Raw genomic sequence first — 55,371 nt, 5'->3', positions numbered from 1 at the left:
CTGATGGTTCCCGTCGCAGGCTCGTTTCGTCGCATAAACGATTATTTTTTGAGTGAATCCCGGATTTCGCGCAGCAGTACGATATCTTCGGGCGTCGGCGCGGGCGCCGCAGGCGCAGGTTCCGGCTTGGCGGTCAGCTTGTTCATGACCTTGACCAGCAGGAAGATGATGAAGGCCAGGATGATGAAGTTGACGAGCACGGTCAGGAACTGCCCCCATCCGAACATGGCCACGCCCGCCGCTTTCAGGTCTGTATAGCTTGTTGGGTTGCCCTTGAAGTCCGCAGGCAGGTCGCCCAGCCGCACGAAATAGCCGGAAAAATCGGCGCCGCCAAAGATGAACCCCACGACCGGCATGATCAGGTCGTCGGTCAGCGACTTGGTGATGGTGGCAAAAGCGCCGCCGATGATGACACCGACGGCGAGGTCCATCACGTTGCCGCGATTGATGAAAGTCTTGAATTCCGAAATCAGCCCCATGGTGTAAGCCCCTTATACCATCTGCAATAATCACTGCATGGCCCGTTGCGCCGCCAGGGGCAACGTCCTATTTCAACAGCGAAACAAAGCCGAGGATGTTCCATGTCGCTGATGCGTCGTTTTTCCACCGTGCTTCTGCCGCTCGTCGGCGCGCTCGCCCTGTCCGCATGCGGCATCAACAGCGTGCCCACCGCGCAGGAAGAGGCGAAGGCCAAATGGGCCGACGTCCAGGCGCAATATCAGCGCCGTGCCAATCTGGTCGGCAACCTCGTGGCCACGGTGAAGGCGGCGGGCAAGCAGGAACAGGATACGCTGGTCAAGGTGACCGAAGCCCGCGCCAAGGCGACCTCGGTTCAGGTCAATGCGGAGGATCTGTCCGACCCCGCCAAGGTTGCGCAATTCCAGGCGGCGCAGGCGCAACTGAGCCAGGGGCTTGGCCGCCTGCTTGCGTCGGTCGAGGCTTATCCGGACCTTAAAACCAACGAAAACTACCTCAACCTGCAATCGCAGCTGGAAGGGACGGAAAACCGGATCGCCGTTGCCATCCGCGACTATAATGGCGCGGTGCAGGCTTATAATACCCGCATCCGCACCTTCCCCGATGCGATCGGCGCGAAGATCATCCATGGCGCCAAGCCCATGACCCCGTTCCAGGCCACGACGCCCGGCGCGGAAGAAGCGCCGAAGGTCGACTTCGGCAACTGATCCGGTGCCCATCGCCACCTTCGCGCCAACGGGGCGCCACCCCGCCCCGTTCGGCCTGAGCCTGTCAGAGGCCCATGCCTTCCCATCCGGGAAGGGCAAGCCCGGCGGGCGGTGGCGGTTTGTCGCCCCCCTCTTCCTCCTGATGCTCGCGCTGCTGGCCTTCGCGCCGTCGGCCTGGGCGCAGAGCTTCCCCAAGTTCGACGACAAGGGCGTGGTCGATGCCGCGAACCTCCTCGACCCCGCGCAGGAGCAGGCGCTCAGCGCCAAGCTGATCGCGCAGAAGAAGGCAAGCGGCCGGTCGCTGGTCGTGGCGACCATCCCCGATCTTCAGGGCTATGACATATCCGACTATGGCTATCGGCTGGGTCGCGACTGGAAGATCGGCGACAAGGACAGCAATGGCGCGCTGCTCATCATCGCCCCTGCCGAACGCAAGATCCGCATAGAGGTCGGCTATGGGCTGGAGGGCGTGCTGACCGACGCCGTCTCCTCCCAGATCATCCGCAATGCCATCAGCCCGCGTTTCAAGGCTGGGGACATGGTCGGCGGCATCAATGCGGGGGTGGACGCAATTACCACCCTGCTCGCCCTCCCCCCCGATGAGGCCAAGGCGCGCGCGGCGGCGGCAGAGGCGGCCACGCGCAAGCAGGATGATGGCGGCGGCGGCATCATCGCCTTCTGGATCATATTGTTCATCGTCTTTTTCGTGGCCCTGCCACTCCTCTCGCGGGCCAAGGGCGGCAAACGCTATCGCCGTGGCGGTGGCAGCGGACCGATCATCATCTGGGGGGCGGGCGCGGGTTCCGGCTGGGGTGGTTCCTCTGGTTGGGGTTCTGGCGGCGGTTCCAGCTGGGGTGGCGGGGACAGCGGCGGTGGCTTTTCGGGCGGCGGCAGCTTCGGCGGCGGCGGCGCATCGGGGGATTGGTGATGCAGCTTCATCTGTCCAAAGCCGACCACGACCTCGTTTCCAGCGCCGTGGCGGAAGCGGAGGCCCATACGTCCGGTGAGATCGTCACCATCGTCGCGCGGCGCTCCGACAATTATCATGATGTCGGCCTCAGCTGGGCGGCGGCGGTCGTATTCATCGCCCTGGCCCTGATGGCTGCCTTCCCGGCGCATCTGCGCGCTTTCCTGTCGATGCTGCTGCTCGACTGGGACCATGAACTGGCCGACTGGAAATTGCTGATGGGGCTGCTGGGCCTCCTCATCCTCAAATTCCTCCTGGTGCGCTATCTGCTGGCGATCATGCCGCTGCGCATGCTGATGACGCCGCACGCGACCAAGGCGCGTCGGGTCCGGCGCCGCGCCATCCTGCTGTTCCGTACCGCCGCCGAAGCCCGCACGCGGGGGCGTACCGGCGTTCTCATCTATCTCTCGCTCGACGAACATCGCGCCGAAATCGTCGCCGACCGCGCCATCGATGCGAAGGTCGCGCCGGAGGCGTGGGGCGATGCGATGGCCGCGCTGATCGACGCCATCCGCGACGGTCGCGCGGGCGAAGGACTAGCGGGAGCCGTGCGGCAGGTCGGCGCGGTGCTGGCCGCGCATTTCCCGCGCGCCGACGATGACATCAACGAACTTCCCGACAGGCTGATCGAATTATGACCGACCCGGACCGGACGGCTCCCGAAGAAGTGATGTGGGCGGGCCGCTTCATCACCGCCAAGCGGCGCGGCAAATGGGAATATGTCGGTCGGGCGCGCGGCATCCACGCCGCCGTCATCCTGGCGATCGACGAGGCGGAGGATGGCCGCCATGTCCTGCTGGTCGATCAGTATCGCGTGCCGCTCGGCAGGCGCTGCATCGAACTGCCCGCCGGTCTGGTCGGTGACGAGGAGGAGGGCGAAGACGCCAGCATCGCCGCCGCGCGCGAACTGGAGGAGGAAACCGGCTTCCTGCCCGGCCGCCTCGAATCGCTGGGCCAATATTACAGCTCTCCCGGCATGGTGTCGGAAAGCTTCACCCTGTTCCGCGCCCTCGATCTGGTGAAGACCGGCGCAGGCGGCGGCGTGGAGGGCGAGGATATACTGGTCCATCGCGTGCCCCTTGCGACGCTGCACGAGCAGATCGCCGGCTGGCGCGCGCAGGGCTATGCCATGGACGTGAAGCTGCTCCTGCTGCTCGGCGCGGGCATGCTGGCCTGATCAGGCGATCCGATACCAGGCCGCCACCCGATCCAGCGCCAGCGTAAGCACCAGCTTTCCCGCGCGGGTGGGCCAGCCCAAAGCCTTTTCCGCCGCAACCAGCCCTTCGCCCGCACAGGCCACCCGCCACAATATGTCAGCCAACCCAGGCCCGGCCGCCTTGATCGCCCCGTCGAACCGGTCGCGCGCCGCCAGTTGCGCCAATGTCGGATCGCCCGCCTGCCCCGCCATGCGCCCGCCGCGCGGCGCCCCGTCCCAGCGCATCGTGACTCGCGCGCCCAGCCCCGCTTTCTCCCAATCCCGGCGCAGCAGGTCGCCCGCCACATAATGCCGCTCGCTCAAATGCCCCCGCGCATGCAACCAGGCGATCGGCGATTCGCCGATATGCACCATGACCGACTGCGTCCGCCCGTCGGGGTCTTCGATCATCTGCTCGACATGGGTGGCGGCCATAATGTTCCTCCGCTGACTATATGCAGAGCAGGCACTTGCCATGTGGGATAATCTGTAGGAAAGAGAAAACCAAATAGGTTCTAATTTCAGGATATGCCATGATCACGCGCATCCGCGAAGTTCGCAAGGCGAAAGGACTGACGCTGGAGCAGGTCGGCGCGCTGTGCGATCCGCCTACCACGGCGCAGACGATCGGGCGACTGGAAACCGGCACCCGTACCGTATCGGTCAAATGGCTCAATCGCATCGCCCTGGCGCTCGGCGTAACGACCGCCGAACTCGTTGCGCTGCCGGGGCAGGCCGCCGTACCGGTCGCCGCACTGCTCGGCCCGGACGGTGCGCGCGCGCCCACCCGGCCGCTCGCCTTCCCGCCGCCGGTCGCATCGGACGGCATGGTCGGCGTCCATGTCAACGCCGGCATCGGCGACTATCGCAGCGGCGACGCCATCTGGTGCAAGCTGATCGCGCCGGAGGAATTTGCCAGCGCGCTGAACCGCGACCTGCTCGTCCCCCGCCCCGCCGGCCGCTTCCTGTTCGGGCGGCTCATCGGCCGGGAAGGCGATCGGTTGCAACTGCTCCCCTTCGGTGCCGGCGCCCGCCAAACGGTCATCACCGACCCGCCATGGGCCGCTGTGGCGGTGCAACTCGTCCGACGCCTCTAGCCAAGCCGGCGCCGGGCTGCTTAACCATCTCCTAAAGACTATGTTGCGAAGAGAGAGGCCATGGCGCTCAACATTCTCATGCTATCGACCCTCTTTCCTGACATCAGCCGTCCCAATTTCGGCGTGTTCGTGGAACGGCAGGCGCGCGAGCTGGCCAGCCGGCCAGAAGCCGACGTCACCGTGCTCGCACCGGTCGGCCTGCCGCCATGGCCGCTATCGCTGGCCAGCCGCTACGCGCCGCTGCGCGCGCTGCCGCGCAAGGAGCGCTGGCGCGAACTGACCGTGTATCGCCCGACCTTTCCGATCATCCCCAAATTCGGCGGCGCTACCAATGTCGGCGCCATGACTCGCGCCATCCTGCCGCTGGTTCGGCGGCTTCACGCGGAAAAGCCGTTCGACGTGATCGACGCCAGCTTCTTCTTCCCCGATGGTCCGGTCGCCCAGCGCCTGTCGAAAGCGCTCGGCATCCCCTATTCGGTCAAGGCCCGCGGCGCCGACATCCATTATTGGGGCACGCAGCGGGGCACGCGCAAGCTGGTGCTACAGGCCGCCGAAGGCGCCTCCGGTCTGCTCGCCGTGTCCGAAGCAATGCGCCGGTCGATGGGCCGGATGGGCATCGACATGGAAAAGGTCCGGGTCCATTATACCGGCGTCGATCTCGACACGTTCGAAGGCGGCGACCGCGACGCTTCCAAGGCCGCACTGGATTTCAGCGGGCCGGTCCTGCTCTGCGTGGGGGCGCTGATCCCGCGCAAAGGGCAGGATCTGCTGGTCCGCGCGCTGCCGCAACTGCCGGACGTCACGCTGCTGCTGGCGGGGCAGGGCGCCTTCCGTCGTACGCTGGAAAATCTGGCGCAGGAGCTGGGCGTCGAACGCCGCGTCGGCTTCCTCGGCTCCGTCCCACATCATAAATTGCCGCGTATATTCACCGCCGCCGACGTCATGGCCCTGCCTTCCGAATCGGAAGGGCTGGCCAATGCCTGGGTCGAATCCCTCGCCTGTGGTACGCCGATCGTCATCACCGATGTCGGTGGCGCGCGCGAACTGCTCGACAATCCCGAATCCGGCCGGATCGTGGATCGCGATCCCGATGCGATCGCGCAAGCCGTCCGTGCGATACTGGATAATCCGCCTGCCCGATCCGCCGTGCGGGAATCCGCGCTGCGCTTCACATGGACCGCCAATGGCGACACGCTGCTCGCCCATCTTCAGGCGATCGCCGGCCAGGCCTAATCCCAGAAGCGGACCAGCCGTGCCTTGCCATCCGGCGTGGGGAAGCGCCCTTCATCGAAAGGCAGCTCGCCCCATCGCCAGGGCGTCAATTCCTGATAGGCGGGATTGGATACCGGGGCGTGGCGGCGCAAGGTGAACACGCGCCGCCCATCATCATGATAGGCGGACAGCCGCGCATGTTCGCGATAGATTTCCGCCGGCCGCTCATAGTGGAACGCCTCATGCCATCCCATGGCCCGCCCGATCTGCGTGATGATCCACCAGCCCGGCCGCGCCTCCCCCGGCAGCGGAAAGACCGGTCGCTGCCGGCCGATCAGCCGGTCCGCGCTGGTCAACGTCCCGTCCCGCTCCAGCATGGCGGCCATGGGAAGGGCGATATCGATGCGATCGGCCATGGCCGGGTCCAGCCTGTCGCCAACGAACAGGGCGAAGGGCCGACTGGCAGGAAAAGCATCGAGCCAGGCGGGCGGCATGGCCCCCAGCATGACCAGCGCCTTGATCCGACCGTCACGGATTGCGTCGATCAGAGCGGCGCCTGCAAGGCCCGGCCCCGTCACCAGCTTCGGCGCGGACCAGAAACGCCCGACCGAACCATGGCCATCGACGCCGAAATCATGATGCGCGGCCAATGTCGTGGCGCCGCATCCTGTTTCGCGCGCACCCATGGCATTGGGCGCGCCGGGCAAGGCGAACGGCCCTGTGCCGGACCGCCCGATCCGTCCCGTCGCCAGATGCAGCGCGAGGATCGCCGCGACCGTGCGATCGGCGCCCGCCCCCACATCGGGATCGAAGATCGTCACCATCCGCCCGGCGCCGGCGATCATGTCCTTCAGCTCACGGATACGGGCAGCGGGCAAACCGGTCTCCCGCGTCACCGACCATAGATCATGTCCCGGCCGCAGATCGTCCCAATAGCCAGACGGCAGCGTGACATTCTCGCGCAGGAACGGCAGGTCGGTCAGATGCGCATCGTGGCAATGGAGCAATAGCCCGCCCAGCAGTCTGTCCACCGTGCCCGGCGCCGGCGTCAGGTGCAGATCGACATCTTCATCGGCCGCCGCCCGATCGGGATCGATCACAACCAGCCGGGCCCCATGCTCCTCACGCGCCATCGTCACTCGCTTCTGGAGCATCGGATGCCGACGGAGTGCCTGCGCACCGATCACCACAATGAGCTCGGCCTGCTCGATATCCTCGACGCTGGCGGGCATGACGTCTTCGCCGAACGCCGCGCTATGCGCCTGCGCGCCGGCCTGTGCCCAGGGCACATCGATATTGGCCGAACCGATGAAGCCTTTCATCAGCTTGTTGGCGACGAAATAATCCTCGGTCGTCAGGTCGCCCGCCACATGCAGCGCGACGCTTCCCGGTCCATGCCGCGCGACGATGTCGGTCAGGCGCTTGGCCGCCTGCGCAATCCCCCGTTCGCGCGGAACGCGCCGCGCACCCATCCGGGCATGCAGCAGGCGCCCTTCCAGCCCGGCCTGTGACGCCAGCGCTTCGCCTGCCGGGCAGAGCCAGCCCATATTGGCAGGATGAATCCGGTCGCCTTCCAGGAAGACGCGCCGATCGTCGCCGTCCTGCGACCCGGCCATGGCGCGTACGCCGCACCCCATGGCACATCGGCCGCATAACGTCTTGGTCGCTATCATCGTCGATCCTCTAACCGATCGGGATGACGGGAAAAAGGTCGCGCCTGTCCTTCGCGGTTGAGTTGCCCGGCAATGCAGCGCAAAAAGACCGCATGAAGCCTCCTTTTCTTCGCGCCTTTTGCGCATTGTTCCTTTTGCTGTCGGCCAATCCGTCGAACGCGGCGAATGATCGCGGCCCGGTGATACTTGCCGCCGCCAGCTTGCAGGATGTGCTGGCCGCCGCTGCCGTCGCATGGGCGCGGCAGGGCCATGCACAACCGATCCTCTCTTTCGCCGGGTCGTCCGCTTTGGCGCGGCAGATCCGCGCCGGGGCGCCCGCCGACCTGTTCATATCCGCCGATGAAGACTGGATGGACTTGGTCGAAGAAGGCGGCCTGATCCAGCCCCGCACGCGCGCGGATATCGCGGGCAATCAGCTGGTACTGGTCACGCCGATCCGTCGGCCCGTGCAGGTGAAGATGGAGCGCGGCATGCCGATCGCCCGCGCGCTCGGCACCTCCCGACTGGCCATGGCCGATCCCGACAGCGTGCCCGCCGGCAAATATGGCAAGGCCGCACTGACCAAATTGGGCGTGTGGACCGCCGTATCGCCCAAGGTGGTGCGCGCGGAAAATGTCCGCGCCGCGCTCGCCCTCGTCGAACGGGGAGAGGCCAGGCTCGGCATCGTCTATGCGACTGACGCCCGCGCGTCGCGCAAGGTCCGGATCGCGGGCATCTTCCCGGCCTGGACGCATCCGCCGATCCGCTATCCCGTAGCCCGTCTGCGTACCAGTCGCCATGCCGACGCCGACGCTTTCCGGCACTTCCTGCTTTCGCCCAGGGGACGTGCCGTCTTGGCACGCTATGGTTTCAGCGCACCTTGAGCAGCGCCATCTTCGCCGGCCTGTCTCCCGAAGAGTGGAGCATATTGGCCCTATCCCTGAAGGTCAGTCTGGTTGCGATCGCCGCGATCCTGCCAATCTGCTTCTGCATCGCATGGCTGCTCGCCCGCTGGCGCTTCCCCGGCAAATTGCTGGTCGATGCCCTCGTCCATCTGCCCCTGGTACTGCCACCGGTCGTGACGGGATGGCTGTTGCTGTTGCTGTTCGGCATGAATGGGCCGATCGGGCGCTGGCTGTCTGACACCTTTGGCGTCACCCTGCTGTTCCGCTGGACCGGCGCGGCGCTGGCCGCAGCGATCATGGCCGTTCCGCTGATGGTCCGGGCCATCCGCCTGTCTATCGAGGCGATCGACACAAGGCTGGAAAGCGCTGCCGCCACGCTGGGCGCGTCGCGGCTGCGGATTTTCTTCACCATTTCCCTGCCGCTCGCCCTGCCCGGCGTGCTGGCCGCCATCATCCTTGGCTTCGCCCGCTCGCTGGGTGAATTTGGCGCGACGATCACCTTCGTATCGGATGTGCCGGGCGAAACCCGCACCCTGCCGATCGCCATCTACGCCGCAATGCAGATGCCGGACGGGGAAATGATGGTCACCCGCTTCGCCATTCTCTCGACAATGTTATCGCTTGGCGCGCTCATGCTGTCGGAAATCATGGTACGCCGGATCGCCCACGGGGGTCGCCATGTCATTTGACATCGACGTCAGCCGGACCGTCGGCGGACGAACGATCGCGCTCGCCTTTCGTACCGATCGCCCGTTGGTCGCGCTGGTCGGCCCATCGGGCGCCGGCAAGACCAGCATCCTCGACATGGTGGCCGGCATTACCCGGCCCGATCGCGGGCATATCGCCATCGATGGCAGGACTTTGTTCGACAGCGACGCAAAAATCGACACGCCCATCGCGAAGCGGCATTGCGGCTATGTCTTCCAGGACCGCCGCCTCTTCCCGCATAAGCGAGTCTGCGCAAACCTGCTCTATGGTCGCCGCTCCGGCATATCGGTCGATATGGATGACATGCTCAATTTTCTGGGCATCGGCCATCTGCTCCACCGCTGGCCACGCCACCTCTCAGGCGGCGAGGCCCAGCGCGTGGCGATCGGCCGGGCGCTCCTGTCCGGCCCGCAATTCCTGTTGCTGGACGAACCGCTCTCGTCACTCGACCATGATCGCAAGAGCGACATTCTCGACGCGATCGACCAGATCCGGATGCGTTCCCCCATCCCCATCCTCTATGTCACGCACGACATCGGCGAAGCGGAACGGTTGTCGGCGATGATCGTGACCATGGCCGGCGGCGGCTAGGCCTTAGCTGCCGACCAATCTGGGGCGCCGCTCCGTTGGGATGTCCGCCGCGCTCAATCGCCTATGCGCCAACAGGCGCGCGACGGAGTTACTGACCAGCATGTGCAGGCCCTCGTCGCTCAACAGGCCGCCACGCACCAGGCACCGCTCGATCAGCACGCGCCGAAAGGCAGCGTAGAGCGCCAGGTCCGGCGCTTTGGGGCGCTGCCAGAAATCGTCCAGACGCCCCTTATAGACCACGCCCGGCACCTTATAGACGGCATGCCCCAGCACCATTACCGGCTTGCCGACATTCAGGGCCAGGGTGCCGACCGTACTGTTGACGGTCACGACGCCCAGCGACTTGCCCACCACATCGGTAATGTCCCAGTCCGACAGATAAATGACCCGGTCAGCAACGCCATAATGGCTGGCCAGCCTGCGCGTCAGCCGATCCCATCCGACAAGGCCGGGATCGAGGGGATGCCGCTTTATCACCAGCGAAACATGGTCCGGCGCATGTTGGGCAAAGCTCTTGATGACGAACCGCAACGCCGCCCGCATATTGCCGAACGGCGAGTGAATACGGATCTGATAGTCGGAATTGAGCTGGAGCGGCAAAGTGAAATAGGGCTTGTCCTTGACCTTGTCCCATTCTGCCCGCGACCGCCGCTCATGGCTTTTGCGCATGACCAGCTTCCAGCACCAGGCAACCGATTCCAACAGAAAGCTGTGCGGCCTGTGGGTGTTGTAGAAGGGGAAGACAGGCCGCATCAATGCGGCGGCCAGGCCGTTGCGCATCGTATTGCGGGCACGCGCCCGGAAAGTCGATGGAATGGACGGCAGGATGATGTCCTGACTGGGCAGGCCCTTTGCTTCCTCCATATACCATTGCGGGTCCAGCGGCAGGGTGGAATTGCCGTTTACCCCGTCATCCTGCAACGTCATGAAATCCGGCCGGATATAGCCTTCCTCGACGACATGGACGCGCAGATTGCGCAGGCGGGCCATGCCATGCGCCGACGTGTGGTAGGGACGGCAATCGCCGTAGAGGATCAGATCCGTGACGCCATGGTTGACGATGAAATCGTCGAAGAAGAGCGGCCAGTTGCGGAAGGTGCCACGATAATCCGCGGCATCCCCCGGCCAGTCGACCTTGTCGCCGCCATTGATGTTGATGCGCAAAGCCCGATGCCCGCGCTCACGCAAGGCGTCTGCAAGCATCGCAAAATAGGGGCCATGTGGCCCTTGCAGGAACAGGAATGTCTTTGCGGACGCTTCAGCCATGCAACAACTCGGCGAACAAAGTCATAAAACGACGCAACTTCCCCTGTAGCATCCGCAGCCGAATAAGCCATGTCATCGGCGGCGTAGATCCATTTGCCATGCGGTCCACCATCACTTCCGGGCCGCACGGCAAATTCGTAACCGGATCGATATAGCGAGGATAGAGAATGAGGGCAGCCGCCACAAGCTGATCCACGCCGAGTTGACGGCCGCGTCGACCAGTTGATTTGGCCAGGTCGCGGGTCAAACCCCAGCCAGCGTAAAATGGCATGCCATGCACCGTTACGGAACGGCCGCGCATCAACGCCTCGAAACCGGTCAAGGACGACAGGACATGCACTTCGTCCACCGTCTGCACCAGCTCCATCAGCGGCGCGCCGGTATCGATGGCATCGGCATGCGCCAGCACCGTCGCATCGGGCAAATGCCCCTTGCGATGGCCCGCCTGCACGTCGGGATGGGGGCGATAGACGATCCAGGCATCCGGTTCGGCCCGGCGGACCCGCGCCAGGAAATCCAGATTGCCGGCAACGCCCGCCCCGCCATAGCGGACCGACAGGTCATCTTCCACCTGCCCGACCGCCAGCACCGTGCGCCGTCCGGGCGGCAGGCCGATCATCCGCCCTGCCTCCGGCCCATATTTGGTGACACCGGCCGAACATATGCGTTCGCGCAAACGCCCGGCCCGTTCGATCAGCGCCGGCGAAAAATCATGGGTCGCCAGCAATGTTTCCAGGTCGTTTGCGGCCCGTCCATTATAATAGATGCCGCTGCGATCGACCACGACCGATCCCGGCGGATGCAACGCCGCGCCCAGGCCCCGCGAGCGCAGGAAGCCATCCTCGACCCGCGCGATCGGCACCCCCATGGCGGCGGCTTGCTCTGCGATGCCCGGCGGCACGCGCGAAGGCCACACCGCCAGCGCCCCGCTCTCCCGCTGCGCCCGGCGCAAGCCGCGCTCTGCCGACAGGAAGGGTGGCGCACGCAGTCCGTCCCACAGGAAATGACCGATCGCCTCGCGCTTCCAAAAGGCCATGCCGCTGGCGGCGGCAATCCCACGATTGCCGTCCAGATGGCGCCGCCAATCTGCCAGTTGCGTGATGACCTGCACGATGTCCGCGGCGGCATCGGTAAAACAGTCGCGATAGCTGGCCGCCGCCAGCCTGGTCCGCACTGCGCCGCGCAGCATGGGCGGATCGACCCGCAGTCCGTCCGGGCCGATCACCGGTACATCCAGCAAGCCCGCGACCAGCGCCAGTTCGTCATCTGCCGTGGCATGGACGGCGCGCGCCTGTGCCATCAGGGCCCACGGATCGCAACCGGCCGGCACTCGCTGCCCGTGCAAACCCCCAGACATGACGCCCGGCGCCGGCACTATCCCGATCTGCTCCGGTAACAGGCCCGTCAGCGCCTCGCCATCGACCGGCACACCATCGCGGACGATCAGGCGTAATCCTTGCGGGCGATGCCCCCAATAATCGCCGCCTACGCGCGCCTGTGCCAGCAACGTAAGCACATCGTCCGATATCGACGCACCGTCGCCATCGACCGGCGAGGGTGCGCTGACAGCCGCCGTCCCGGCGGCAATGTCGGCAAAAGGCGGCGATCGCAGGAACGGGATGGTCGTCATCGCAAAATGATTTGTTTCGGCATGATCCGCGCGACGCGCGCCGATGCGCGGTTCTGGCTGCTTGATGATGCCCCGGTGCGGGCCATGCCCCTATCCTTCAATAACTGATGCGACCATGCGTTTGACCAAAAGGAAGGTCAAGGAACAGAGACTGTCACTTCTTCGATCAGGTCGGTGATGATGTCGAAATAGTCACGCCAGGTCGGCGCGCGCCAATCGGCCAATCGCGCCATCTGCGCCGCGCGTTCCGGCGCATCGGGCTGGCTATAGGCTTCGATCGCGCGCATCCACCCCAGCCCGTCCAGCGGATCGAGATAGTCGGGGGCATGGCCGCCGACCTCCCTATGGGCGACGATATCGCTGCATATCACCGGTACGCCTGCGGCCAGCGCCTCCACCACCGGCATGCCAAATCCTTCTTCGAAGGATGGCATCAACATCGCGCGGGCGTTGGCGACCAGCGCGTGCATGCGATTGTCCGACACCTCGCCCGCCTCGATCACATGGCCGCGCAGCGCTTCGGCCCGCTCCAGCATGTCGATGACATTCTCATTTTCCCAGCCGCGCCGGCCGATCAGCACCAACACCGGGACCGCATCGCCCAGCCGATCAACCAGCCGCCGCCAGACGTTGAGCAGCAGCAGGTGATTTTTGCGCGGCTCGATGGTGGATATATAGACGAAATAGGGCCTGTCGGGCAGATCTTCGCCCCTGGCCCCGAAAATGTCGGGCGCATCGGCACCGAAATGCGCGACCCGGATGGCACGCCCTTCCAGCCCGTGCTGCATATGCGGCGCCAGCGAGTCGATCGTCGCCTGGCTGTTGCCGATGATGCCGCTGGCGAAACTGTCGATCGTGCGCACCCGGCGCAAATGTTCCGCCGCCCCTTGCGGCCGGGCGAATTCGGGATGGCTGAGCGGGATCACGTCATGGACCAACGTGATGAACTTCGCCCCTTCCGCCCGCAATATCGCCCCGACCTGCGCATGATCGTCCAGATGGTGCGGGGACACCTGCAAATAGACGCGCGGCCCCCGCGCGCGCGGCACGGGCCGGGGGCGGGTCGCGAACATGTGACGGATGACCGCCGCCTTGCCCTCGCCGGCCGGAACCGTGCCGGCATTGCGCCATTTGGCGGCGGTAAAGGCCAGGAACTGCCGCACTGCCGCCTTGTCGAGCCGTCCATAATAGCCGCCTGCGGGATGGACGGCGGCAAAGGCCAGCCGGTCCGGCATCCGTTCCAGCAATTCGCGCGCATAGACATATTCGACGCGGTCGATGCCGGTGGGCGATGGATGGAAGGAACGGGACAGCAGCCGCGAAATGTCGAGGACGACCTCGCTCTCGCCCTGATCCCCCTGGAACAGCTGACTGGCGCGCTTGGTGCGCAGGGCCAGGCGCGCGCCGGGCGCAATGAAGGGACGCAGCGTCATCGGTGCGCGCCGCGCGAACGCAGCGATCTATCGGCAGGACAGACAGGCATCAGAATTGCGCGCGAATCTCTTCGGCCAAAGCCTGCAATTGCGCCGGATCCGCTTGCCCGCCGGCACCATGGGCGGCAAAGCCCGTCGGATCGCCCTCCCAGCGCGGCAGGATATGGACATGCAGGTGAAAGATCGTCTGCCCCGCCGGCGCGCCGTTATACTGCGCGATCTGGATACCGTCGGGGTTCAGCGCCTTGCGAATGGCGGTGGCGACCTTTTTCGTGGTCGCCATCACCTGCGCCAGCGCAGCCTCCTCGATCTCCAGCAGGTTGCGCGACTTGGACCATTTGGAAATGACAAGGGCGTGCCCCTTCGTCTGCGGCATGATGTCGAGGAAGGCGAAGGTCGTGTCATCCTCATAGAGCTTCGTCGACGGAATCTTACCCTGAAGGATCAGGGCGAAGATGTTGGCGTCGTCATATAGGCCGTCGAGGCTCATGGATTGCCCTTAACTAATATAATGGGCGGTCGTCTTAGCAGCGACTTCCTCCGCCGTCACGCCCGGTGCCAGTTCGACCAGCTTGAACGGGCTATCATGGTCATGACGTTGGAAAACGCACAAATCCGTCACGATCATATCGACGACATTCTTGCCGGTCAGCGGCAACGTGCAGTCGGGGATGAACTTCGCGTCGCCATTTTTCGATGTATGTTCCATCACCACGATGATCTTCTTGACGCCCGCGACCAGATCCATCGCGCCGCCCATGCCCTTGATCATCTTGCCGGGGATCATCCAGTTGGCGATGTCGCCATTTTCCGCGACCTCCATCGCGCCCAGCACGGTCAGGTCGATATGCCCGCCCCGGATCATCGCGAAACTGTCGGCGGAGCTGAAATAGGCCGATTGCGGCAATTCGCTGATCGTCTGCTTGCCAGCATTGATCAGGTCCGCATCCTCCTCGCCCTCCAAAGGGAAAGGGCCGATGCCCAGCATGCCGTTTTCCGACTGGAGCGTCACTTCCACGCCGGCGGGGATATGATTCGCCACCAGCGTCGGGATGCCGATGCCCAGATTGACGTAGAAACCGTCCTGCAATTCCTTCGCCGCGCGCGCGGCCATCTCGTCACGAGTCCAGGGCATCTTTACTTCTCCCCTTCGGCGGGCGGCGCCCACCTCTTGTCCATTGGAAATATGTCGTCGAACCCACCCTTCAGGCCGCTGCCATAGACGGGGTTGGGCATGACGAACCAGCCGCCACCCCACAGGCCTGCGATCGGCAGCCGCATCGTCGCGGCGCGGCGATCGACCGCGGCCCTATCGCTGTTGAGCGGCGCGGCATTGAACAGGTCCGAAAAATCGCCCAGCTGGTCTCCGCCCAGAGCGATGACGCAATATTGGCTGGCGATCGTCCAGCGGCGCCCATCCTTGCGCGATCCCATGGCATCGTCACCACTCAGATACAGCGTCTTGCCATGCACCGCCTCGCCCAGCCCCGCCGCCTTGATCGCACGCGCGGTGGCATCGGCGTTGGCGGCCGACCGGTTGGTGTTGAAGATGACCGTCACGCCCATATTGCGCAGCGTCGCCAGCGCATGATCGGCGCCTGGAACCGGCCCGACCGCGCCTTCGCCGGTCTTCTCCCACTTGTCCCAACTGGCCGCGTCGAACCCCTGCCCGACCTTGGCGCCATGATATTCATAGCCGGTGTTCAGCATCACCGTCTCATCGACGTCGAACACCGCGGCAAAGGGCTTGTCCGCGCACGGCGCGAATTTGGGCGCGTCCAGCGTCGCCCCTTCCGCCAGCACCACGCTGTCGGTCGGCCGCGCCTTCACCTTGCCCGCCACATAGCCGAGCAGCGCGTGCCAGGCCTGCACCGAAATCGCCGCGCCCTCCCCCGACCCGTAAAGATATTGCATCCCGGCAGGGGGATTGGCGGATGGCGCTGGCAGGGACGTCGTCTGCGTGGTGGCGCAGGCCGCAAGCGGCGCCAGCAGCAGCGACGCCGCCGCACGCATCGTCGCCGACATCACGCCGCTTCCCGCGTCCGCACCGTCCGGAACTCGATCTTCTTGTCATAGGGAGCGCCTATGATCATCCGCTTTACATAGATGCCGGGCAGATGGATCGCGTCGGGATCGAGCGTGCCGGTCGGCACCACTTCCTCGACCTCGGCGATGCAGATCTTCGCGGCGGTCGCCATCGGCGCGTTGAAGTTTCGCGCGGTCTTGCGGAAGATCAGGTTGCCGCTCTCGTCCGCCTTCCATCCCTTGATGATCGCAATGTCAGCGAAGATGCCGCGTTCCAGGATATAATCCTGCCCGTCGAAACTCTTCACTTCCTTGCCCTCGGCCACCTGCGTGCCGACGCCGGTCTTGGTATAGAAGCCGGGGATGCCCGCCCCGCCGGCGCGGCAGCGTTCCGCCAGCGTGCCCTGCGGACAAAATTCCACTTCCAGCTCGCCGGCCAGAAACTGCCGCTCGAACTCCTTGTTTTCGCCGACATAGGAAGAGATCATCTTCTTCACCTGCCGCGTACGCAGCAGCTTGCCCAGGCCTTCGCCGTCGATGCCGGCATTGTTGCTGGCGATGGTCAGATCCCTGACGCCCGAATCGCGGATCGCGTCGATCAGCCGCTCAGGAATGCCGCACAGGCCAAAGCCGCCCGCGCACAGATGCATGCCGTCAAAGAGAAGTCCGTCGAGCGCCGATGCGGCGTCGGGGTAGAGCTTTTTCACCATCGCAACTGTCCTCTTCCGTCTTTGCTTCAGCCATAGGCAGCAGTGGGGAGCCGGTCAATTTGCTGCGATGCCGAAAAACAGGATTGTCAGATCAGCCCGGCAAGCGGGCTGGACGGATCGGCATAGAGCCGCTTGCCCATACGCCCGGCGCGATAGGCCATGCGCCCCGCTTCCACGCCCGCCTTCATCGCGGCGGCCATCAGGATCGGATCTTTTGCCTCGGCGATGGCGGTGTTCATCAGCACGCCCGCGCAACCCAGTTCCATCGCAACGGTCGCTTCCGACGCGGTGCCCACGCCCGCATCCACCAGCACCGGCAGCGTAGTGCCCTCCACGATGAGGCGGATCGTCACCTTGTTTTGGATGCCCAGGCCCGACCCTATCGGCGCGCCCAGCGGCATGATCGCCACGGCGCCCGCATCCTCCAGCCGCTTGGCCGCGATCGGATCGTCCACGCAATAGACCATCGGCTTGAAGCCTTCCTTGGCTAGGACTTCCGTAGCCCGAAGAGTCTCGACCATGTCGGGATAGAGCGTCCGCGCCTCGCCCAGCACTTCCAGCTTCACCAGATCCCAACCGCCCGCTTCCCGCGCCAGACGCAAGGTGCGGATCGCATCCTCACCGGTGAAACAACCCGCCGTATTAGGCAGATAGGTGATCTTCTTCGGGTCGATAAAGTCGGTCAGCATCGGCGCCTTGGGGTCGCTCACATTGACCCGGCGCACCGCCACCGTCACGATCTCCGCCCCCGACGCCGCGACCGCCGCCGCATTCTGCTCGAAACTCTTGTATTTGCCGGTGCCCACGATCAGGCGCGACCGGAACGTCTTGCCCGCCACGCTCCAGCTATCGTCATCGATTGCGGCGACATCACCGCCGCCCACGAAATGCACGATCTCCAGTTCGTCGCCATCCTCGACCTTGACTTGGCTCAGGGTCGAGCGCGGCACGACCTCCAGATTGCGCTCCACCGCCACCTTTTCCGGGACGAAGCCCAGTTCGCTCGCCAGTTCTGCCAGCGTCAGGCCGTTGCGGATGCGGCGATGCTCGCCATTGATGTGGATGGAGATGGTGCCGTCTATGCTCACTGCGCTGTCCCGGACAAGAAGGAGTCTCGACTAGGCGAGACGGGAAGGGCTAAGGATCGTGCGCATATAGGGGCGGCCTTGCCCGCCAAGCAACATCAGAAGGGTTCGCCATGGCCGACACACGCAAAATCTACGTCTTGAACGGCCCCAACCTCAACATGCTGGGCACGCGCGAGCCGGAGATTTACGGTTATGACACGCTGGACGACATTGCCGAACGCATGGAGGACGTCGCAGGCCGCGCCCATGTGGAGATCGTCTTTCGCCAGTCAAACCATGAAGGCTATCTGGTCGACTGGTTGCAGGATGCCCATGCGCAGGGTGCCCATGCCGTCATCATCAACCCCGGGGCATACACCCACACATCGATCGCGCTGCATGACGCGATCAAGAGCATCACCGTCCCGGTGATCGAAATCCACCTCTCCAACCCGCACAAGCGCGAGGCTTTCCGCCATAAAAGCTATGTCGGCATGGCCGCCAAGGGCACGATTGCAGGCTTTGGCCCCATGTCCTACATGCTGGCTCTGGAAGCCGCGCTGGAGCTATGAGCCGGCGCGTCTTGACGCACGAAAGTTGCGCTTTGCCGTAAATGCGCATAGGCGCGGGCACCAGAAACGATATTCACCGGCCAGGGACTTCACATGACCGACAAACAAGAAAAGGGCGCAATGCAGGTGGACGTACAGTTGGTGCGCGATCTCGCTGCGCTGCTGGACGACACCAACCTTACGGAGATTGAGGTTGAGGATGGCGATCGCAAGATCCGCGTCGCTCGCAAGGCCGCGTCGGCCGCTGCGCCTGTCTATGCCCCCGCGCCTGCGGCCGCACCCGTCGCCGCCGCACCTGTCGCGGCGCCCGCCGTCGCTCCGGCCGCCGATGCCGCGGTGCCGTCGGGCACCGTGGTCAAGTCGCCGATCGTGGGCACCGCCTATCTGTCCGCCGAACCCGGCTCCGCGCCCTTCGCCCGCGTGGGTGCGCAGGTCGCCGCCGGCGAAACCATCCTGATCGTCGAAGCCATGAAGGTCATGAACGCGATCGCCGCGCCCGTCGCGGGCACGGTCAAGGCCGTGCTGGTCGATAACGGTCAGCCGGTCGAATATGACCAGCCGCTGATCGTCATCGAATAAGGCCCGCACAAGCTTATGGCCATCGAGAAACTGCTGATCGCCAATCGTGGCGAGATCGCGCTTCGCATCCACCGTGCCTGCCATGAAATGGGCATCAAGACCGTTGCCGTGCATAGCACCGCCGACGCCGATGCCATGCATGTGCGCCTGGCCGACGAAGCCATCTGCATCGGGCCGCCCGCGGCCAAGGACAGCTATCTGAATATCGCCGCCATCATTTCGGCGGCGGAAATCAGCGGCGCGGATGCGATCCATCCGGGCTATGGCTTCCTGTCGGAAAATGCCAAGTTCGCCGAGATCGTCGAAGCGCATGGCCTTGCCTTCGTCGGTCCCAAGCCCGAACATATTCGCACCATGGGCGACAAGATCGAAGCCAAGCGCACGGCCGGCGCGCTGGGCCTGCCCCTCGTCCCCGGTTCGGACGGCGCGGTCAGCGATGTCGAGGAAGCCAAGATCATCGCCGAAGCCGCTGGCTATCCGGTGATCATCAAGGCGGCGTCCGGCGGCGGCGGTCGCGGCATGAAGGTCTGCACCTCGCCCGACAGCCTCGAAACGCTGATGCAGCAGGCGGGATCGGAAGCGAAGGCCGCCTTTGGCGACGCGACCGTCTATATCGAAAAATATCTCGGCAATCCGCGCCATATCGAAATTCAGGTGTTCGGCGACGGCAACGGCAATGCCATTCATCTTGGCGAACGCGACTGCTCGCTCCAGCGCCGTCACCAGAAGGTGTTGGAAGAAGCCCCCTCGCCCGTCCTGTCGCAGGCCGAACGCGAACGCATCGGCGGCATCTGCGCGAAGGCAATGGCCGACATGGGCTATCGCGGCGCCGGCACGATCGAGTTCCTGTGGGAAAATGGCGAATTCTACTTCATCGAGATGAATACCCGCCTTCAGGTGGAACATCCGGTGACGGAGATGATCACCGGCCTCGATCTGGTGCGCGAGCAGATCCGCGTGGCCGAAGGCAAGCCGCTGTCGGTGAGCCAGGACGACATCCGCTTCACCGGCCATGCGATCGAATGTCGCATCAATGCGGAAGATCCCAAGACCTTCGCGCCCTCGCCGGGCACCGTCACCAGCTATCATGTTCCGGGCGGCATGCACGTCCGCGTCGATAGCGGCCTGTATCAGGGCTATAAGGTGCCGCCTTATTACGACTCCATGATCGGCAAGCTGATCGTCTATGGCCGCACCCGCGAAGGCGCGATCATGCGCCTGCGCCGCGCGCTGGAGGAATATGTGATCGAAGGGATGAAGACCACCATCCCGCTGCATCAGGCCCTGCTGCGCGATCCGGAATTTCTGGACGGCAACTACACGATCAAGTGGCTGGAAGAATGGCTCGCCCGTGAGGACGACCAGTGAAAGCCACCATCTGGCACAATCCCAAATGCGGCACATCGCGCAAGACGCTGGCGATCCTTGAAGAAACGCCGGACGTCGAGGTGGAGGTGGTCGAATATCTCAAGACCCCCTTCACCCGCGAAAAGCTGGTCCAGCTGTTCGCCGACGCCGGGCTGACCCCGGCCGACGCGATCCGCAAGATGGGCACGGATGCCGAAGAACGCGGCCTGTCGCAGATGGATGCCGACGCGATACTGGACGAAATGGCGGCCAACCCCGCCTATGTGAACCGGCCCTTCGTAGAAACGGAAAAGGGTGTCCGCTTCTGCCGTCCGCAGGACAAGGTTCTGGAAATTCTGTGATATCCGGGGCATCGGGCGCGATCAGCGCGCCTGATGCACCGACAGGCTGATCGACCGCACCTTGCGGTTGTAGATACCGATGCCGCCCTCCACACGAATGCCGGGCGCGACCTGCCAGACGGCGACATCCCTGCTCTTGTCCGTGACGAAGGTCGGCTCTCCGGCCTTCAGGCTGGGCGTCATGACCGCCGCGACATCGGCGCTTGTCGCCTTCGTCCCTGTCTTACCGCCACCAATCTGGCAGACCGCGCTCGATTCCCCCTCTGTCGGCAGGCTCAGGAACAGGATCAGGCCGTCTTTGTGGAACGCCCGCACGGGCGGCATCTTCGCGCCCGCGATCAGGCGAATGTCGCTGCTGACCCAGCCAATTTCCTGGGCATGCGCCGCGATCATGTCCAGGTCCGGGAAGCCACGGCGGCATGTGTCGTTGAACGCGGCCAAATAGGATGCGATCGCCGGGTCCGGTTCCGCCATCGCCGGCGCAGTAGCGAAATGAGCGGCAAGACCGGCAAAGGCGCAAGACAAGGGACGGAACATACGACCTCCGGGCTGATCCCCTTCCCGACTATCGGGCAATGATTGCCATCAGCTGAAGGGCCGCGGCGCATTTATCGGTCGATATTCACGACAGCGTAACAACGGAATGATTTGCACCCTTGCTTTGGTGGCAGGACAAACTAGCCTCCCCGTTCATGGCAAAGGAACCGGTATTGGCGACCATCGCCGTCTATAGCCTCAAGGGCGGTGTCGGTAAAACGACCTTCGCGATCAACCTGGCCTGGGCATCGGCCTGCATCTCGAAACGGCGTACGCTGCTTTGGGATCTCGACCCGCAGGCGGCATCCAGTTGGCTCCTGTCCACCGACATGGAAAGCCGCGATGCGGCGCAGGCGATCTTCAGCAAGGATGTGGACGTCCGCAAGCTGATCCAGCCATCGACCGTGCCCGGTCTGGATCTGATCGCGGCGGACACCTCGCTGCGCAGCCTGGACCATCTGTTCCGCGAGATGGACAAGAAGAAGCGGCTCGCCAAGCTGATCGAAAGCCTGGGCCGCGATTACGACCGGATCATCCTGGACTGCCCGCCGGGCCTCACGGAAACCAGCGAGCAGGTGCTGCGCGCCGCCGACCTGATCGTCATCCCGGTCATCCCCTCCCCCCTGTCGCAACGCGCCATGGGGGAAGTCGCGCGCTATCTTGTGCAGCGCGGTGGCAACCATGCCCCGATCCTGCCGGTCTATTCGATGGTCGATCGTCGCCGCAGCCTGCATCGTGCGGCGCTGGAAAGCCAGTCCGGCTGGCATGCCATCCCTATGGCAAGCGCGATCGAACAGATGACCGTGCGGCGCAAGCCGCTGGGGGCTTTCGCCCCGGCATCCGCGCCGGCGCAGGCGTTCGCGGCGCTCTGGACGCAGGTGGAGCGGCAACTGGTGGCAAAATAAGCGCCGCCCCTTAGCCGATCGCCATCCGCTGCGGCGCGGGGAACAGCCGGGCCGCGTCTTCGGGCAGCATCGGCCGGCCGAAATAATAGCCCTGCACCTTCTTGCAGCCCAGCTGGCGGACCATCTGCAACTCCGCTTCCGTCTCCACGCCTTCGGCCGTCGTCGCCATGCCCAGGCTATCCGCCAGCGTCACCACGGCCCGGATGATCGCCAGGCTTTCCGCCGTATTCTTCGACGCGCCGACGACGAAGCTGCGATCGATCTTGATCGTGTTGAACCGGGTACGACTGAGATAGCCGAGCGAGCTGTAGCCCGTGCCGAAATCGTCAAGCGAAAGCTGGATGCCAAGGCCCAGCAACTGGTCCAGCACCTTGAGGGCGCCCGTATCCTCACCCATGAAGACGCTCTCGGTAACCTCCAGTTCCAGCCGCCGTGCATCCAGCCCGCTTTGCGCCAATGCAGATATGACCGCCGACACGAAACTGGGATGGGCCAATTGTTCGGCCGAGACATTGACCGCAATGCGGACGTCCTCCGGCCAGTTCGCCGCTTCCATACAGGCGGTTCGCAACACCCATTCGCCGATCGGCCCGATCAGCCGCGCTTCCTCCGCCACGGGTACGAACTTGACCGGCGAGATCGCACCCAATTGCGGGTGGGTCCAGCGCACCAGCGCCTCAAAGCCCAGCACCACGCCCTGATCGGCATCGACCACCGGCTGATAAAGGACATGCAACTGCTCCTTTTCCAGCGCCTCGCGTAGCGCCAGTTCCAGCTGCCGTCGCTCTTCCGCCTGCGCATGAAGCTGCGGTTCGTAGGCGCGGTGGACGCCGCCGCCGTCGTCCTTGGCCCGGTATAGCGCAAGATCCGCGCTACGGATCAAGGCTTCGGATTCACGCCCGTCCATCGGCGACAGCGCCGATCCGACGGACGCGCCGACGTGCAGCATATGCTGATCGACCTGATAGGGTGCCGACAAGGCGCCGATGATCGCCGAGGCAAGCCGGGGGATGACCGCGCCATCCGCGACGTGCGGCAGGACCACGGCAAATTCGTCGCCACCGATCCGGCCGCAAAATTGGCCCGCGTCGCAGACCTGACGCAAGCGACGCGCCACCTGGCTCAGCAGCTTGTCGCCGGTCTGGTGGCCCAATGTATCGTTGATCGACTTGAACCGGTCGAGGTCGATCATCATGAAGCCGCAGCCGGGTGAACGCCCCCGCGCCGTATCCATCGCCTGATCCAGCACCTCACGCAGATGGCTGCGATTGGGCAGGCCGGTCAGCGGATCGAACCGCGCCAGCTGGGCGATCTTGTCTGCCGATTCGCGCTGCGCCGTGACGTCCGAGCCGACGCCGCGAAAGCCCTGGAATATGCCATTTTCGTCATGACGGGGCGAAGCCGACAATTCCCACCAGTGCCACTGCCCCTTGATCTCGACCGGCAGGACGAGGTTGCTGAAACTCTCACGCCGCTTGAGATGGTCGGCCAGACTGTGCAGCCCGGCGGCGAAGCGTCCATTGTCCCAGCCGCTGCCGGCCAGTATCTGTACCAGCGACACGCCTTCCAGTTGCGCAGGTTCGACGCCCAGCGTTTCGGCGAAGCGGCTGGACACGCCGCTGATCCGACGCAGCGCGTCGGTCTGCCACAACCAGTCGGAACCGCCGACCTCATATTCACGCAGCAGCAGGCTGACTACCTCGCTCTTTTCAACCAGTTGGGCCGTGGTGCTGTGCTGGCGGGCAAAGGTGCGGGCGTAGATGAAGCAGCCGGCGAGCAGGGACAGGGCATAGCTGGTCGCGAGCGCGCGCAACGGCAATTGTCCATGATCGTCGAACATGAAGAACAGCCCGACGATGCAGGGCAGCAGATAGGCGCTGGCGGACAGCGGCGTTGCGGCATAGCTGATCGCACCGCATACCATGATGCAACTGACCAGCGTCCAGAGCGCGATCAGTTCGGTCGTATCCCCGGATCGGCCGATCAGCGCCATGCAGGCGGCCCAGACCAGTCCCTGCAACAGCGCGCCCAGCCCATGGCGGCGCAGGTCCGAATGGGCCAGGCCGACATTGTTCGTGCGCCGGCGATGACGATCCAGCCCGATCGCGATGGCCGTCGCGGCGATCAAGGCCACGCTCCAGCCGCCGAGCAAAAGCGCCGGACAGCAACGGGAAAAAACCTGCCACAGGAAGAGCAGGCCGCATATGTTCATGCCATGGCGCAGGATGGCGACGCTGTCTGCGGACCGCAGCTGCGCCTCCAGCACGCGCATGCCGGTTTCGTCCGCCATCGACGACAGTCCCATCATCGCCCGCAGCGATGCGCGTTCCTGTCGATCCGGCTCTTCGCTCTGATCGATCTTGCTACCCACATGCCCGCGTTACCAGCCATGGGTTAGCAATCGGTAACCTTGCCGGGTGTTTAAGCCGCGATGTCGTAAGGCCGGATTTCGCCGGTCAGATAGAGGTTGCGTGCCTTCGACCGGCTGAGCTTGCCGGAGCTGGTGCGCGGCAGGGTGCGCGGCGGCACCAGTTCCACCACGCAGTTCATGCCGGTAATCGCCCGAACCCGCTCGCGAATCTGGTCGCGCAGGCGCGAGCGTTCTTCATTGTCGGACGTACGGCAATGCACCAGCACGGCGGGCGCTTCCTCACCACCGGGCGTGGTGATGGCGAAGGCGGCGATGTCGCCCTGCTTGAAGCCGGGCAGCTGTTCCACCGCCCATTCGATATCCTGCGGCCAGTGATTCTTGCCGTTGATGATGATCATGTCCTTGGCGCGGCCGACGATATAGAGATAGCCGTCGGACAAATAGCCCATGTCACCGGTGTCGAGCCAACCGTCGGCCATGCAGGCGGCGGTCGCGGCATCGTCGCGGAAGTAACCCACCATCAGCGACGGGCCGGTGGTCCATACCTTGCCGATCTGACGCTCGTTCATCAGGCCGCCATCCTCGTCGCGAATTTCCACGACCATGTCCTTGGCGGGCTTGCCGCAATTGACGATCGAGCGGAAACGCTGCGGACGGCCCTCCGGCGCGTCGCCGCCCGACAGGTCGGTTTCCTCGACCAGTTCGACGATGATGCCCTCACCCGGCGGCATGATAGTCACGGCCAGAGTCGCTTCGGCGAGGCCATAGCTCGGCAGGAAGGCCTTGGGGCTGAAGCCTGCATCGGCGAAGGCATCGACGAAGCTCTGCATCACGTCGGGGCGGATCATGTCCGCGCCATTGCCGGCAAGGCGCCAGCGCGAGAGATCGAAACGGTCGGCGGCCTTGGTCTGGCTGGACATGCGGCGGGCGCAAATGTCGTAGCCGAAGGTCGGCGAATAGCTGATCGAGGTGCCGTCATTGCGGCTGATGAGGTCCAGCCAGGCAAGTGGACGGCGGGCGAAATCCTCGGTCTTCATGTAATCCGTCGACACCTGGTTGGCGACGACGGACAGGAAGCAGCCGACCAGACCCATGTCATGATACCAGGGCAGCCAGCTGATGCAGCGATCGCTATCCTGCACCTGCATGCCATGGCTGTGCGCCGACAGGTTGCTGAGCAGCGCATGATGGGTGACCGCAACGCCATGGGGGAAACGGGTCGAACCGCTGCTATATTGCAGATAGGCGATTTCATGCGGCTGCGCCTGCGGCAGATCGACCGGAACGGCTTCGCGCGCCAGGAAGTCCTCGAACGCGATACTCTCGACCGACCTTTGCCGACCGGATTCGCCCGCCATCTCTTCCAGTTCCTTGGGGAAGAGGAAGAGCATCGGATCGCAGCTGGACAGCTGGACATTCAGCTGGTCGATATAGCTGTCCTTGCCGCCGAAGCTGGTGGGCAGCGGCAGCGGCACCGGCCAGGCGCCGGCATAGACGATGCCGAAGAAGAGCGTGGCGAAATCGGCGCCGGTTTCGGCGACCAGAGCGACACGGTCCTGCGGCTTGACGCCATGGGCGATCAGGCGATGGGCGCAGGCGACGGCGTCGGCACGCAATTCACTGAACGGATAGGGCCGCGCCAGATTGCCACGGGCATCGTGGAAATTCAGACCGCGCTTGCCCTGCGCCGCATAGTCCAGCGCCTCGCCCAGCGTTTCGAAGTCCGAGAAACGGCGCGGCAGATCATCAGTGGTCGGCGTTGGTGCCATCATCTCTTGCGAACCCGTCATATTGGTTTCACCCAATGTCTTAAAACTCATGAAAGCGGGGCCGCTAGCAGCTTTGGCCGCTGCTTGCACCGCCTATTCCATACCAATCTCGCTTATTAGCCGACAAGGCACGGTGAAATTCCGGCCCGACTGTGGCATAAACATGGCGCATCGGTCATTAAGTGTCATCATGACCGGCAAACGCCTCCCCCCACCGCTGGATGACGCCGCGCTGCGCGATATGGCGCTGCGCCATGTCGCCCGTTTTGCGACCAGCCGGGGGAAGTTGCTGGCCTATCTGAAGCGCAAGATCAAGGAGCGCGGCTGGGGCGGCGAAGAGCCGGCCGATCCCGAAGGGCTGGCCGATCGCTTCGTGGCGCTGGGCTATATCGACGATGCCGGCTTTGCCGTGATGAAGAGCGGATCGCTCGGCCGGCGGGGCTATGGCGCGCGGCGGATCGACGAGGCGCTGCGTGCGGCCGGCATAGCGGAAGGCGACCGGGAGCAGGCGGACGCGCAGACCGCGTCGGAGGCGTGGAATGCGGCCGAGCGCTTCGCCCGGCGCAAGCGGGTCGGCCCTTATGCGACCGCCGCCCTTGACCCCAAGCAGCGGGACAAGGCGATCGCCGCCTTCCTGCGTGCAGGCCATGATTATGCCATGGCGCGGCGCTGGGTGGATGCCGCGCCGGGCGAGGCTTTGGCGGAGGAATGATAGGATATTCCTCCCTTAACTTCGCATATTTCCCGCAAAACAAGACATTTTTGAACAAAAGTTGGACATTTTATGTCGCAACCCATGCACTATCGAATGATGTTTCGCCATAGCAGACCCGGCGGCCTGTAGGACAGTATGACCTGCCCTCCCCCCATTTTCAGGCGGGCGCCTGCACCAGCCGGATCAACGTGCCGTCGGGGTCGATCAGCGCACCCACGGTCCCACCCCAGCCTTCCTTCCGCGGCCGGTGCGCGCGCGGCCAGCCGCTGGTCTTTTCCGGAATGCCCGCCGCCAGTATCGCGTAGAAGAACGGAGCGACATCCTCCATGCGAAAACAGCAGCTGAAGGAACTCGTCGCGGGGTCGAGATCGGGATAGGGGAAAAATTCCACGACCAGATCGCCCCGCCGCAGGATCATCCAGCCTGAATCGCGCCATGTTTCTTCAAAACCCAACGACGCATAAAAGTCCGCCGTCGCGTCGAAATTCCGCGAAGGAAGGTTGGGGGTCGCAAAATCGGGCATCGCCAACGCTCCAGCTATTGATGTGATCGCATGTAGCTTAACGGCACGACCCCGGCCACGACACGATAATATCCCCCTCCCCACCATCCTAGAATCGCATTAGGCATTGGCCGCATGATCCGCTTGCCTGTCCTCGTCGCCATCGGCCTGCTGGCCGCCTGTTCCAGTCCCAAGCAGGCTGCCGACGATGGCGCGCAGGCGCAGGCTGTCGCCGATCGCCTGCCCGTCGTCATCCATTCCGCCAAGGGCACGCACCGCTTCGACGTAGAGGTTGCCGCCACGCCGCAGGCGCAGGAAAAGGGGCTGATGTTCCGTAAGGCGCTGGACGCAGACAGCGGCATGCTCTTTCCCATGGACCCGCCGCGCACCGCCAGTTTCTGGATGAAGGATACGCTGATTCCGCTCGACATGCTGTTCATACACACCGACGGGACCATCGCCTTTCTGAAGAGCGAGGCGCAGCCCTATGCGCGCGAACCCGTATCGGCAGGCGTGCCGGTGGCGGCCGTGCTGGAACTGCGCGGCGGGCGCGCGGCGGAGCTGGGCATGGCGGAGGGCGACCGCGTCAGTTGGGGCGGCTGCGCCGTGCCGGGCGAAAAGCGCACGACTGCACTGAATTTCTGCCCGGCCGCGCCTTAGGATCGCGAGAGCTTGATCGACAAGCCGTTCGCTTCGAACGGACCTCGGGTCAGCCAATCCGACCTGCCACTTGCCCCAAAGAGGCTTGCGATTATCGCATAACCTCCTTGCCCGCGCCCGTCGCAGCGGCTAAGCGCTGGCGCATGGGAATCCTGGCTAACGTCTTCACCTGGTGGAATGGCGCCACCTTCGGCACCTGGCTCTTTACGACTCGCAAGGGCACGAAAGTGGGCGAGGATCATCAGGGCAATATCTATTATGAAGGCGGCACCGACCCCAATGGCCTGACGCGCCGCTGGGTGATGTATAATGGCGCCAACGACGCCAGCCGCGTGCCGGCCGAATGGCATGGCTGGCTGCATCATTCGATCGAGGGTGCGCCCGAAAGCTTCCTGCCGCCGCCGCGCATCTGGGAAAAGGAATCGAGCGTCAACCTGACCGGCACGGCCAACGCCTATCGCCCGTCGGGTGCGCTCGAAAAGGGCGGCCTGCGCCAGAAGGCGACCGGCGATTATGAAGCGTGGAGCCCCGACGCGGCATGACCCGGCGTCCGGCGGGAAGCGTCCCGCCGATCCTTCGCTCTCTGCCCCTGCTCTCCTGTGCCCTGGCGCTTGGCGCCTGCGGCAAGACCGACGTGCCGGCTGCCAACCAGAGCGGCCCGGTCAAGGTCGAAAGCGCGCCGATTCGCACCGCCGCCAATGGCGCGGCGTCCGGCACCCCGATGGCGCAGCGTAGCGCCGTCATCGGCCTGCTCAACAAGCGCAACGGCCTGACCCGCGACCTCACCATGAAGCCAGGCGAGGCGCTGCGCGTGGGCGACGCGATCGTCCGCTTGCAGGCCTGCGAAACCAGCGCGCCATGGGAAAATGTGCAGGAAACCGGCGCCTTCGTGCAGTTGGACGTGCGCAGCAGCGCCGACGGCAAATGGCGGCGCAGTTTTTCCGGCTGGCTGTTCCGCGAACGGCCCGACCGCAATGTCGTGCAGCACCCGATCTACGACGTCTGGGTCAGAAGCTGCACGATGGAATGGCCCGCAACCGGCCCGGACACGGTCAAGCTGGGCGCCGAGGGCAAGTCCGCCAGCGGCGCGAAGGCCCGTTCGGCTGCGACACCGGAGCCGGAAGCGAGCACGGATGCGCCCGCCGCTGCGCCAAGCGAAACCCCGCCGGTCGCACCCGCCAATAATTGAAGATAGGCGCGCTGGCTGATTTCTACGGCGCCCATGCTGCGCAGATGATCGGTCATGAACTGGCAGTCGAGCAGGGTGAAGCCCCCCGCCCGCAACCGCGCCACCAGCCAGGCCAGCGCCACTTTTGACGCATCGGTGCGGCGCGACACCATGGATTCGCCGAAGAAGGCCTGGCCGATCGCCACGCCATAGAGGCCGCCGACCAGCTCCTCCCCCTCCCACACCTCGATCGAATGGGCGAAGCCGACATCGTGCAGGTGGCGGTAGGCGCTTTCGATCTGGTGGTTGATCCAGGTCGACGGACGATCCGGCGCGGCCTGCGCGCAGAGCGCCAATATCTGCGGAAAGGCGCGGTTGGCGGTGACGGCGAACCGGTCGCGACGGATTGTTTTTGCCAGCGAATGGGACAGGTGGAAGCCATCGAGCGGCAGGATCGCCCGCCGCTTGGGTTCGACCCAATAGACATCGTGCGCGTCGCGATCGTCCGCCATGGGGAATACGCCGATGGAATAGGCCTGCAACAGGACGAGCGGATCGATCATCATTCTGGTCGCAAGGGTAGCAGACGCAGCGGAAGGGAAAAGCCCTGCCGCGCCAAGTCATTGCCGGATTGACACTTATCGTGTTGACCCTAGCTTCCGCCGCCATGAAAAATCTTCCCCTGGCCCTGCTGCCCCTCCTCCTCGCCACCACCGCTCATGCGGCGCCCGATCCTTACGCCGCGCGGGTGGCGAAGATACTCAAGGCCACGCCGCTGATCGACGGCCATAATGACTGGCCCGAAGCGCTGACCGACAAGGTGAAGGACCAGCGCTGGACGGTGCCGCTCAACCGCCTGGACCCGGCGACCTTCCACACCGATATCGAACGGTTGCGCGCCGGCGGCGTGGGCGGGCAATTCTGGTCGGTCTGGGTATCGGCCGACCTGCCCGAACTGCAACAGGTCAAGGATACGCTGGAGCAAATCGACCTGGCGCACAGCTTCGCGCGCCGGTACCCCAGGGACTTCACCTTCGTGAACACGGCGGCGCAGCTGCGCGCCGCGCACAAGGCCGGGCGGGTCGCCTCGCTGCTGGGCGTGGAGGGCGGCGGCCAGATCGACGGCAGCCTGGCCGTTCTGCGCAGCTATCGCGAGCTGGGCGCATCCTATCTGACGCTGACCCACGCGCGCACCATCGCCTGGGCCGACAGCGCCACGGACAATCCGCAGCATGACGGGCTGACCCCGTTCGGTGAGGCGGTGGTGCATGAACTCAATCGCCTCGGCATGCTGGTGGACCTCAGCCATGTGAGCGAGGGCACGATGCTGGACGCGCTGCGCGTGACCAAGGCGCCGGTCATCTTCTCCCACTCCAGCGCGCGGGCGATCTGCAACACGCCGCGCAACGTATCGGACGCGGTGCTGAAGCAGGTGGCGGCCAATGGCGGCGTGGTGATGGTCAATTATGCGCCGCAATATGTGTCGGAAGCCCGCCGCATCTGGAGCGCGGCGCGCAGCGCGGAAGTCGCGCGCTATAATGCGCCGCCCTTCGGTGGCCTCTATATCGGCGACCCCGAAGGCGCGAAGAAGGCGCTGGCGGATTGGGAGAAGGCAAACCCCGAACCGGTGGTGACCCTGTCGCAGGTCGCCGATCATATCGACCATATCGCCAAGGTGGCAGGCGTCGACCATGTCGGCATCGGCAGCGATTTCGATGGCGTGGGGTCGTTGCCGCAGGGGTTGAGCGGGGTGCAGACCTATCCGGCTTTGCTGGCCGAACTGATGCGCCGGGGCTGGAGCGACAGGGACATCGCCAAGCTGGCCGGCGAAAATGTGCTGCGCGTGATGGCGGCGGCGGAAAAGGTCGCGGCGGGGATGGCGGATGAGCCTGCGGGTAACGGAACCGTGGCGGGATTGGATGGGGTAAAATAGTCGGCTGTAAGGCTGGACGCAACCAGAGGCGTAGCGCGATCCTTCGCACCTGCCCCAATAGCCGTCACCCCAGCGAAGGCTGGGGTCTCAGGCAACACCAGAAGGAAACCAGCCGTGTTGCGCTATCCGTCGGTGCATCGTGCCTGCCCGGAGATCCCAGCTTCCGCTGGGATCACGGTATTTACGGCATTGAACTCAAAACTCGTTATTCTGCTTCTTCCAAAGCCGCACTAAGCCACCGCGCTTTCCAGCAAACGGACCGTCCCTGCCGTCGCGTCCATTTCCGCCGCTATGCCGATCGGCAGGCTATATTGGTTGGCGACATGGCCAAATTGGGCGCCCTGGAAAGCGGGGATGCCGAGCGGCTCCAGATGTTGTTGCAGCACCTCCGACAGGGTGAAGCCGCCGTAGCTGGGGCCGCCCGGCCCGCAATCGGTACATTGGCCGAAGATCACGCCCTTCACCCGGCCCAGCACCCCGCCCAGCGTCAGCTGGGTCAGCATCCGGTCGATGCGATAGGGCTGTTCGCCCACATCCTCGATGAACAGCAGCGCGCCGTCGAAATCGGGCAGCCAGGACGTGCCCATCAGCGCCGCCAGCACGGTCAGATTGCCGCCGAGCAATCGCCCGCGCGCCACGCCGGGGCGGAAGGTGCGGACGCGGCCGATGCGCTGCGCCAGCCGGTCTTCATGCCCGACCGGGTTGGCGAAGGTCGGCGTGGCGCCATCGAAGGCGACCGCGCGAAAGGCGTCCCAGCTATATTGGCCCCAGCTGCTCGCCGCATTGGGACCATGGATGGTGGTAAAGCCCGCCTTGGCGGCGAAGGCCAGATGCAGCGCAGTGATGTCCGAAAAGCCGACCAGCAGCTTGGGATTTTTGCGGATGGTGGCGAAATCCAGCAGCGGCAGGATGCGCGCACAGCCCCAGCCGCCGCGTACCGCAAAGACCGCCCGAACATCCGGGTCGGCGAACATCGCATTGACGTCGGCCGCGCGGTCCTTGTCGGTGCCGGCCAGATAGCCGTATCGGCCCGCCAGATGCTGCGCGAGCTTTGGCTTCAGGCCCATGGCCGTGATCGTATCCTTGACCAGGTCGATGTCGAAACTGTCGTCGGTGAAACCCGCCGGTTCGATCAGGCCAACCGTATCGCCCGTGCGCAGGCGGGGCGGCTTTACCCATGGCGTCGGCGCGGCCATCGCCGGTGCGCCGCCCAGCATGGCGCCGATGCCGGCCGCCAGCGTTCCAGCCATCATGTCCCGTCGATCGATCCGCATCATCATCCCTTCTTTCGTCCCGTGGGCGCCAGCTTCGTGACACTGGCCAAGGCACATGGCTTTCGCTAACGCGACAGGATGAGCATGACCAGTAGCAATGAAGATGTCGTGGCCCTGGCGGAGCGCCTGCTGGCCTGCCCGTCCGTAACCCCTGCCACCGGCGACGTGTTCGCCGTGCTGGAGGCGATGCTGGTGCCGCGCGGCTTCACCGTGGACCGGTTCGTGGTGGGCGAAGCGCCCGACGGGCCGGTCGAAAATCTGCTGGCCTGGCGCACGACCGGCGCTGGCCCGCATTTCGCCTTTGCCGGGCATCTGGACGTGGTGCCGCCGGGCGCGGGATGGACCAGCGATCCGTTCGTGCCGGACATTCGCGGCGACCTGCTTTATGGCCGGGGCGCGGTGGACATGAAGGGATCGATCGCGGCCTTCGTCGCGGCGCTGGACGGCCTGCCCGACGATCTGCCCGGCACGATCAGCCTCATCATCACCGGCGACGAGGAAGGGCCGGCCGTCTATGGCACGCTCGCGCTGATGGACCGGATGCAGGCGCGCGACCTGCGCCCGGACCTGTGCCTGGTGGGCGAACCGACATCGTCGGCACGGCTGGGCGATGTGGTCAAGATCGGCCGGCGCGGGTCGGTCAACATGTGGATCCGGGTGGAAGGGAGCCAGGGCCATGTCGCCTACCCGCATCTGGCCGACAATCCGATCCCCAGGCTGGTGCGCATACTCACGCTGATCGAAGCAGAGGTGCTGGACGCGGGGACAGACTGGTTCCAGCCCAGCAATATCGAGATTACCGACCTGGACGTCGGCAATGTCGCGCATAATGTCATCCCGGGCGCGGCGACCGCACGCATCTCCATCCGCTTCAACGACCAGCATACGGGCGCGTCGCTGATCGAACGGATCAAGGGCATTGCCGGGCCCCAGGGCGGCACGGTGGAAGCCAGGATCAGCGGCGAATCCTTCCTGACCCAGCCCGGTACATTCAGCGATCTGGTGCGCGGTGCTATTCGCGACGTGACGGGCGTGGAGACGGAATTGTCGACCACCGGTGGCACGTCGGACGCCCGGTTCCTGTCGCGAATTTGCCCGGTGGTGGAGTTCGGGCTGAACAATGCGACCATGCACAAGCTGGACGAAGCGGTCGCCGTGCAGGATCTGCGGGATCTGACGAGGATTTACGCGATGGTGGTGGAACGCGCGCTGGGCTGATCGGGACGTTGCCCCCCCTTCCACAGGCGGGAGGGGGAATGAGAGGGGCCCTATCCTACGTCCCGAACCACGGGTCGCTGAGGGGCGAACTGGCTGAGATAGGCCTGCTCCCCCGTCGGCCGCGCCAGATGATAGCCCTGGAACAAAGTGCAGCCGATGACGCGCAGGACATCCATCTGCGCTTCGCTTTCAATCCCCTCGACCACCACTTCCATGCCAAGGCCCTGAATCAGGCCGACGACGGCGGAGCAGATGGTGCGCGCTTCAGCCGAGATGGCGATATCGCGCACCAGGCTGCGATCGATCTTGACCCGGTCGACGGGCAGCTCCTTCAACCGCGCGAGATTGGAATAGCCCGTGCCGAAATCGTCGATGGCGATGCGCACGCCGTCGCGACGCAGCGCGCGCAACTGCTCCAGCACGCGCGGCTCCATCTCCATCGCCAGCGATTCGGTGATCTCCAGCTCCAGCATGGAGGGCCGCGCACCATGGGTGGCGATGGCGTGGCGCAACCGCAGGAAGAAGTCGGCCTGTCCCAGTTCGCGGGTGGAGATGTTGACGGCAATGCGCTGGCTTATCCCCGCCTGCGACCATCGCGCCGCAGTCTGGCACACGCGGCCCATCACCCAGTCGCCCAGCGCGACGATGGAGCCGCTTTCCTCCGCGATCGGCACGAAGGCGCCGGGCATGACCAGCTCCCGTTCGGGATGCGCCCAGCGGACCAGCGCTTCGGCGGTGACAGCACGGCCGGTCGCCACGTCGATCTGCGGCTGGAATTCCAGCAGGAACTCGTCCCGCTCCAAACCCCGCAACAGGTCGCGTTCCAGTTCGGCGCGATCCTGCGCCTCCAGCGCCAGCGCGTCGGTATAGATTTCGGCGCGGCCACGCCCCTGATGCTTGGCATGATACATGGCGATGTCCGCCGCGCGCAGCAGATCGGCCAGCGTGGCGCCATGGTCGGGATAGCAGGCGATGCCGATCGATGCGCCCAGTTCGACATGCTGACTGCCAAGGTCGAACCGTTCGCTCAACGCGAACTGTATCGCGCGGGCGATGCGGTGCGCGGCCGCCGGCCCGGACAGATGGGGGAAGAACATGGTGAATTCGTCGCCGGCCAGACGACCGATGACGGCGTCGCCCCCACCGGTGCTGACCTGCGCCATCACCACTTCGCGCAGGCGCCCGGCGACACGCGCCAGCAGCTGGTCGCCCGCCGCATGGCCCAGCGTGTCGTTGACGCCCTTGAACCCGTCCAGGTCGATGAAGAAGAGGGTGGCGATGCCATTGTCATCGCGTTCGGCCAGCAATCGTTCGACCTGCCGGCAAAAGCTGGTGCGGTTGGCAAGGCCGGTAATCTGGTCGAACAGGGCCAGCGTCTGAACATGATCGAGATTGGTGCGCACCTGGCTGAACAGGCTTTCCATCGCGACCGCCAGGTCGGGCAGCTCCTGCCCGATCTCCGCGGGCACCTGCGATTGCAGGTCGCCATGCGCGGCAGACAGCAGCCGCTCCGTAGCAGCGTCGATCGCGGTCGCGGTCGTGGCGATGGTGCGGCGGGCCGAGGCCCAGCTCATCGTGCCGCACAGGATGGCGATGATGAGCGCGCGGCCGACCTGAAGCAGGTCATCCTCCTGCCCCGGCGTATAGCCCAGCACGAGCGACAGGATGAACACCAGCGCCCCGGCGGCACAGGCAAAGGCAGCAGCGCGGCTTTTCAACGTCACGCCCTGCATGTGCCTCCCGCCCGATACCGTTCCGCAGAACCTCCGATCATGGGGATATGAAGGACAGTGGTTAAGAAAAGATCAGCGGATCTTGCAAAAATGGGTCATTTTTTGCGGCGCAATATCAGATAGATCGCCCCGTCGCCGCCATGGCGCGGGTGGGCGATCCTTACGCTGGCGATATGATCGGCATAGGAACTGGTTTCCAGCCAATGGCCGATCTCGCCGCGGATGGCGCCGCGCCGCGATGCCCCGCCTGACCCCGCGCCTTTCGGCGGCTTGCCGGTCACGACCAGCAGGACGCGCACGTCGCAGGTCAGGGCCTGGCCGATCGCCTGGTTAAGGCGCGCATGGGCCAAAGACAGGCTGTGGCCGTGCAGGTCGATGCTCATCTCCGGGCTGATCGTGCCGCTACGGATGCGCCGTTCCCAACCGCTGTCCAGCACGGCGGCAGGCGTGCGGGCGGGCGGTGCGACGACGGACCGCGACGGGGCTTTTGTTAACCCTGTTTTGACCGAGCCCGTCGCGGCCGGCCGGTCGATCGGCTGGTCCATGGGCGTGACCAGCGCACTGGCCGGGCGCGCGGCAGGGCGAAGCGGCCGCACCGTACGGGCAAGCGCCGACCAGAGCGCTTGTTCATCCTGGGACAGCCGCCGCCGAACCATGGCGATGGATCAGGGTCGGGCGAGGCGGGCGGCAGAGCCGATCGGCAGCAGCACCAGCGCGCTGCCGCGCGCCGACATGCCGCCGGCAATGCCCCGCGCCCGCGCACCTGCCCCCCAGAAGGTGTCGAAGCGATTGGCGCCCTTGATCGCGCCGCCGGTATCCTGCGCGATCCACACGCCCTGCGGCTCCGCCCGGTCCAGCGACAGCAGTACCGGCGCGCCCAAGGGGATATATTTTGGATCGGCGGCGACCGTCCCCTCCGCCGTCACCGGGACGCCGAGCGCGCCGAGCGGGCCGGCGCCGGTCAGCTCGCGAAAAAAGACGAAGCTTTTGTTTTCGTTCATGATCGCCGCGCCTTCGACCGGATGGGCGCGTAGATATTGCATGATGTCCTGCATCGAGCCGGCCTGGATCAGGCCGCGATCCTTCATCAGTTTGCCGATGCCGGTATAGTCTCGGCCATTCTGCCCATCATAGCCGATGCGCATGACGCCGCCATCGGGCAGGTTCAGCCGGCCGCTGCCCTGCACCTGAAGGAAGAAGAATTCGACCGGGTCGGCGGCATAGGCGATTTCCAGGCCACGCCCCGCCAGCGTGCCGGACACGATCTGGCTGCGATCGTCATAGGGCACGAATTTGGTGCCGTTCACCTTGCCCCGGACCGAGCGCCCTTTCAGGCTGTCGCTGAACTGGCCGAGATCGACGTCGATCAGGTCGGGCGGGCGGCGATAGATGGGGACTTCATAACCGGACATGCGAGTGCGCGACCCGCTGATTTCCGGTTCATAATAGCCGGTGACGAAGGCCGTGCCGTCGCCCACCTGGACCGCTTCGAAATAGCGGGAGAAAAACTCGCTGGCCGTGGCTTCGGGCCAGCTGGAGGCCGCGGCGCAGGCGCTGTTCCAGTCGGATCCGCGCGTGAGGCCGCTCGCGTCGGCGCGGCGCATCAATGTGGGGCAGGATATCCGAAAGGCCTGTAGCGCGAGGCGCGAGCGTTCGCCCGATGGGATGAGGGCGGCGATATCCGGACCGCGCGTGACGCCCAGGCCAGCGGCCGTCGCCCGGTCGAGCGCAGGGTCCGTCGGGAGATCGACCGGCAGGGTCGGGCGCGGCGTGGTGGGAACGGGACGGGCCGCTTCCCCACCCGATCCGCCGGCTGATGGGCGATTCGGCGCGGGTCCGGAACCGGATGGCGGAATGACGCCGCCCGCGCAGGCGGACAGCATCAGCGCCGCAAGCAGCGCTGCCCCCGACTGACGCGCGATCATGCCGCTTCGTCGGTTTCGCTGAGCTTCCAGTTGGGGTCGGCGCTGCGGATATCGCGAGTGAAGGTCCAGATATCCTTGGTGCCGACCGCATCGGTCAGCGAACCGGCAACGACATTGCCGTCCTTGTCACGAGTGACGGCGGCGATGTCCGCTTCGAAGCGCAGCGCGACTTCGGCAACACGGCCATTGACCGACGCTTCGACGATCTGCGCCTTTTCGATGCGGACCAGACGATTGTCGAGGACATGGCCGTCGGCCTCGCGCACAGCGATCGCTTCCTCGAACGAGGCGCGGACGTCATCGTCGCACAGCCAGGCCAATTCGTCGCGGTCGCCGCGCCAAAAGGCCTCCAGCACCATCTTGTAGGCGCTTTTGGCGCCTTCCACGAATTGCGGCACATCGAAATTGCGATCGCTGGCGATCAGGGCGCGCACGCCATTTTCCGCGCCGGGGCCGATCAGCCCTTCGGCCAGGCGAACCGAATCGCCGCTATTCTGCGATGCGGGCCCAGGTTGCAGCACCGTCACCTTGGCGCGCTCGTCGGCGGGGCGCGGTGCGGGCTCCTGCTCGTGGCCGGTGCGCTTGCCCAGCACGGAATAGAGCCGCAGCGCCAGAAAACCGGCGATCATGGCGAGGATGACGATCACATACACGGAAGGCTATACCCTTTTTCGTGGGATAATGTTCCGGCCAACATAGGCATGTTTGCACGCAGTTTCAAATAGCGGCTTATCCGGCCGGCGCGTCAAAGCGCCCAGCGCCGCCATTGCCCTGTCGGAAAGCCCCTGCTAAGCGCGCGGGTCGAGATATTCGGGGGCTTTCCGCCGCCGGACCAGAGGAAAGTCAAGGGAAGAGCATGGCCGACGCAACGGACCACATCACCACGAACCTGGGCAATGGCGCCGACACCGCGCCGCAGATCGCCCTGATCAGCCAATATGTGAAGGATATGTCGTTCGAAAATCCGAACGCGCCCGCCGTATATCAGTGGCAGGACCAGCCGCAGATTGACGTGCAGTTCAACATCGGCGCCGAGCGCGTCACTGACGAAGTGCTGGAAATCGCGCTGAAGATCGAAGTGAAGGCTGTCGCGCCGCAGGGTACCGCCTTTGCCGTGGAACTGCTCTATGCCGCCCTGTTCGGCATGCGCAACGTGCCCGAAGACCAGGTCCAGCCCTTCATGCTGGCCGAAGCGCCGCGCCTCATCTTCCCCTTCGCCCGCCGGGTTCTGGCCGACGCGATTCGCGATGGCGGCTTCCCGCCGCTGCTGCTCGATCCGATCGACTTCGGTTCGCTCTACCTGCAACAGGCCGAGCAGATGGAAGTGACAGCAGGCGAACCGGCCGGTCACGCCTGATTTACCCGACATAACCGTTCGTGCTGAGTAGGGACTGAGCTTGTCGAAGGCCCGTATCGAAGCATCCGCGCATCTATCCTTCGATACGCCACTTCGGCTTCGCCCAGTGGTTGCTCAGGACGAACGGATTTTACCGGCTGGAGGGATTAGGCCGTGAAACTGGTCAAGGCCCTTGGCTCCGTAGGCGGGCTGACGCTCGCCAGCCGGGTGCTGGCGCTGGTGCGCGATTCGCTCGCGGCGCGCTATGTCGGGGCGGGCTTCGCGTCGGACGCCTTCAATGGCGTCGCCTTCCGCCTGCCCAACATGTTTCGCGCCCTTTTTGCCGAAGGCGCCTTTTCCGCCGCCTTCATCCCGCTCTTCAACAAGAAGGCGGCCGGTGAAGGCGGACTGCCTGCCGGTTATGATTTTGCCGAGCGGGCGCTGGCCGTCCTTCTGCCGGTCCTGATCCTGTTCACCGCCATATTGATCGCCGCCGCCTGGCCGATCACCTGGGCGCTGTCGGGCGGCTTTTCGCGGCAAAACCCGACGGCGGATCAATTCGCCTTCGCGGTCACCCTGTCGCGCATCACCATTCCCTATCTGGCGCTGATATCTCTCGCGTCCTTGCTGGGCGGCATCCTCAATTCGCTCGACAAATTCTGGGTCAATGCCGCCGCCCCAATCCTGCTGAACGTCGCGATGATCGCGGGGCTGTGGTTTTTCCACGGTGCCGACGAATATGAGACCGCGCGGGTGCAGGCCATGTCGGTGACGATCGGCGGCGCGCTGCAACTGCTGTGGCTGATCTGGGCCTGCAAGCGGTCGGACGTGTCCATGACGATCAAGCGGCCGCGGCTGGACGGCGACGTGCGCGAATTGCTGCGCAAGATATTGCCGGCCGCCGCCGGCGCGGGCGCGTCGCAGATCAATTTGCTGATCTCCACCGCCTTGTCCGGCTGGCTGCTGGCGTCGGGATCGATCACCTATATCTATTATGCCGACCGGCTGAACCAGTTGCCGCTGGGCCTGATCGGCATTGGCCTTGGCACCATCCTCCTCCCCACCATTTCGCGCATGCTGTCCAGGGGGCAGGAGGCCGAGGCGATGGAGACGCAGAATCGCGGCATAGAACTGGCGCTGTTCCTGACGCTGCCGGCCACCGTCGCCTTTCTGGTCGTCGCCGAACCGATCGTACGGGGGCTGTTCCAATATGGCCGCTTCACGCCGGACGATGCGATGCGATGCGGCTGGGCGCTGTCGGCTTTCTCGATCGGCCTGCCGTCCTATGTCCTCGTGAAGGTGCTGACGCCCGGCTATTATGCGCGCGGCGACACGAAGACCCCGGTGCGTTACGCCATGCTGTCCATCGTCATCAATATCGTGGGCAACCTGACCATGATCCCGACGCTGGCCCGGTTCGGGTTCGGCCATGTCGCCCCGCCGCTGGCGACGGCCTTGTCCTCCACCATCAATGTCGCGATGCTCTATGCTACGCTGGTGAAGCGCGGCCATTTCGCGGCCGATGCGGGACTGCGCCGCCGCCTGCCGCGGCTGGCGATCGCGGCGCTCATCATGGGCGTGGCGCTCTGGGCGGGCGAGGATCTGCTCGATCCCTGGCTGACCGGGGCGATGGTGCAGCGCTATGTGGCGCTGGCGGTGCTGGTGGGCGCGGGCGTGGCGCTTTACGGGCTGGCGTCGGTCGTCACGGGGGCCTATCGGCTGTCCGATATCAAGGCGCTGATGCGCCGCAAAAAAGCAACCTGAAGAAGAGAACGGATTTAGTAATGCGCGTCCTTTCCGGCATCCAGCCCACCGGCAATCTGCACCTTGGCAATTATCTGGGCGCGATCCGCAACTGGGTGCGGATGCAGGATGAGATGGATGCTCAGAGCGAGTGTTTCTTTTTCCTCGCCGACATGCACAGCATCACGGTGCATGAAGGGCGCGAGCAGCGCATCCGCAACGTGCGCGACATGGCCGCGGCGTTGGTGGCGGCGGGGATCGACCCGGACCGCAGCGTGCTGTTCAACCAGGCGCGCGTGCCAGCCCATGCCGAGCTGTGCTGGTTGCTGAACGGCACCGCGCGCATCGGCTGGCTCAACCGCATGACCCAGTTCAAGGACAAGGCGGGCAAGGATCGCGAGGGCGCCTCGGTCGGCCTGTTCGTCTATCCGGTGCTGCAAGCCGCCGACATCCTGATCTACAACGCCACCCATGTCCCGGTGGGCGAGGATCAGAAACAGCATCTGGAATTGTGCCGCGACATCGCGACCAAGTTCAACACCGATTTCGGCGTGGACCTGTTCACCCTGCCCGCCCCGATCATCCCCAGGGAATCGGCGCGCATCATGTCGCTGCGCGACGGCACGGCGAAAATGTCGAAGTCCGATCCCAGCGACCTGAGCCGCATCAACCTGACCGACGATGATGACGCGATCATGGCCAAGGTGAAGAAGGCCAAGAGCGATCAGGAAATGCTGCCCGAAACGGCCGAGGGCCTGAGCGGCCGCCCCGAAGCCAGCAATCTGGTCGGCATATTGGCCACGCTGACCGGGCGGACGACCGATGCGGTCTGCGCCGAGTTTGCGGGCAAGGGCTTTGGCGCGTTCAAGCCGGCACTGGGCGAGGTGCTGGTGGAAACATTGCGCCCGATTCGCGAGCGCTTCCTGGAGCTGCGGACCGAAGATGCCGCGCTCGACGCGATCCTGGACAAGGGCGCGGCCAAGGCGGCGGCGGCGGCCGAGCCGACGCTGCGCGCAGCCTATGATGCGATGGGTTTGATGCGCTGACGCACTGGGGGGCCTGATGCGCTAACGCGCGGGGGCGGGGGGCCTGATGCGCTGACGCGCGGGGGGCCTGATGCGCTAATTTGCGACCGATGCGCCAAAGTCACAGGGGCTGTCCGAAAGGATGGCCCCTTTTCTTTGCGGTACGGAATAGCCATCTCCGCAGCGTCGTAGATGTGAGAACATGGTTTTGCGCCCGTTCGATGGGTTCGCGCGTTCAAACGATGTTCAGTTGCGTTTTGATATGACAGGGCGCAAAGATGGTCGCAGGCGGGTTCGCCTGAAATAGGACGTAAAAACATGGCTCGTTTCAAGAAGTTCGGCTTGATTGCAGCGCCCGCTCTGGCGCTGGTCGCGCTGTCGGGTTGCGCCACTGGCTTCAAGGCCAACGTCGCCCGTTTCCAGCAGCTCCCTGCGCCCGCAGGACAAAGCTACACCATCGTCGCCGACAACCCGCAGCTCGCCGGCGGGCTGGAGTTCGCCCATTATGCCGATCTGGTCGGGCAGCGCCTGGCCCAGACCGGCTATGTCGCGGCCAGCGACCCGGCCCGCGCCGACCTGATCGTGCGCGTCGCCTATGATGTCGACAATGGCCGTGAAAAGGTCCGCTCGACCGGCTTTGGCGGCGGCTATGGATCGGCATGGGGTCCATGGGGCGGTGGCTTTGGCGGTCGTTGGGGCCGCCCCTGGGGCTATGGCTTCTACGATCCCTGGCTGTTTGGCGGCGGCGGTTTCAACGACGTATCCAGCTATACCGTCTATACCAGCGACCTCAGCATGAAGATCGACCGCGCGGCCGACAATCGCCGCCTGTTCGAAGGCAAGGCCAGCGCCCAGTCGCTGTCCAACAAGCTGACCTATCTGGTGCCCAACCTGATCGACGTGATGTTCACCAACTTCCCCGGCCGAAGCGGGGAGGATGTGCGGGTGACGTTGCCGCCCGAAAAGAAGGGCTGAGCACAGACCTCGCTTCATGCGGACCAAAAAGCCGGCGCGTCGCAGGATGCGCCGGCTTTTTTTGTCGTGTGGCCGAAATTTCCCTGTTTCGTCCGCCAACATAGCGGATAGCCTGCCCCTGCCCGTTGCCATTCAGGCACCATCCCCAGGAAACCGAAACCCATGTCCTTGACCGTCCGCATCCTGATCGCGCTTGTACTGGGCCTTGGCTGCGGGATCGCCCTGGCGGAGGGTGGCGGGCCGTGGGGCGACGATGTGGTGGCGCTGGCCCAGCCGATCGGCAAGGCCTGGCTGGGCGGACTCCAGATGCCGCTCATCCCGCTGATCTTCGCCTTGCTGGTGACGGGCATCACCCAGGCGGCGACCAGCGTGCGGACCAACGGCATGGCCGGTCGGGCGATCGCCCTGTTCGCGATCCTGCTGGTCGGATCGGCGAGCGTCGCGGCGCTTGTGGGACCGCTGATGCTGCACCTCTGGCCCGTGCCGGCCGGGGCCGTCGGCGCGCTGGCGGGTGCGGAGGGCGTGGCCGAAGTGCCGGATGTGCGCCCCTCCGCGCAATGGCTGCTCGGTTTCATCCCGGTCAATCCATTGAAGTCGGCCAGCGAGGGGCAGGTGGTGGCCGTGGTGCTCTTCGCGCTGATCTTCGGCTTTGCCGTCACCCGCATCGCCGAGGCGCGCCGGACGCTGCTGACCGGCTTTTTTCAGGCGCTGGCCGACGCGCTGCTGATCGTGGTCGGCTGGGTCTTGTGGCTGGCGCCGATCGGCGTGTTCGCGCTGGCGCTGGTCGCGGGCGCGCGATCGGGTCTGGCGACGGCGGGGGCGCTGCTTCACTATATCGGCTTCATCGTGCTGATCTGCGTCGTCGTGACCTTGCTTATCTATCCGCTGGTCATGATCGCCGGGCGAATCGGTCTGGGCCGGTTCGTCCGCGCCGCCATCCCCGCGCAGGCCATCGCCTTTTCGACGCAAAGCTCGATCGCGTCCCTGCCCGCCATGATCCAGGCGAGCGACGGGCTGCTCGATGTGCGGGAAACCACGCGCAGCATCGTCCTGCCGCTCGCCATATCCTTGTTCCGCATCACCAGTCCGCCGGCCAATCTGGGCGTCGCCCTCTATGTCGCGGCGATGAACGGGGTCGCGCTCGGCCCGGCGCAACTGGTGATGGGCGTGCTGGTGGCCGCGATCGTCAGCCTGGCGGCGGTCGGCCTGCCCAGCCAGATCACCTTCTTCACCACCACCGGTCCCATCTGCCTGGCCATGGGGGTGCCCGTGGAGGCGCTGCCCCTGCTATTGGCGGTGGAGACGGTGCCCGACATCTTCCGTACTGTCGGTAACGTCACCGCCGACATGGCGGCTGGCCGGATTTTGGATCGGGCGTCTGAGGACAGGGACGAACTACGCTGACGCCAAGGTTACGGCACCCGTCGCGCCGTCACGATCCGAATCGGGTCGGCCAGCATCTGGCCCTTCATCACACCTTCTCCGGCCGTGGCGGATTTGGGCGCGGCGAGGATCGCCTTCACTACGTCCAGCCCCTCCACCACATGGGCGAAGACGGCAAAACCCTGATTGTCACCGCTCGCCTGTTGCGGCTGGGCATCCATGCCCGGCATCTTGCCCAGCACGATGAAAAAGTCGCCGGTCGCGCTGCCCGGCGCATAACGGGCCATCGACAGCGCGCCGTCATCATGGGTGAGGCCGGTCTGGCTGGTCGGCTCATGCTTGATCGGGGGCAGGATGCGCTTGGGGTCGTTCTTCGCCCCGCCCTGCACGAAGCCGTAATCGGCCGCGCCCACGCCGCGATAGAAGGCCGTGCCGTCGAACCGCTTCTGGTCGACATATTTCAGGAAGTTGGCGGCCGTGACCGGCGCCTTGTCGGCGTGGACGGCGACGATGATCTTACCGGCGCTGGTGTCGAGCGCGACCCGCACATCCTGCGAAGTAGGCGCGGGCGGCGCCGCTGGCTGCGTCTGGGCCGCAACCGGCGAGAGGGTCAGCAAAGCGGCGGCGAACAGGACAAGCTGGCGAATCATGCCGCCAGCCTATCGGGTTCCTTCTCAGCCTTCCAGCAGGCGCTGCAACGCGCGGACGTCGGCGTCCATGTCCGGGTTGCTTTCGCGCAGCGCCTCGATCGTGCGCACCGCATGGATCACCGTGCTGTGATCGCGCCCGCCGAAGATACGGCCGATTTCGGGGAGCGAACGCGGCGTCATCTTCTTGGCAAGATACATCGCCACCTGACGCGGGCGCGCGACCGCGCGGGCGCGGCGCTTGGAGCGCATTTCCGACGGGTCTATCTTGAAATGGGCGGCGCAGGCCTTCTGGATTTCGTCCACCGTGATGCGGCGGGCATTGGCCCGCACGGCATCGGCCAGCATCTGCTGCGCGAAGTCGAGGTCGATCGAGCGGCCGGTCAGCTGGCCATAGGCGACCAGCTTGTTGAACGCGCCTTCCAGTTCGCGCACGTTCGACCGGATCGACCGGGCCAGGAAATCGATGACCGCATTGGGCACCGGCGGATCGCCGGCGACGGCGCGCTTGGATTCGAGGATGGCGAGGCGCAGGTCGAGGCCGGCCGGCTGAATGTCCGCGACCAGACCACCGGCCAGGCGCGACAGGATGCGCGGGTCGATCGATTCGAGCAGCTGGGGCGCCCGGTCGGCGGTCACGACGATGCGCGCGCCGGTATCGATCAGGTCGTTGATCGTGTGGAGAAACTCCTCCTGCGTCGATCCCTTGCCCGCGATGAACTGGATATCGTCGATCAGCAGCAGCCGGGCGGCGCGCAGCCGGCCCTTGAACGCCATCGTCTCATTGGCGCGCATCGCGTTCACAAATTCGACCATGAAGCGTTCGGCCGACATGTAGAGGACGGCCTGCGACGGGCTGTGCGCGCAGAAGGCGCGGGCGATCGCATGCAGCAGATGCGTCTTGCCCTGCCCCGTGCCGCCGTGGATGAAGAGCGGGCTGAAACGCGGCGTGGCTTCGCCCGCCATCGCCTGCGCCGCCGAAAAGGCCAGGCGATTGGTATCGCCCGTCACAAATTCTTCGAAACCATGGCGCGGCAGGAAGTTGGAAGCGATCGCGACAGGCGCATCGACGAGCGAAGGCGCGGCATCCTCCACATGCACGACTTCCAGCAGGCGCGGGCCGGCCACGTCGGTCGCCCGGCGCAGGCGCACTTCGCGCACGCCGACGCTGGCACTGCGCCAGGCCATGCGCAGGCGGTCGCCAAATTGGCCGGACACGAAATTGGCGCTGAAGTCGCTGGCCACCAGCAGGTCGAGCGTCTGCGATTCGGCGCAATAGTCGCCCAGCCGCACGGGCTTCAACCACTGGTCGAACATCCGCGCGCCGACATCGCGGCGCAGGCCGGTGCGGATCGCGGTCCAGGCGGATTCCAGGCCGGCATCGGCCTTGTCCACCTGTCCGTCCTGCCAACCAACCACGCGCACAATATCCTTCATAGACTTAGACGACCCTACCAATAGTGCCCCCCGACTTCGGGCAGGAAAAAAGACGCAAGGAGCCCGATCCGGAAACGCCCCCGTTTCCGGATTCTCCACGATAATCGATCTCAAATGACGGCCGCTTCAAGGTGATTCGACAGCGGCCGGATTTCAAAAATAGACGGGCCTGCTTGATGGGATCAAGGGCGGCTTGGTTCAAAAAAGTGAAATAAAGCCGTTGACTCGGCAAAGCCGCGGGAATCCGCCGACAATCAAATTATGACAGTTTTTCAACAGTTTATTGACGATGATTTGCGCTGCAATGCGTCGAATCGCGGGAAATCCGCCGATCGTCCAAAGTGAACAAAATATGAAGAAACGACGAAAGGCCCGCCCCGGCAGCCGGGGCGGGCCTTTAAATCGTCAAAAAGCCGGAGGCTTTTAGGCGAGCGCGCTGACAGCCTTGGTCAGGCGGCCGAACTTGCGCGACGCGGTATTCTTGTGCAGCACGCCGCGGGCAACGCCACGGGCCAGTTCGGGCTGAACGGCCTGAAGGGCGGTTGCAGCGACGTCCTTGTCACCGGCGGTGATCGCGGCTTCCACCTTCTTCACCAGGGTGCGGATCCGGCTGATGCGGGCGCCATTGATTGCGGCGCGACGCTCGTTGCGACGGATGCGCTTCTTGGCTTGCGGCGTATTGGCCATTCTATTCCTCGGTTCTCATCAAATCTCGGGAAGAGGCTCGCCGAACTGCCGACATGCCTCGTGAAGGTGCGCCCCTTACAGAGTATCGGAGCGGGCGTCAACGGATTCGGGCAGCGCTATTTCTGACATTTCGGGCAGAAGAAGGTCGATCGGCCACCATCGACCCGGCGCTGGACGGTGCCACCGCACAGGCAGATTTCGCCTTCTCGCCCATAGACACGCCATTGTTTGGAGAAATAGCCCAACTCTCCATCTGGTCGCGCATAGTCGCGCAGGGTGGAGCCGCCTGCGACGATGGCGGCCGACAGGACTTCGCGAATCGCCTCCACCAGCAGGGCGAGTCGTGCCCGGCCGATTTTGCCCGCCGCCCGAGTCGGGGCGATGCCGGCCATGTTGAGCGCTTCGCACACATAGATATTGCCCAGTCCCGCCACGATCCGCTGATCCAGCAGCGCGGCCTTGATCGACGTCCCCTTGCCGCCCAGCGCGCCGGCCAGATAAGCAGTATGGAAATCCGGTCCCAGCGGCTCCGGCCCCATGCGGGTGAAGGGCGTGTAGCTTTGCCATGCGTCCGACCGCACCAGATCGAGCGATCCGAATCGGCGCGGGTCGTTGAGCGAGAGGACATGGCCCTTCCCGGATTCTTTCGGCCCTGTTTCCAGCAGCAGATGGTCGTGCGTGCCGATTTCCGCCGGGTCGATTCGCCAGCGGCCCGACATGCCCAGGTGAAAGATCATCATGTCGCCGCGATCGGTTTCGATAAGGCCATATTTGGCGCGGCGCGACAGGCCCGTCACGGTGGCGCCGGTCATCCGCTGGCGCAGATCGACAGGGATCGGCCAGCGCAGGTCGGCGCGGCGCGGCTCCACGCGGGTCAGCACGCTGCCTTCCAGCACGGAACGCAGGCCAGCGACAGTGGTTTCGACTTCGGGAAGCTCAGGCATGCGCATCATGTAGGGACTGTCGGTCCCGGACAATAGGGCGGATACATCCTCCCCGTATGTTTCGAGCGAATGGAAGGAGAGGATCATGTCCCCTCTCCTTCGCGCTGGCATGGCGCCGGAACTGCGGCTAGAGCGAAGCCCATGAGCGAAACAGCATCCTTTGGCTATCGCGACGTCGATGCCGCCGAAAAAGCGGGCATGGTCCGCGAAGTCTTCTCCAATGTCGCGGCCAAATATGACCTGATGAACGACGCCATGTCCGGCGGCGCGCATCGCTTGTGGAAGGATCAGTTCGTGCGTCGGGTAAAGCCCCGCGCCGGCGAACAGATTCTCGACATGGCGGGCGGCACCGGCGACATCGCGTTCCGCATGCACAGGCATGGCGCACAGGTCACGGTGTCCGACATCAATCCCGAAATGCTGGCCGTGGGCGTCGAGAGAGCACAGAAAAAGGGCATGCAGGGCCTGATCTGGTCGGAGCAGAATGCCGAGACGCTTACCTTTGGCGATCGCGCGTTCGACGCCTATACGATCGCTTTTGGCATCCGCAACGTCACCCATATCGACCAGGCTCTGCGGGAAGCGAACCGAGTGCTGAAGTTCGGCGGACGCTTCTTCTGCCTGGAATTTTCGACCACCACCTGGCCGGGCTTTTCGGACGTCTATGACGTCTATTCCCACAAGCTGGTGCCGCATCTGGGCAAGCTGTTCGCCAACGATGCCGACAGCTATCGCTATCTGATCGAATCGATCCGCCGCTTCCCGCCCATGCCCAAGTTCGAAAGCATGATCCGCGAGGCCGGTTTCGTGAATACGAAGGTCGAACCGATAATGGGCGGGCTGGTCGCGATTCATTCGGGCTGGAAGATCTGACGCCCGCATGACCGCTCATATCACGCATATCTGGCGTCTCCTCAAATGGGGGCGCACCCTGGCGCGGCATGGCGCGCTGACCGGGATCGAGCGCGATCCGCTCACCCCCGGCCCGGTCCGGCGCCTGGTCCGCATCGCGCGTCTGGGCGCGCGCGTGCCCCAGCAGCCGCGCTATGCCGATGCTTTCCAGTCGATCGGCCCGGCCGCGATCAAGCTGGGCCAGACGCTGGCGACCCGGCCCGATCTGGTTGGCGATCATGCGGCGAACGATCTGCTGCGCTTGCAGGACGCCCTGCCCCCCGTGCCGTTCGATACGATCCGGGCGCAGGTCGAAACCAGTTTCGGCCGCCCGCTGGAGCAGGTCTATAGCCGTTTCGACGAACATCCGGTGGGCGCCGCCTCCATCGCGCAAGTGCATCGCGCGGTCACTACAGATGGCCGCGACGTCGCGGTGAAGGTCATCCGGCCCGGCGTCATCGACAAGTTCAACAGGGACATCCAGACCTATGAATGGGCCGCCGCCCATGTCGAGATGCTGGGCGGTGAGATCGCGCGTCTGCGTCCGCGCCTGGTCATCGCGAATTTCAAGCGCTGGACCGTGCGCGAACTGGACCTGCGCCGTGAAGCGGCGTCCGCCTCCGAACTCTCCGAAGCGATGGAGGCGATGCCGGGTTACAGCATCCCCGCCATCGACTGGGACCGCACGACCGGCAAGGTCATGACGATGGAGTGGATCGACGGCATCAAGATTTCCGATCGCGACGCGCTGATCGCGGCTGGCCATGATGTGAAAGATATCGCCGCCCGCCTCGTCAACGCCTTCCTGCGACAGGCGATTGCGGAGGGGTTCTTCCACGCCGACATGCATCAGGGGAACCTGTTCGTAAAAGCCAATGGCGACATCGTCGCGATCGATTTCGGGATCATGGGCCGGATCGACCGGCGCGCGCGCATGTGGCTGGCGGAAATTCTCTATGGCCTGATCACCGGCAATTATAAGCGCGTGGCGGAAATTCACTTCGAGGCGCAATATGTGCCGGCCCATCACAATGTCGCGGAATTCGCCACGGCCCTGCGCGCTGTGGGCGAACCGATGCGCGGCAAGCCGGTGCGCGAACTGTCCGTGGGCGGGATGCTGGACGGCCTGTTCGCCATCACCCGCGATTTCGACATGCAGACCCAACCGCATCTGCTGCTGCTGCAAAAGACGATGGTGATGGTGGAGGGCGTGGCGACCGCGCTCGACCCCGACATCAACCTGTGGGAAACCAGCGGCCCCTATGTGAAGAACTGGCTGCGCGACGAATTGGGGCCTGAAGCGAAGGCGGCCGACACGCTGATCGAAAACTGGCGCACGCTTCAGCGACTGCCGGGCCTGGTCAAGCGGATCGAGGACGCCTTCCCCGAAAAGGGCGGCGCCCCGCCCCCGCCGCCGCTGACCGAAGTGAAGCTGATCCGCGTGGGTGGCGGCTGGCGCTATGCGCTGGTGGCGGTGATCGCGGCGGCGGCCGGGGCTGGCGCTATGGCATTGCTTACCTTATCCTGAGGCCATGACGCGCAAAGACGCCACTGCCCGGATCCATGCGCCTTTGGCAAAGACGGATTTGGCCGTGTCATGCCATGCGGAATTGGACCGGATCGACGAATGACCCAGCGCGTCCTCCTCATCGTGTCGGGCGGTATTGCCGCCTATAAGTCGCTCGAACTGGTGCGGCTGCTGCGCAAGCGGGGCATTGCGGTGCGCGCGGTGCTGACGGAAAGCGCGGCGCAGTTCGTGACGCCGCTGTCGCTGGGCGTGCTGACGGAAGATCAGGTCTATGACGATCTGTTCGACCTGAAGGCCGAGCGCGAGATCGGCCATATCCAGCTGTCGCGCCAGGCCGATCTGGTCGTCGTGGCGCCCGCGACGGCCAACATCCTTGCCAAGATGGCGAACGGCATTGCCGACGATCTGGCGACCACCTTGCTGCTGGCCACCGACAAGCCGGTGCTGGCCGTGCCGGCGATGAACGTCCGCATGTGGCATCATGCCGCGACCCAGCGGAACCTGACCCGGCTGCGCGGCGATGGCGTGCATGTGATGGAGCCGGACGACGGCGCCATGGCCTGCGGCGAATTTGGCAAGGGACGACTGCCCGAACCCGAAGCCATTGCCACAGAAATTGCGCGGTTGCTCGAAACGCCGTTCGCATCGAGCGAAGTGGAGACGCCTTTCACTCAACCGGTTCCAGACAGGCGCGAAGCAAGCGGCGGTTTATCGGGCAAGCATATCCTCATCACCGCCGGCCCGACGCATGAGCCGATCGACCCGGTGCGCTACATCGCCAATCGCTCGTCGGGCAAGCAGGGCTTCGCCATCGCCGCCGCCGCCGCACGGGCTGGCGCGCGCGTCACGCTGGTCGCCGGGCCGGTCCATCTGCCCACGCCCGCGGGCGTCGATCGCATCGATGTGGAAACCGCACGGCAGATGCTGGCCGCCGTCGAAACCGCTTTGCCCGCCGACGTCGCGATCATGGTCGCCGCCGTGGCCGACTGGCGCACCGCCGACGCGGCCGACCAGAAGCTGAAGAAGGATGGCTCCGGTCAGCCGGCCCCGCTCGCGCTGGTCGAGAACCCCGACATTCTGGCCACGCTGGGCCATCATGCGCGGCGCCCTGCCCTGCTGATCGGTTTTGCCGCCGAAACGCAGAAGATCGCCGAGCATGCGCAGGCCAAGCTCGCAAGGAAAGGCGCGGACTGGATCGTCGCCAATGACGTATCGGGAGACGTGATGGGCGGCGATGCCAATGCCGTACAGATCGTCAGCGCCGCCGGCATCATATCCTGGCCCAGCCTCCCCAAAAGCGAGGTGGCCGACATACTCATCGAAAAGGTTGCCCATGCCCTCGCCTCTTCCCCCGATTGACATCCAGCTGAAGCGCCTGCCCCATGGGGAGGGGCTGCCGGTGCCGACCTATGCCACCGCCCATGCGGCGGGGATGGATGTCGTGTCGGCGGAGGATCTGGTGCTGGCGCCGGGCGGCCGTCATGCCGTCGCGACCGGCTTTGCGATGGCTATTCCCGAAGGCTATGAGGTTCAGGTGCGCCCCCGGTCCGGGCTGGCGCTGAAACATGGCATCAGCCTGCCCAATACGCCCGGCACGATCGACGCCGACTATCGCGGCGAATTGAAGGTCATCCTCATCAACCTGGGCGACCAGCCCTTCCCGATCGCGCGCGGCGACCGGATCGCCCAGCTGGTGGCGGCGCCGGTGCAGCTTGCCAGCTTTGCCGAAGTCGATAGTCTGGACGATACCGTTCGCGGAGAGGGCGGGTTCGGTTCCACAGGAGTGTGATGCGATGACAATGCTGCTTTCGCTGATGCTGGCTGCAACCCCGGTACCGGGCGCCGCGCCGCCCATGCCGCAGGATCTGGGCAGCGTGCCCGTCATCGACGGCTGGCTGGGGCGGCGCAAATCGCCGGAATGGTCGGAGGATGTCGCCCGCCTCTATCGCCGTGGCGAATGTAGCGGCGCGGTCGATCATCAGGGATCGCATCTGCTGGAAATCGACATGCTGTTCCTGCTGTCGGGGGAGGGAAAGCCGCTGAAGATCGCGCCGGTCAACGCCCGCTGCCCCGAAGTGGAAAAGTTCGTGAGCAGCCGCATCCTGAGTTCGCTGCGCAACAGCTTCCCCAAGGACGGCGCGGCCGAGCCGCACTGGATGCGCTCGCAGGTTCGCTTCCTCTGGTCCGACGCGCCGTGACGCTGAGCGATGACCAGCTGGAGCGCTATGCCCGGCATATCATCCTCAAGGAAATAGGCGGCGCGGGTCAGGCCCGGCTGCTGTCGGCCGATGTGGCGGTGATCGGCGCGGGCGGCATCGGCAGCCCGGCGATTCTCTATCTGGCGGCCGCCGGCATCGGCACCATCCGCGTGATCGATCATGATGCGGTCGCCCTGTCCAATCTTCAGCGACAGGTCCTGTTCGGCACGGCCGATGTCGGGACACCCAAGGCGGAGGCGGCGATGGCTGCCGTCGCCCGGCTCAATCCGGATGTGAAGCTGATCCCCATCAACGCGCGACTCGACGCCGCCAATGCCGATCTGATCCTGCGCGAGGCCGATGTCGTGCTGGACGGATGCGATAATTTCGACACACGGCTGGCGGTGGCCGACGCGACCCAGCGGCTGCGTATTCCGCTGGTGTCGGCCGCGGTCGGCCCGTTCGAGGGGCAGGTCGCGACCTATCGCGGCTGGGAAGCGGGCAAGCCATGTTATCGTTGCCTGGTCGGTGCGCCACAGGATGCGCCGGAACGCAACTGCGCCGAAACCGGCGTGATCGGCGCGCTGACCGGCGCGATGGGCAGCCTGGCCGCGCTGGAGGCGATTCGCGCGCTGGTCCCGTTCGGCACGGACATGGCCGGGCGGTTGCTGATCGCCGACCTGCTGTCCATGCGGTTCCGCACGCTGGAGGTGCCCAAAGACCCGGCCTGCCCCGGTTGCGCGGTGGAACTATGCGCGCCCTGAATATCATCGTCGCCACCGCCGATGCGGAGCGGTTGCGCGGCGCGCTGATGCTGGCGGCGGCGCAGGCGGCGCTGGGTGGAGAGGCGGCGATATTCCTGCAACTCGATGCGGTCGCCTTGCTGGCGACGCCGCTCGCCGGCCCACGCGATGCCGATCATCGGGCGGCGGGCCTGCCTGATCTTGCCACGTTGCTGGCCGAATCACTGGCATTGGGGGTCACCCTGTCCGCCTGCCAGAGCGGACTGGCCCTGAGCAGCATGACGGCAGCGGACCTGCCCCAAGGCGTCGATGTCGGCGGGCCGATCGGCTTCCTGCAACAGGCGAGCGATGGCGCCCGGCTCTTGATCGCGTGACTTATCGCAGAACCGGCAGGTAGCGCCAATTGCTCTGGCCGTGCTGCCGCGCGGCGGGTGCGACGTCGAAGCCGGGGATGCCGGTGCCGTCTGATGCCGGCAGGGCCGCCATATGCGCCACGCCCCACACGGCGCCGAGGCAGAAGAAGGCGATCAGACCATATCGAATGGATTTCATGCGCCCTGCCCCCTTTCCATGCCCGCCTTTCTACAGGGGACGCAGGCAGGGGACAAGGCACAGCTATTGTCAGAAATCCCGATAGCGTTCGTTGCCGACGAAGCCCAGATGGGTGACGCCGGACCGTTTGATATCGGCCAGCACTTCATCCACGGTCACGTAACGGGCATCGGCCTCCGGCTGGAACTGCAATTCCGGCTCGACCGGCATCCGGAGCGACGCCGCCAGATATTGCCGCAGCGTCAGCCGATCGACCGCCGCCCCGTTCCAGCGGATCACGCCCGCCGCATCGATCGTCACCTTGTTCTTGACCGGGTCCATCGGGATTGTCTGCTCGACCGCCTGCCCCGGCAGGTCGACGCCGATGCTATGCGTCTGGATCGGGATGGTGATGATGAACATGATGAGAAGCACCAGCATCACGTCGATCAACGGCGTGGTGTTCAGATCGGAAATGGGCGTCCCCTGATCGCCCGATTGGGGTGTTGCAAAGCTCAAAGCCATACGTCCCTCCTCATGCTGAAATATGATATATCAGCACATTAATGATGCGCTGCCGGCGGCATCTTGGCAAGAGGGGTTCTATTGACAGGACCGACCGCCCATTTAAGGGGAAGGCGCGGCTTTCCGGATGCCGCGCAACCTGACATTTTCAATAGAAAGACCCTCCGTGTCCGCCATGCTCAAGATCACCCTGCCCGATGGTTCCGTGCGTGAAGTCGCGCCCGGCACTACCCCGGCGGATATTGCAGCGGCGATCGGGCCGGGTCTGGCGAAAGCCGCGATCGCCGCGCGCGTCGATGGCGAACTGCGCGACATCGGTCGCCCGCTGGAACGGGACTCCAACCTCGCGCTGGTGACGAACAAGGATGAGGCCGACGCGCTGGAGCTGGCGCGACACGATTTCGCCCATGTGCTGGCCGAAGCTGTGCAAAGCCTGTTCCCCGGCACGCAGATCACCTTCGGCCCATCGACGGACGATGGTTTCTATTATGATTTCGCGCCCCCAATGATCGATGGAAAGCCTCGCCCTTTCACCGAGGAAGACCTCCCAGCGATCGAGGCGGAAATGCGCAGGATCATCGCCGCCAACAAGCCGCTGGTGCGCGAAGTCATCGCCCGCGACACGCTGATCGCGCAGTGGGAAGCCGCCGGCGAAACGTTCAAGGCGCAATGGGCCGCCGAACTGCCGCAGGGCGAGGAACTGACCGTCTATCATTCGGGAGACGGCTGGTATGACATGTGCCGCGGCCCGCATCTGGCCTCCACCGGCCGGCTGGACCCGGCCGCTTTCAAACTGACGCGCGTGTCGGGCGCCTATTGGCGCGGCGACCAGAATAATGCGATGCTCTCCCGCATCTATGGCACCGGCTGGCTCAACAAGAAGCAACTGGCCGAGCATCTGACGCGGCTGGAAGAAGCGGGCAAGCGCGACCATCGCAAGCTGGGCGCGGAGATGGACCTGTTCCACCTTCAGCAGGAAGCGCATGGCAGCGTCTTCTGGCACCCCAAAGGCTATCTGATCTGGCGCGAACTGGAAGCCTATATGCGCCGCGCCATCGACGATGCGGGCTATCGCGAGGTGAAGACGCCGCAGGTGATGGACGCGCGCCAATGGGAGCAGTCCGGCCATTGGGGCAAATATCGCGAGAATATGTTCGTCATTCCCGACGAAGTGCCCAATGTCGCCGATGAAGGCCCGCTGGTGTCGGATGATGCCGACTGGATGGCCTTGAAGCCCATGAACTGCCCGGCGCATATCCTGATCTTCAAGCAGGGGATCAAAAGCTATCGCGACCTGCCGCTGCGCTTCTACGAAAATGGCTGCTGCCACCGCAACGAGCCGCATGGCGCGCTCCACGGCCTGATGCGCGTACGCCAGTTCACGCAGGACGACGCGCATATCTTCTGCCGCGAAGACCAGATAGTCGATGAAGTCCGTGCCTTCTGCGCGCTGGCCGACCGCATCTACAAGGATTTCGGCTTCACCTACTCGATCAAGCTGGCGCTGCGCCCCGAAAAGCGCTTCGGCAGCGAAGAGATGTGGGACAAGGCGGAGGAGGAACTGCG

At 64.9% G+C, this 55,371-nt stretch carries 59 protein-coding genes and 1 pseudogene (1 of these 60 cut by a window edge); 33 read left to right on the top strand and 27 right to left on the bottom strand.

Annotated elements, in window-relative coordinates; translation table 11 throughout:
* Positions 1-41: 41 nt before the first annotated feature.
* Entirely contained in the window at positions 42-479 is a 438-nt protein-coding gene (gene mscL, locus AC07UX_RS00930; protein ID WP_495190163.1) for a large conductance mechanosensitive channel protein MscL, read from the bottom strand.
* 102 nt (positions 480-581) lie between these two features.
* Between mscL and AC07UX_RS00925 the strand changes: the two genes are divergently transcribed.
* The 4 genes from AC07UX_RS00925 to AC07UX_RS00910 all read left to right on the top strand — a co-directional run bounded on the left by AC07UX_RS00925 (position 582) and on the right by AC07UX_RS00910 (position 3,328).
* Complete coding sequence (locus tag AC07UX_RS00925) at positions 582-1,184, top strand: LemA family protein (RefSeq protein ID WP_495190162.1); 603 nt, start codon at positions 582-584, stop codon at positions 1,182-1,184.
* Positions 1,185-1,326: 142 nt separating this feature from the next.
* Entirely contained in the window at positions 1,327-2,112 is a 786-nt protein-coding gene (locus AC07UX_RS00920) for a TPM domain-containing protein (RefSeq protein ID WP_495191743.1), read from the top strand.
* Positions 2,112-2,789, top strand: coding sequence for a TPM domain-containing protein (locus AC07UX_RS00915; protein ID WP_495190161.1), 678 nt, complete (start codon positions 2,112-2,114; stop codon positions 2,787-2,789). Before AC07UX_RS00920 ends, AC07UX_RS00915 begins: the two co-directional genes overlap by 1 nt.
* Positions 2,786-3,328 (top strand): NUDIX hydrolase, encoded by a 543-nt coding sequence (locus AC07UX_RS00910; RefSeq protein ID WP_495190160.1) that lies wholly within the window; start codon positions 2,786-2,788, stop codon positions 3,326-3,328. Before AC07UX_RS00915 ends, AC07UX_RS00910 begins: the two co-directional genes overlap by 4 nt.
* Here the strand turns inward: AC07UX_RS00910 and AC07UX_RS00905 are convergent, their stop codons facing one another.
* A complete protein-coding gene (locus AC07UX_RS00905) occupies positions 3,329-3,781 on the bottom strand; it encodes a DUF6456 domain-containing protein (protein WP_495190159.1) in 453 nt (150 codons plus the stop codon).
* Positions 3,782-3,879: 98 nt separating this feature from the next.
* On the opposite strand from AC07UX_RS00905, the gene AC07UX_RS00900 reads away from it, so the two are divergent.
* Together AC07UX_RS00900 and AC07UX_RS00895 are read left to right on the top strand one after the other, a co-directional pair.
* Positions 3,880-4,443, top strand: coding sequence for a helix-turn-helix domain-containing protein (locus AC07UX_RS00900; protein ID WP_495190158.1), 564 nt, complete (start codon positions 3,880-3,882; stop codon positions 4,441-4,443).
* 60 nt (positions 4,444-4,503) lie between these two features.
* The gene (locus AC07UX_RS00895) at positions 4,504-5,676 is read left to right on the top strand and encodes a glycosyltransferase (protein ID WP_495190157.1); all 1,173 of its coding nucleotides are present in this window, start codon (positions 4,504-4,506) and stop codon (positions 5,674-5,676) included.
* Here AC07UX_RS00895 and AC07UX_RS00890 read toward each other — a convergent pair.
* Entirely contained in the window at positions 5,673-7,328 is a 1,656-nt protein-coding gene (locus tag AC07UX_RS00890; protein ID WP_495190156.1) for a molybdopterin oxidoreductase family protein, read from the bottom strand. The two genes, AC07UX_RS00895 and AC07UX_RS00890, sit on opposite strands and share 4 nt — an antisense overlap.
* A 92-nt stretch (positions 7,329-7,420) precedes the next feature.
* Here AC07UX_RS00890 and modA point away from each other — a divergent pair, with 92 nt between their 5' ends.
* The 3 genes from modA to AC07UX_RS00875 are packed head-to-tail and all read left to right on the top strand — an operon-like array spanning position 7,421 to position 9,511.
* Positions 7,421-8,191, top strand: a complete 771-nt coding sequence (gene modA / locus AC07UX_RS00885; RefSeq protein ID WP_495190155.1) for a molybdate ABC transporter substrate-binding protein — start codon at positions 7,421-7,423, stop codon at positions 8,189-8,191.
* Positions 8,188-8,901, top strand: a complete 714-nt coding sequence (modB, locus tag AC07UX_RS00880; RefSeq protein WP_495190154.1) for a molybdate ABC transporter permease subunit — start codon at positions 8,188-8,190, stop codon at positions 8,899-8,901. The genes modA and modB overlap by 4 nt, the downstream gene beginning before the upstream one ends.
* Positions 8,891-9,511: an ATP-binding cassette domain-containing protein gene (locus AC07UX_RS00875; RefSeq protein WP_495190153.1), complete on the top strand. Its 621-nt coding sequence runs from the start codon at positions 8,891-8,893 to the stop codon at positions 9,509-9,511. The genes modB and AC07UX_RS00875 overlap by 11 nt, the downstream gene beginning before the upstream one ends.
* A 3-nt stretch (positions 9,512-9,514) precedes the next feature.
* Here the strand turns inward: AC07UX_RS00875 and AC07UX_RS00870 are convergent, their stop codons facing one another.
* The 8 genes from AC07UX_RS00870 to thiS form a co-directional block, all read right to left on the bottom strand.
* Positions 9,515-10,777: a capsule polysaccharide biogenesis protein gene (locus AC07UX_RS00870; RefSeq protein ID WP_495190152.1), complete on the bottom strand. Its 1,263-nt coding sequence runs from the start codon at positions 10,775-10,777 to the stop codon at positions 9,515-9,517.
* Complete coding sequence (locus AC07UX_RS00865; protein WP_495190151.1) at positions 10,770-12,407, bottom strand: capsular polysaccharide export protein, LipB/KpsS family; 1,638 nt, start codon at positions 12,405-12,407, stop codon at positions 10,770-10,772. The genes AC07UX_RS00870 and AC07UX_RS00865 overlap by 8 nt, the downstream gene beginning before the upstream one ends.
* A gap of 137 nt (positions 12,408-12,544) precedes the next feature.
* Positions 12,545-13,840, bottom strand: coding sequence for a glycosyltransferase family 4 protein (locus AC07UX_RS00860; RefSeq protein WP_495190150.1), 1,296 nt, complete (start codon positions 13,838-13,840; stop codon positions 12,545-12,547).
* Between the two features lie 49 nt (positions 13,841-13,889).
* Entirely contained in the window at positions 13,890-14,330 is a 441-nt protein-coding gene (locus tag AC07UX_RS00855) for an HIT family protein (RefSeq protein ID WP_495190149.1), read from the bottom strand.
* A 9-nt stretch (positions 14,331-14,339) separates the two neighbouring features.
* Positions 14,340-14,975 carry a CoA transferase subunit B gene (locus tag AC07UX_RS00850; protein ID WP_495190148.1) on the bottom strand — a complete coding sequence of 212 codons (636 nt, stop codon included), beginning with the start codon at positions 14,973-14,975 and terminating at the stop codon, positions 14,340-14,342.
* A 2-nt stretch (positions 14,976-14,977) separates the two neighbouring features.
* Positions 14,978-15,865, bottom strand: a complete 888-nt coding sequence (locus tag AC07UX_RS00845) for an HAD family acid phosphatase (RefSeq protein WP_495190147.1) — start codon at positions 15,863-15,865, stop codon at positions 14,978-14,980.
* Complete coding sequence (locus AC07UX_RS00840; protein ID WP_495190146.1) at positions 15,865-16,575, bottom strand: CoA transferase subunit A; 711 nt, start codon at positions 16,573-16,575, stop codon at positions 15,865-15,867. The genes AC07UX_RS00845 and AC07UX_RS00840 overlap by 1 nt, the downstream gene beginning before the upstream one ends.
* A gap of 86 nt (positions 16,576-16,661) precedes the next feature.
* A complete protein-coding gene (gene thiS, locus AC07UX_RS00835; RefSeq protein ID WP_495190145.1) occupies positions 16,662-17,663 on the bottom strand; it encodes a sulfur carrier protein ThiS in 1,002 nt (333 codons plus the stop codon).
* A gap of 110 nt (positions 17,664-17,773) precedes the next feature.
* Between thiS and aroQ the strand changes: the two genes are divergently transcribed.
* The 4 genes from aroQ (at position 17,774) to AC07UX_RS00815 (ending at position 20,502) form a co-directional block, all read left to right on the top strand.
* Positions 17,774-18,214: a type II 3-dehydroquinate dehydratase gene (gene aroQ / locus AC07UX_RS00830; RefSeq protein WP_495190144.1), complete on the top strand. Its 441-nt coding sequence runs from the start codon at positions 17,774-17,776 to the stop codon at positions 18,212-18,214.
* 93 nt (positions 18,215-18,307) lie between these two features.
* The gene (gene accB, locus AC07UX_RS00825) at positions 18,308-18,793 is read left to right on the top strand and encodes an acetyl-CoA carboxylase biotin carboxyl carrier protein (protein ID WP_495190143.1); all 486 of its coding nucleotides are present in this window, start codon (positions 18,308-18,310) and stop codon (positions 18,791-18,793) included.
* Between the two features lie 15 nt (positions 18,794-18,808).
* Positions 18,809-20,161 (top strand): acetyl-CoA carboxylase biotin carboxylase subunit, encoded by a 1,353-nt coding sequence (gene accC / locus AC07UX_RS00820; RefSeq protein WP_495190142.1) that lies wholly within the window; start codon positions 18,809-18,811, stop codon positions 20,159-20,161.
* A complete protein-coding gene (locus tag AC07UX_RS00815) occupies positions 20,158-20,502 on the top strand; it encodes an arsenate reductase family protein (RefSeq protein ID WP_495190141.1) in 345 nt (114 codons plus the stop codon). Before accC ends, AC07UX_RS00815 begins: the two co-directional genes overlap by 4 nt.
* 21 nt (positions 20,503-20,523) lie before the next feature.
* Here the strand turns inward: AC07UX_RS00815 and AC07UX_RS00810 are convergent, their stop codons facing one another.
* Entirely contained in the window at positions 20,524-21,039 is a 516-nt protein-coding gene (locus AC07UX_RS00810) for a hypothetical protein (RefSeq protein WP_495190140.1), read from the bottom strand.
* 155 nt (positions 21,040-21,194) lie between these two features.
* Here AC07UX_RS00810 and AC07UX_RS00805 point away from each other — a divergent pair, with 155 nt between their 5' ends.
* Positions 21,195-21,944, top strand: coding sequence for a ParA family protein (locus tag AC07UX_RS00805; protein WP_495190139.1), 750 nt, complete (start codon positions 21,195-21,197; stop codon positions 21,942-21,944).
* A gap of 10 nt (positions 21,945-21,954) precedes the next feature.
* Here AC07UX_RS00805 and AC07UX_RS00800 read toward each other — a convergent pair whose 3' ends face one another.
* Together AC07UX_RS00800 and AC07UX_RS00795 are read right to left on the bottom strand one after the other, a co-directional pair.
* Complete coding sequence (locus AC07UX_RS00800; RefSeq protein ID WP_495191742.1) at positions 21,955-24,252, bottom strand: putative bifunctional diguanylate cyclase/phosphodiesterase; 2,298 nt, start codon at positions 24,250-24,252, stop codon at positions 21,955-21,957.
* Positions 24,253-24,365: 113 nt separating this feature from the next.
* Positions 24,366-26,135 (bottom strand): fatty acyl-AMP ligase, encoded by a 1,770-nt coding sequence (locus AC07UX_RS00795; RefSeq protein WP_495190138.1) that lies wholly within the window; start codon positions 26,133-26,135, stop codon positions 24,366-24,368.
* A gap of 139 nt (positions 26,136-26,274) precedes the next feature.
* Here AC07UX_RS00795 and AC07UX_RS00790 point away from each other — a divergent pair, with 139 nt between their 5' ends.
* Positions 26,275-26,796 carry a regulatory protein RecX gene (locus tag AC07UX_RS00790; RefSeq protein WP_495190137.1) on the top strand — a complete coding sequence of 174 codons (522 nt, stop codon included), beginning with the start codon at positions 26,275-26,277 and terminating at the stop codon, positions 26,794-26,796.
* Between the two features lie 160 nt (positions 26,797-26,956).
* Here the strand turns inward: AC07UX_RS00790 and AC07UX_RS00785 are convergent, their stop codons facing one another.
* Positions 26,957-27,322, bottom strand: a complete 366-nt coding sequence (locus AC07UX_RS00785; protein ID WP_495190136.1) for a bleomycin resistance protein — start codon at positions 27,320-27,322, stop codon at positions 26,957-26,959.
* Positions 27,323-27,436: 114 nt separating this feature from the next.
* Between AC07UX_RS00785 and AC07UX_RS00780 the strand changes: the two genes are divergently transcribed.
* From AC07UX_RS00780 to AC07UX_RS00770, 3 genes and pseudogenes are all read left to right on the top strand, one after another.
* Positions 27,437-27,961, top strand: a complete 525-nt coding sequence (locus tag AC07UX_RS00780) for a DUF192 domain-containing protein (RefSeq protein WP_495190135.1) — start codon at positions 27,437-27,439, stop codon at positions 27,959-27,961.
* A gap of 143 nt (positions 27,962-28,104) precedes the next feature.
* A complete protein-coding gene (locus AC07UX_RS00775) occupies positions 28,105-28,503 on the top strand; it encodes an NADH:ubiquinone oxidoreductase subunit NDUFA12 (RefSeq protein WP_495190134.1) in 399 nt (132 codons plus the stop codon).
* A pseudogene (locus AC07UX_RS00770) lies at positions 28,500-28,919 on the top strand (DUF2155 domain-containing protein); the annotation flags it as partial. The gene AC07UX_RS00775 and the pseudogene AC07UX_RS00770, both read left to right, overlap by 4 nt.
* A 35-nt stretch (positions 28,920-28,954) precedes the next feature.
* Here AC07UX_RS00770 and aat read toward each other — a convergent pair.
* Positions 28,955-29,695 (bottom strand): leucyl/phenylalanyl-tRNA--protein transferase, encoded by a 741-nt coding sequence (aat, locus tag AC07UX_RS00765; RefSeq protein ID WP_495190133.1) that lies wholly within the window; start codon positions 29,693-29,695, stop codon positions 28,955-28,957.
* A 101-nt stretch (positions 29,696-29,796) separates the two neighbouring features.
* On the opposite strand from aat, the gene AC07UX_RS00760 reads away from it, so the two are divergent.
* On the top strand, positions 29,797-31,062 hold the full coding sequence (locus tag AC07UX_RS00760; RefSeq protein ID WP_495190132.1) for a dipeptidase: 1,266 nt from the start codon (positions 29,797-29,799) through the stop codon (positions 31,060-31,062).
* Between the two features lie 230 nt (positions 31,063-31,292).
* Here AC07UX_RS00760 and AC07UX_RS00755 read toward each other — a convergent pair whose 3' ends face one another.
* Positions 31,293-32,342 (bottom strand): S66 peptidase family protein, encoded by a 1,050-nt coding sequence (locus AC07UX_RS00755; RefSeq protein WP_495190131.1) that lies wholly within the window; start codon positions 32,340-32,342, stop codon positions 31,293-31,295.
* A 72-nt stretch (positions 32,343-32,414) separates the two neighbouring features.
* On the opposite strand from AC07UX_RS00755, the gene dapE reads away from it, so the two are divergent.
* Complete coding sequence (gene dapE / locus AC07UX_RS00750; RefSeq protein WP_495190130.1) at positions 32,415-33,554, top strand: succinyl-diaminopimelate desuccinylase; 1,140 nt, start codon at positions 32,415-32,417, stop codon at positions 33,552-33,554.
* Between the two features lie 50 nt (positions 33,555-33,604).
* Here the strand turns inward: dapE and AC07UX_RS00745 are convergent, their stop codons facing one another.
* The 4 genes from AC07UX_RS00745 to AC07UX_RS00730 form a co-directional block, all read right to left on the bottom strand.
* A complete protein-coding gene (locus tag AC07UX_RS00745; RefSeq protein WP_495190129.1) occupies positions 33,605-35,287 on the bottom strand; it encodes a putative bifunctional diguanylate cyclase/phosphodiesterase in 1,683 nt (560 codons plus the stop codon).
* A gap of 95 nt (positions 35,288-35,382) precedes the next feature.
* A complete protein-coding gene (locus AC07UX_RS00740; protein ID WP_495190128.1) occupies positions 35,383-35,943 on the bottom strand; it encodes a Smr/MutS family protein in 561 nt (186 codons plus the stop codon).
* Positions 35,944-35,952: 9 nt separating this feature from the next.
* Positions 35,953-37,212, bottom strand: a complete 1,260-nt coding sequence (gene mltA, locus AC07UX_RS00735; RefSeq protein ID WP_495190127.1) for a murein transglycosylase A — start codon at positions 37,210-37,212, stop codon at positions 35,953-35,955.
* A complete protein-coding gene (locus AC07UX_RS00730) occupies positions 37,209-37,865 on the bottom strand; it encodes a Tim44/TimA family putative adaptor protein (protein ID WP_495190126.1) in 657 nt (218 codons plus the stop codon). The genes mltA and AC07UX_RS00730 overlap by 4 nt, the downstream gene beginning before the upstream one ends.
* A 203-nt stretch (positions 37,866-38,068) precedes the next feature.
* Here AC07UX_RS00730 and secB point away from each other — a divergent pair, with 203 nt between their 5' ends.
* From secB to AC07UX_RS00705, 5 genes are all read left to right on the top strand, one after another.
* The gene (secB, locus tag AC07UX_RS00725) at positions 38,069-38,569 is read left to right on the top strand and encodes a protein-export chaperone SecB (protein WP_495190125.1); all 501 of its coding nucleotides are present in this window, start codon (positions 38,069-38,071) and stop codon (positions 38,567-38,569) included.
* A gap of 153 nt (positions 38,570-38,722) precedes the next feature.
* Entirely contained in the window at positions 38,723-40,312 is a 1,590-nt protein-coding gene (gene murJ, locus AC07UX_RS00720; RefSeq protein WP_495190124.1) for a murein biosynthesis integral membrane protein MurJ, read from the top strand.
* A gap of 20 nt (positions 40,313-40,332) precedes the next feature.
* A complete protein-coding gene (trpS, locus tag AC07UX_RS00715; protein ID WP_495190123.1) occupies positions 40,333-41,337 on the top strand; it encodes a tryptophan--tRNA ligase in 1,005 nt (334 codons plus the stop codon).
* Positions 41,338-41,634: 297 nt separating this feature from the next.
* Positions 41,635-42,291: a DUF4136 domain-containing protein gene (locus AC07UX_RS00710; RefSeq protein WP_495190122.1), complete on the top strand. Its 657-nt coding sequence runs from the start codon at positions 41,635-41,637 to the stop codon at positions 42,289-42,291.
* Between the two features lie 162 nt (positions 42,292-42,453).
* The gene (locus AC07UX_RS00705; RefSeq protein ID WP_495190121.1) at positions 42,454-43,695 is read left to right on the top strand and encodes a dicarboxylate/amino acid:cation symporter; all 1,242 of its coding nucleotides are present in this window, start codon (positions 42,454-42,456) and stop codon (positions 43,693-43,695) included.
* Positions 43,696-43,703: 8 nt separating this feature from the next.
* Here AC07UX_RS00705 and AC07UX_RS00700 read toward each other — a convergent pair whose 3' ends face one another.
* From AC07UX_RS00700 to mutM, 4 genes are all read right to left on the bottom strand, one after another.
* Positions 43,704-44,324 (bottom strand): peptidylprolyl isomerase, encoded by a 621-nt coding sequence (locus AC07UX_RS00700; RefSeq protein ID WP_495190120.1) that lies wholly within the window; start codon positions 44,322-44,324, stop codon positions 43,704-43,706.
* A gap of 24 nt (positions 44,325-44,348) precedes the next feature.
* The gene (gene dnaA, locus AC07UX_RS00695; protein WP_495190119.1) at positions 44,349-45,758 is read right to left on the bottom strand and encodes a chromosomal replication initiator protein DnaA; all 1,410 of its coding nucleotides are present in this window, start codon (positions 45,756-45,758) and stop codon (positions 44,349-44,351) included.
* Positions 45,759-46,181: 423 nt separating this feature from the next.
* A complete protein-coding gene (gene rpsT, locus AC07UX_RS00690; protein ID WP_311269274.1) occupies positions 46,182-46,445 on the bottom strand; it encodes a 30S ribosomal protein S20 in 264 nt (87 codons plus the stop codon).
* Between the two features lie 116 nt (positions 46,446-46,561).
* Complete coding sequence (mutM, locus tag AC07UX_RS00685) at positions 46,562-47,389, bottom strand: bifunctional DNA-formamidopyrimidine glycosylase/DNA-(apurinic or apyrimidinic site) lyase (RefSeq protein WP_495191741.1); 828 nt, start codon at positions 47,387-47,389, stop codon at positions 46,562-46,564.
* Positions 47,390-47,530: 141 nt separating this feature from the next.
* On the opposite strand from mutM, the gene AC07UX_RS00680 reads away from it, so the two are divergent.
* From AC07UX_RS00680 to AC07UX_RS00650, 7 genes are all read left to right on the top strand, one after another.
* A complete protein-coding gene (locus AC07UX_RS00680; RefSeq protein WP_495190118.1) occupies positions 47,531-48,262 on the top strand; it encodes a class I SAM-dependent methyltransferase in 732 nt (243 codons plus the stop codon).
* 7 nt (positions 48,263-48,269) lie between these two features.
* On the top strand, positions 48,270-49,808 hold the full coding sequence (gene ubiB / locus AC07UX_RS00675) for a 2-polyprenylphenol 6-hydroxylase (protein WP_495190117.1): 1,539 nt from the start codon (positions 48,270-48,272) through the stop codon (positions 49,806-49,808).
* A 99-nt stretch (positions 49,809-49,907) separates the two neighbouring features.
* A complete protein-coding gene (locus tag AC07UX_RS00670) occupies positions 49,908-51,167 on the top strand; it encodes a bifunctional phosphopantothenoylcysteine decarboxylase/phosphopantothenate synthase (protein WP_495190116.1) in 1,260 nt (419 codons plus the stop codon).
* Positions 51,142-51,597: a dUTP diphosphatase gene (gene dut, locus AC07UX_RS00665; RefSeq protein ID WP_495190115.1), complete on the top strand. Its 456-nt coding sequence runs from the start codon at positions 51,142-51,144 to the stop codon at positions 51,595-51,597. The genes AC07UX_RS00670 and dut overlap by 26 nt, the downstream gene beginning before the upstream one ends.
* A gap of 4 nt (positions 51,598-51,601) precedes the next feature.
* The gene (locus AC07UX_RS00660; RefSeq protein WP_495190114.1) at positions 51,602-52,006 is read left to right on the top strand and encodes a hypothetical protein; all 405 of its coding nucleotides are present in this window, start codon (positions 51,602-51,604) and stop codon (positions 52,004-52,006) included.
* Positions 52,003-52,770: a HesA/MoeB/ThiF family protein gene (locus tag AC07UX_RS00655; protein ID WP_495190113.1), complete on the top strand. Its 768-nt coding sequence runs from the start codon at positions 52,003-52,005 to the stop codon at positions 52,768-52,770. Before AC07UX_RS00660 ends, AC07UX_RS00655 begins: the two co-directional genes overlap by 4 nt.
* Positions 52,758-53,123 carry a DsrE family protein gene (locus AC07UX_RS00650; RefSeq protein WP_495190112.1) on the top strand — a complete coding sequence of 122 codons (366 nt, stop codon included), beginning with the start codon at positions 52,758-52,760 and terminating at the stop codon, positions 53,121-53,123. The genes AC07UX_RS00655 and AC07UX_RS00650 overlap by 13 nt, the downstream gene beginning before the upstream one ends.
* A gap of 1 nt (position 53,124) precedes the next feature.
* Here AC07UX_RS00650 and AC07UX_RS00645 read toward each other — a convergent pair whose 3' ends face one another.
* Together AC07UX_RS00645 and AC07UX_RS00640 are read right to left on the bottom strand one after the other, a co-directional pair.
* Positions 53,125-53,301, bottom strand: coding sequence for a hypothetical protein (locus AC07UX_RS00645; RefSeq protein WP_495190111.1), 177 nt, complete (start codon positions 53,299-53,301; stop codon positions 53,125-53,127).
* Between the two features lie 69 nt (positions 53,302-53,370).
* Entirely contained in the window at positions 53,371-53,805 is a 435-nt protein-coding gene (locus AC07UX_RS00640; protein ID WP_495190110.1) for an ExbD/TolR family protein, read from the bottom strand.
* A 175-nt stretch (positions 53,806-53,980) separates the two neighbouring features.
* Between AC07UX_RS00640 and thrS the strand changes: the two genes are divergently transcribed.
* Positions 53,981-55,371: the 5' portion of a threonine--tRNA ligase gene (gene thrS, locus AC07UX_RS00635; protein ID WP_495191740.1), read on the top strand. 607 nt of this gene lie beyond the right edge of the window; 1,391 of the gene's 1,998 nt are visible here — the first part of the coding sequence; it begins with the start codon at positions 53,981-53,983; its stop codon lies beyond the right edge, outside the window.

Source organism: Sphingobium sp. GW821-FHT02B05, assembly GCF_059421905.1.
This window is presented reverse-complemented; position numbering and strand designations above follow the sequence as displayed.

Coding starts and splice junctions, on each gene's coding strand:
- mscL (WP_495190163.1), bottom strand. CDS start 479: ATGGGGCTGATTTCGGAATTCAAGACTTTCATCAATCGCGGCAACGTG.
- AC07UX_RS00925 (WP_495190162.1), top strand. CDS start 582: ATGTCGCTGATGCGTCGTTTTTCCACCGTGCTTCTGCCGCTCGTCGGC.
- AC07UX_RS00920 (WP_495191743.1), top strand. CDS start 1,327: ATGCTCGCGCTGCTGGCCTTCGCGCCGTCGGCCTGGGCGCAGAGCTTC.
- AC07UX_RS00915 (WP_495190161.1), top strand. CDS start 2,112: ATGCAGCTTCATCTGTCCAAAGCCGACCACGACCTCGTTTCCAGCGCC.
- AC07UX_RS00910 (WP_495190160.1), top strand. CDS start 2,786: ATGACCGACCCGGACCGGACGGCTCCCGAAGAAGTGATGTGGGCGGGC.
- AC07UX_RS00905 (WP_495190159.1), bottom strand. CDS start 3,781: ATGGCCGCCACCCATGTCGAGCAGATGATCGAAGACCCCGACGGGCGG.
- AC07UX_RS00900 (WP_495190158.1), top strand. CDS start 3,880: ATGATCACGCGCATCCGCGAAGTTCGCAAGGCGAAAGGACTGACGCTG.
- AC07UX_RS00895 (WP_495190157.1), top strand. CDS start 4,504: ATGGCGCTCAACATTCTCATGCTATCGACCCTCTTTCCTGACATCAGC.
- AC07UX_RS00890 (WP_495190156.1), bottom strand. CDS start 7,328: ATGATAGCGACCAAGACGTTATGCGGCCGATGTGCCATGGGGTGCGGC.
- modA (WP_495190155.1), top strand. CDS start 7,421: ATGAAGCCTCCTTTTCTTCGCGCCTTTTGCGCATTGTTCCTTTTGCTG.
- AC07UX_RS00875 (WP_495190153.1), top strand. CDS start 8,891: ATGTCATTTGACATCGACGTCAGCCGGACCGTCGGCGGACGAACGATC.
- AC07UX_RS00870 (WP_495190152.1), bottom strand. CDS start 10,777: ATGGCTGAAGCGTCCGCAAAGACATTCCTGTTCCTGCAAGGGCCACAT.
- AC07UX_RS00865 (WP_495190151.1), bottom strand. CDS start 12,407: ATGACGACCATCCCGTTCCTGCGATCGCCGCCTTTTGCCGACATTGCC.
- AC07UX_RS00860 (WP_495190150.1), bottom strand. CDS start 13,840: ATGACGCTGCGTCCCTTCATTGCGCCCGGCGCGCGCCTGGCCCTGCGC.
- AC07UX_RS00855 (WP_495190149.1), bottom strand. CDS start 14,330: ATGAGCCTCGACGGCCTATATGACGACGCCAACATCTTCGCCCTGATC.
- AC07UX_RS00850 (WP_495190148.1), bottom strand. CDS start 14,975: ATGCCCTGGACTCGTGACGAGATGGCCGCGCGCGCGGCGAAGGAATTG.
- AC07UX_RS00845 (WP_495190147.1), bottom strand. CDS start 15,865: ATGTCGGCGACGATGCGTGCGGCGGCGTCGCTGCTGCTGGCGCCGCTT.
- AC07UX_RS00840 (WP_495190146.1), bottom strand. CDS start 16,575: ATGGTGAAAAAGCTCTACCCCGACGCCGCATCGGCGCTCGACGGACTT.
- aroQ (WP_495190144.1), top strand. CDS start 17,774: ATGGCCGACACACGCAAAATCTACGTCTTGAACGGCCCCAACCTCAAC.
- accB (WP_495190143.1), top strand. CDS start 18,308: ATGACCGACAAACAAGAAAAGGGCGCAATGCAGGTGGACGTACAGTTG.
- accC (WP_495190142.1), top strand. CDS start 18,809: ATGGCCATCGAGAAACTGCTGATCGCCAATCGTGGCGAGATCGCGCTT.
- AC07UX_RS00810 (WP_495190140.1), bottom strand. CDS start 21,039: ATGTTCCGTCCCTTGTCTTGCGCCTTTGCCGGTCTTGCCGCTCATTTC.
- AC07UX_RS00805 (WP_495190139.1), top strand. CDS start 21,195: ATGGCAAAGGAACCGGTATTGGCGACCATCGCCGTCTATAGCCTCAAG.
- AC07UX_RS00800 (WP_495191742.1), bottom strand. CDS start 24,252: ATGATGGGACTGTCGTCGATGGCGGACGAAACCGGCATGCGCGTGCTG.
- AC07UX_RS00795 (WP_495190138.1), bottom strand. CDS start 26,135: ATGAGTTTTAAGACATTGGGTGAAACCAATATGACGGGTTCGCAAGAG.
- AC07UX_RS00790 (WP_495190137.1), top strand. CDS start 26,275: ATGACCGGCAAACGCCTCCCCCCACCGCTGGATGACGCCGCGCTGCGC.
- AC07UX_RS00785 (WP_495190136.1), bottom strand. CDS start 27,322: ATGCCCGATTTTGCGACCCCCAACCTTCCTTCGCGGAATTTCGACGCG.
- AC07UX_RS00780 (WP_495190135.1), top strand. CDS start 27,437: ATGATCCGCTTGCCTGTCCTCGTCGCCATCGGCCTGCTGGCCGCCTGT.
- AC07UX_RS00775 (WP_495190134.1), top strand. CDS start 28,105: ATGGGAATCCTGGCTAACGTCTTCACCTGGTGGAATGGCGCCACCTTC.
- aat (WP_495190133.1), bottom strand. CDS start 29,695: ATGATGATCGATCCGCTCGTCCTGTTGCAGGCCTATTCCATCGGCGTA.
- AC07UX_RS00760 (WP_495190132.1), top strand. CDS start 29,797: ATGAAAAATCTTCCCCTGGCCCTGCTGCCCCTCCTCCTCGCCACCACC.
- AC07UX_RS00755 (WP_495190131.1), bottom strand. CDS start 32,342: ATGATGATGCGGATCGATCGACGGGACATGATGGCTGGAACGCTGGCG.
- dapE (WP_495190130.1), top strand. CDS start 32,415: ATGAGCATGACCAGTAGCAATGAAGATGTCGTGGCCCTGGCGGAGCGC.
- AC07UX_RS00745 (WP_495190129.1), bottom strand. CDS start 35,287: ATGCAGGGCGTGACGTTGAAAAGCCGCGCTGCTGCCTTTGCCTGTGCC.
- AC07UX_RS00740 (WP_495190128.1), bottom strand. CDS start 35,943: ATGGTTCGGCGGCGGCTGTCCCAGGATGAACAAGCGCTCTGGTCGGCG.
- mltA (WP_495190127.1), bottom strand. CDS start 37,212: ATGATCGCGCGTCAGTCGGGGGCAGCGCTGCTTGCGGCGCTGATGCTG.
- secB (WP_495190125.1), top strand. CDS start 38,069: ATGGCCGACGCAACGGACCACATCACCACGAACCTGGGCAATGGCGCC.
- trpS (WP_495190123.1), top strand. CDS start 40,333: ATGCGCGTCCTTTCCGGCATCCAGCCCACCGGCAATCTGCACCTTGGC.
- AC07UX_RS00710 (WP_495190122.1), top strand. CDS start 41,635: ATGGCTCGTTTCAAGAAGTTCGGCTTGATTGCAGCGCCCGCTCTGGCG.
- AC07UX_RS00705 (WP_495190121.1), top strand. CDS start 42,454: ATGTCCTTGACCGTCCGCATCCTGATCGCGCTTGTACTGGGCCTTGGC.
- AC07UX_RS00700 (WP_495190120.1), bottom strand. CDS start 44,324: ATGATTCGCCAGCTTGTCCTGTTCGCCGCCGCTTTGCTGACCCTCTCG.
- dnaA (WP_495190119.1), bottom strand. CDS start 45,758: ATGAAGGATATTGTGCGCGTGGTTGGTTGGCAGGACGGACAGGTGGAC.
- rpsT (WP_311269274.1), bottom strand. CDS start 46,445: ATGGCCAATACGCCGCAAGCCAAGAAGCGCATCCGTCGCAACGAGCGT.
- mutM (WP_495191741.1), bottom strand. CDS start 47,389: ATGCCTGAGCTTCCCGAAGTCGAAACCACTGTCGCTGGCCTGCGTTCC.
- AC07UX_RS00680 (WP_495190118.1), top strand. CDS start 47,531: ATGAGCGAAACAGCATCCTTTGGCTATCGCGACGTCGATGCCGCCGAA.
- ubiB (WP_495190117.1), top strand. CDS start 48,270: ATGACCGCTCATATCACGCATATCTGGCGTCTCCTCAAATGGGGGCGC.
- AC07UX_RS00670 (WP_495190116.1), top strand. CDS start 49,908: ATGACCCAGCGCGTCCTCCTCATCGTGTCGGGCGGTATTGCCGCCTAT.
- dut (WP_495190115.1), top strand. CDS start 51,142: ATGCCCTCGCCTCTTCCCCCGATTGACATCCAGCTGAAGCGCCTGCCC.
- AC07UX_RS00660 (WP_495190114.1), top strand. CDS start 51,602: ATGACAATGCTGCTTTCGCTGATGCTGGCTGCAACCCCGGTACCGGGC.
- AC07UX_RS00650 (WP_495190112.1), top strand. CDS start 52,758: ATGCGCGCCCTGAATATCATCGTCGCCACCGCCGATGCGGAGCGGTTG.
- AC07UX_RS00645 (WP_495190111.1), bottom strand. CDS start 53,301: ATGAAATCCATTCGATATGGTCTGATCGCCTTCTTCTGCCTCGGCGCC.
- AC07UX_RS00640 (WP_495190110.1), bottom strand. CDS start 53,805: ATGGCTTTGAGCTTTGCAACACCCCAATCGGGCGATCAGGGGACGCCC.